Genomic DNA, 57,010 nt, shown 5'->3' with positions numbered 1-57,010 from the left:
GCGACATAGACTTCGCACAAGCGGCCGGTGAACTGGCTAAAGCCATTGCTCAGTTACGAGTTATCGAACTGACAAAACAGCGTCGTTAATCTTTTTTAAGATTATAGACTCTGAGATAAAGGCGACCTAAGGGTCGCCTTTTTGCATTTTTAGATTCTCAAAAATGCTTCTTTTACGTATCACTACTGGTTAAATGGTTATTGCGATTTAATTTTTTGGCCAAAAACGGTTACAATATCGGCTTAATAAAAATAACGTTGGATAGGTTTACAATGAAGTTTAGCGCGGTAATTCTCGCGGCGGGCAAAGGCACTCGCATGTATTCAAACACACCAAAGGTTCTGCACACACTTGCAGGTAAGCCAATGGTGAAGCATGTTATCGATACCTGTAATGGTTTAGGCGCTCAAAATATCAACCTGGTTTACGGCCACGGTGGTGATCAGATGAAGGCTACTCTAGCTGAAGAATCTGTAAATTGGGCACTGCAAGCTGAGCAGCTAGGTACAGGCCACGCGGTGGATCAAGCATCTGCACATTTCGCTGATGATGAAAAAGTATTGGTACTGTACGGTGATGTTCCACTGATCTCACCTGAAACCATTGAAAACCTATTAGACGCCCAACCAAACGGTGGCATCGCGCTACTTACGGTCGTGTTAGACAACCCAATGGGCTACGGACGTATTATTCGTCGTAATGGCCCTGTTGTGGCTATCGTTGAGCAGAAAGATGCAACCGATGAGCAGAAGCTTATCAAAGAGATCAACACCGGCGTTATGGTTGCTACTGGTGGTGATCTGAAGCGTTGGTTGTCTGGCCTAAGTAACGACAACGCACAAGGCGAATACTACCTGACTGACGTTATTGCTGCGGCTCACGATGAAGGTCGTGCAGTTGAAGCTGTACACCCAGTAAGCCCAATTGAAGTGGAAGGCGTGAACGACCGCTCTCAACTTGCTCGTCTAGAGCGCGCTTACCAAGCTGAGCAAGCTGATAAGCTATTGAAGCAAGGCGTAATGCTTCGCGACCCAAGCCGTTTTGATCTGCGTGGTGAACTGCAGTGCGGTATGGATGTTGAGATTGATACTAATGTTATCATCGAAGGCAGCGTAAGCATTGGCGACAACGTGGTTATCGGCACCGGTTGTGTCTTGAAAGACTGTGAGATCGATGACAACACCATCGTGCGTCCATACAGCGTAATTGAAGGTGCAACGGTCGGTGAAGACTGTACGGTTGGTCCTTTTACTCGTCTACGTCCTGGCGCTGACATGCGTAATAACTCGCACGTCGGTAACTTCGTAGAAGTGAAAAATACTTGTCTTGGTGAGGGTTCGAAAGCGAACCACTTAACGTATCTAGGCGATGCTGAAATTGGCCAGCGTGTAAACGTGGGTGCGGGTGCAATTACTTGTAACTACGATGGCGCGAATAAGTTTAAGACCATCATTGGCGACGACGTATTCGTTGGTTCAGATAGCCAATTAATAGCGCCTGTTACGATTGGTAATGGTGCTACCGTTGGTGCTGGCTCTACAGTAACGCGCGATGTTTCTGAAAATGAGTTAGTTATCAGCCGTGCTAAAGAACGTAAGATTGCTGATTGGAAACGTCCAACTAAGAAAAAGTAGTCCCGTAATAAACAAGATGATTTAGTTAGAGCTACTGGTTTCTTTCTAAATAGCCATCGATATAAAAAAAGAGCGAGTAATCTCGCTCTTTTTGTTTTCGTTAACTTAGGAACTAGTCTTGTTTCTCGTCAGCGACCACTCGAGAGTTGTCTGGTGTCGCGAAGTGTTCAGAAAGCTCTTTGTTCGAAACAATATAGCCAACCCACAATGCACCTAAACAAATCACAACTGCAATACCCGTTGCGCTTAGTGCTTGGCTAGCCATTGCCGCGACCAATGCACTTGATAGGCCACTGATACTGATTTGCAGACTATTTTGTAGACCAGCAGCTGTTGCTGGGCTTTGCTTGGCACTTGATAGGGCACGGTTTACTACGATTGGGTAAAGTGCGCCATTTGCTACTGCAATCAAACAGAAAGGTGCAAGTAGAGGCCAGATTGACGTTAGTTCCCACTGTGATGCGATGAAGATAAGCATTGCAGCAACACTGAACAAACCAATCAGATTTCTTAGCACCACGCCATCTCCATACTTCTTCACCGCTTGCTTACCGAAGTAACCACCCGCCATGAATGCGATCGTTTGTGGGATGAAGCTCAAACCGATGTCTTTTGCTTCGTAGCCTAATTGAGCCATGATCTCTGGCATGCCCGTTAGGTAAGCGAAGAACGCTGCAGATGCCGAAGCAAACATTAAAACATTACCCATGTAAGGCTTTGATTTAAGAAGCATCTTGATGTCTGTCTTAATCGATGTCTGTTTTACTTCAGGTGCTTCTTTTGGTTGAGCCATTGTGGTTGCAACTAGCAGTGCACCCATCAAGGTCAATGTGATGAAGATACTGTGCCAGCCAAAGCTATCCGCCAGTAACACACCTAACTGAGGTGCTAGTGCAGGAGATAACGCAACCAAAGGCATGATGGTTGCAAAAATTTGCTGGCTGCTACTTTGCGAGTAACGCTTGATAACCATGGCTTGCCAGATTACCGCAGGCGCACATACACCGATTGCTTGAATGAATCGTAGTGTCAGTAGGTGCCATACCTCGGTGCTGAATGCCAAGCCGAATGAAGCTGCCGTAAAGATCACAAGACCAACCGCCAGCGTATTGCGGTGACCATACTTGTCACTTGCCAGACCCCAAAGAAGCTGACCCATTGCCATACCGCCAAGGAATACGGTTAGAGATAGAGCAATCTGCTCCGGGCCGGTTGCGAAATCAACTTCCATTGCCTTAAATGCAGGAAGGTACATATCGGTCGCAATAAAGCCAAGCATTGAAAGAACAGCAAGGTAGACCAGTTGAAATTTAGAAATATTCATAAGATGCCATTAAGCTAAAGGTAGTGATGTTTTTATCATCAAAAAAATTGTTTGATATACAGAGGTGAAAGCCCCTGTTTATTTATGCTGACATTCTATTTTTCAGACCTGATAAAATAAAACGCTAAAATATGTGGTTATCAATCAAAAAATTTGAAGGCTTATGTTCTCTAAATCCTCTTTAGAAATGCTCGACACAGTGGCGCGCTTGGGTAGTTTTACCGCAGCTGCTGAACAATTGCACAAAGTACCGTCGGCGATCAGCTACGGTGTTAGACAGGTTGAGCAAGAACTGGATGTTTTACTTTTCAGACGTTTACCAAGAAAGGTAGAGCTGACACCAGCTGGTGAGTTGTTCATTGAAGAGGCTCGTGCATTGCTGAGACAGATGGAAGAGGTCAGTGCTCAGACTCGACGAGCAGCGCGTGGTTGGAAGAAAACTTTGCGTCTAACGCTCGATAACGTGGTTAAGCTCGATAAGATGAAGCCGATGATTGAAGAGTTCTACCAAACCTTTGAGTTTGCAGAGCTCCAGATCAACATGGAGGTGTTCAACGGCTCTTGGGAAGCCATTGCACAGGGCAGAGCGGATATTGTGATTGGTGCTACTTCTGCGATTCCAGTTGGTGGTGACTTTGAGGTAAAAGACATGGGGCGCTTAGATTGGGCGTTTGTGATGTCGCCAAGTCACCCATGTGTACGAGAGCAAAACCTCAATGAAGAATTCGTGAGTCAGTTCCCTGCAATCTGTTTGGATGACACCTCTAGCGTACTGCCTAAACGCCACACCGGCCATTATGGCAACCAAAGGCGCTTGTTGTTACCTAACTGGTATAGTGCGATTGAGTGCCTTAAGAATGGTGTTGGAGTGGGCTACATGCCAAGACATATCGCTGCTCCTATTATTGAGCAGGGTTTGCTGGTGGAGAAAATCTTGCCTGAACCAAGCCCGCAGAGCCATTGTTGTTTGGTGTGGCGAAAAGACGATAACCATAAATTGATCGAATGGATGGTGAAGTACCTAGGATCGAGTGAGCAACTTCACCAAGATTGGTTGGATCATCGTAAGGCGATCTAATGATCGATTTGAAAGTGATCTTTTGGGTGCTTGGCCTGAATTGTCGCCAATAAAAAGAGCGAGTAAAAACTCGCTCTTTTTGGTTCGATAACTTAACTCTTAAGACAAGAAGAACTTGTAAGAAGGGTTGTCGGTTTCGTCTTTACACTGATAGCCAAGCTCTCGTAGGTGTGTCGAGAACTGAGCCAAATCATCATCACCAAGTTCGAAGCCACACAATACGCGACCGTAATCGGCGCCGTGGTTACGATAATTGAACAGGCTGATATTCCAGTGAGTACCTAAGGTATCAAGGAATTTAATCAATGCACCTGGATATTCTGGAAACTCGAAGCTGTACAGACGTTCTTGCAGTGGCTTCGATGGTTTGCCGCCAATCATGTAGCGAATGTGCAGTTTTGCCATCTCATCATCAGACAGATCGACAACTGGGTAGCCGCCTTCACGTAGGTCATTAATGATGTGCTCGAGCTCTTCTTGCCCACCTTGCAGACGTACACCAACGAAGATATTCGCTAGGCTTTCGTCGTTGTGGCGGTAGTTAAACTCCGTCACCGCTCGGCCGCCAATAATATTACAGAACTCTAGGAATGCACCTTGTCGCTCTGGAATAGTCACCGCAAGTAGACCTTCTCGTTTTTCGCCCAACTCACAACGTTCAGACACATAGCGCAAACCGTGGAAGTTGGTGTTAGCACCAGAAAGTACCGTTGCCAGTTGCTTGCCTTGCAGTTGGTTCTGCTCAGCAAACTTCTTGAGACCAGCCAGAGCCAGCGCTCCCGAAGGTTCAGCAATCGCACGAGTGTCTTCAAAGATGTCTTTTACCGCAGAGCAGATCTCATCGCTAGACACGGCAATATGACCATCGATGTACTGTTGGCATAGGCGGAAGGTCTCTTCGCCAATGCGCTTAACCGCAACGCCATCTGCAAACATGCTGACCTGATCCAGTACCACTGGCTCACCGGCATCGAGAGCTGCTTTCAAGCAAGATGAGTCTTCTGGTTCAACCGCGATGACTTTAATTTCTGGCATCAGTTGCTTAACCAGTACAGCTACACCAGCAGCCAAGCCACCACCACCAACAGGCACAAAGATGTAATCCATGTGACCATTCTGCTGCAGCATCTCCATGCCCATAGTGCCTTGTCCAGCGATCACCAATGGGTGATCGAAAGGAGGCACAAAGGTATAGCCGTGTTCAGCAGAAAGGCGTTCAGCCTCTGCCTTCGCTTCATCAAAGTTGCTGCCGTGCAGAACCACGTTACCGCCAAAGCCACGTACCGCATCAACCTTGATATCAGGAGTGGTTTTTGGCATCACAATCGTGGTTTGAATACCAAGTTTAGAACCGGACAGAGCCATACCTTGAGCATGGTTACCCGCCGATGCCGCAATCACACCGGCAGCTTTCTGTTGCTCTGAAAGGCTTGATACCATGTTGTAGGCACCACGTAGCTTGAACGAGTGGACCGGCTGACGGTCTTCTCGTTTAAGCTGAACCTGATTACCAATGCGCGCGCTTAAACGCGGCATATCCTGTAGAGGTGTTACGATTGCCGCTTCGTAAACCGGCGCTCTCAGGATCTGACGCAGATAGTCTGCGCCAGTTTGTTTTTTGGGGCTGGAGGTGTCATCACTCATAGTTAGCCCTCAAGCTTAGACTTATCACGCACGGCGCCTTTGTCGGCACTGGTTGCCATGCTTGCGTAAGCTTTCAGTGCGAATGAAACTTCACGCTGACGGTTTTCTGGTTTCCAGCCTAGTGCGTCTTGCTTAACACGACGCGCTTCTAGCTCAGCTTCAGGCACATCAAGTGTGATTGAGCGGCTAGGGATGTCGATAGTGATGATGTCGCCAGTATTCACTAGACCAATAACACCGCCACTTGCTGCTTCTGGAGAAGCGTGACCGATAGACAGACCCGAAGTACCACCAGAGAAACGTCCGTCCGTTAGAAGCGCACAAGACTTACCTAGACCCATAGATTTTAGGTAAGTAGTTGGGTAGAGCATTTCTTGCATGCCCGGACCACCTTTAGGACCTTCGTAACGAATAACAACCACTTCGCCGGCTTTTACTTTACCCGCTAAGATACCGTCTACTGCCGTGTCTTGGCTTTCAAATACGATTGCGGGACCTTGGAATTTCAGGTTCTCCTCATCAACACCCGCGGTCTTGACGATACAACCATCAACGGCGATGTTACCTGAAAGTACCGCTAGGCCACCTTCTTGGCTGAATGCGTTCTCTTTAGTACGAATACAACCATCGACACGGTCATCATCAAGGCGATCCCAACGACAATCTTGTGAGAAAGCTTTGGTGGTACGGATACCAGCAGGGCCTGCACGGAAGAACTTAAGCACGGCTTCGTCTTCTGTTTGCATTATGTCGTATTGAGCTAGCTGCTCTTGCATGCTTAGGCCAAGTACAGTGCGTGTTTGGTTGTTTAACAGGCCAGCACGGTCTAGTTCACCTAGGATAGCCATTACGCCACCAGCACGGTGAACGTCTTCCATGTGGTATTTAGGTGTTGAAGGAGCAACCTTACATAGGTGTGGAACACGGCGAGACATCTCGTCGATATCACCCATATCAAAGTCAATCTCACCTTCTTGAGCTGCCGCTAAAAGGTGAAGTACCGTGTTACTTGAACCGCCCATCGCGATATCTAGTGCCATTGCATTATCAAAGGCTGCGCGGTTAGCGATGTTACGTGGCAGTGCTGATTCGTCATCTTGCTCGTAGTAACGCTTAGTTAGGTCAACGATGCGCTTACCTGCATTGATGAATAGCTCTTCACGGTCAGCGTGAGTTGCTAGCATAGAGCCGTTACCTGGTTGAGATAGGCCAAGCGCTTCAGTTAGACAGTTCATTGAGTTAGCCGTGAACATACCTGAACATGAACCACATGTTGGACATGCAGAGCGCTCTACTTGCTCACTTTGCTCATCAGAAATGGTTGGATCGGCACCCTGAATCATCGCGTCAACAAGGTCTAGCTTGATGATTTGATCGGAAAGCTTGGTTTTACCTGCTTCCATAGGGCCGCCAGATACAAAGATCACTGGGATGTTTAGGCGCATTGCAGCCATCATCATTCCCGGAGTGATTTTGTCACAGTTAGAGATACACACCATTGCATCCGCACAGTGTGCATTGACCATGTACTCTACTGAATCCGCGATAAGCTCACGTGATGGCAGTGAGTACAGCATGCCGCCGTGGCCCATTGCGATACCATCATCCACTGCGATGGTGTTGAATTCTTTAGCGATACCACCCGCTTTCTCGATTTCACCCGCAACCAATTGACCCATGTCTTTAAGGTGAACGTGGCCTGGAACGAATTGAGTGAACGAGTTTACAACTGCGATGATTGGCTTACCGAAGTCATCATCTTTAACGCCAGTTGCACGCCATAAAGCGCGCGCACCAGCCATGTTGCGTCCGTGGGTAGTCGTTGCTGAACGATAGATTGGCATTGCTTAAATCCTTATAAAATATTTGGCTGTTGCTTACTTAGTTGTTTGCGTTTGGTTTTCTGAAGCTTGGTCTGCTGGGTACACATAGTCTAACCAGCCCCACTTATCTTCAGTGGTTCCATTGAATAGACCAAAGTAAGCCGCTTGAACTTTTTCAGTGATAGGACCGCGTTTGCCTTCACCTACTGTAATTTTGTCTACACTGCGAACCGGAACGATTTCCGCTGCTGTGCCTGTCATGAAGACTTCGTCAGCAAGGTATAGTGCTTCACGAGCAATGTTCTCTTCACGGATCTCATAACCCATGTCTTTTGCTAGTGTCATGATCGAATCACGAGTGATACCCGGTAGAATTGCGCTGGTCGCTGGTGGCGTTGATAGCACGCCATTACGTACTACAAAAATGTTTTCGCCAGCACCTTCAGAAAGGTAGCCATCAACACTCAGAGCGATACCTTCATCGTAACCATGACGACGAGCTTCGCCACCAACCAGTAGTGAAGATAGGTAGTTACCACCGGCTTTTGCTGCGGTTGGGATCGTGTTTGGAGCTGCACGGTTCCAGCTAGAAATCATCGCATCAACGCCATTTTCTAGCGCTTCTTCGCCTAGGTACGAACCCCAAGGGAAAGCAGCGATGATTAGCTCCATCTCAGTGTTTTCTGGCGGGCAGACACCTAAACCAACGTTACCTACGAAACCTAGAGGGCGGATGTACGCTGACTCTAGCTTATTTTGGCGTAGCGTTTCGCGAGTTGCTTCCATAATTTCTTCCTCAGTGTAAGGAATAGGGAAGCGGTAGATTTTTGCTGAGTCTTTTAGGCGCTTAGCATGCTCAGGGTGACGGAAGATAACCGGCCCCTTTGGTGTGTTGTAGCAACGAACACCTTCAAACACAGAAGTACCGTAGTGCATTGCGTGAGTCAGGACGTGAACGTTCGCCTCTGCCCAAGGAACCATCTCACCGTTAAACCAAATATAGTCTGCTGTTTTAGCTGTCATGTTTGCGGTTCCCTATGCGTTTATCTTTTGTTGTAAGTTGTTGTTTGGCAGTTCATTACGGCTGATAGAGATAACGTCAACGGTACGCACATCCCACAGCTTTTCGATTTGATTGACCAAGAAAGAGATCGGACGGTCACTGTCTACGATGATCTCAACACTCGCCACTTTGCTTTCGTGGTTTTGAGTGCCCGCAACTTGCTTAACAATGAAGCCACGGTGGCGGATAACACGAAGAACACGCTCTAGTAGTACAGGCTTATCATCGGCTTTGATGTCTAATAGGTATCTTTTCATGTTATGTGTTCTCCAACATCTCACTGTTTGAAGCACCTGGCGGTACTAGTGGCCATACGTTTTCTTCTTCATCGATAAGAACATGAAGTAGGTAAGCGGTTTTGCTCTCTAGCATCTCTTTCAATGCTGGTTCTACTTCTTCTTTACGAGTGATGGTTTTGCCCGGGATGTCGAACGCTTTCGCGAGCATCACGAAATTAGGGTTGTCATCCAAGATAGTTTCACTGTGGCGGCCATCAAAGAACAGCGATTGCCATTGGCGAACCATGCCCAAGCGAGAGTTATTAAGCAGTACCATCTTCACTGGGATCTGACGACGCTTTAAGGTGCCAAGCTCTTGAATGTTCATCATGAACGAGCCATCACCAGAGATTAGAATCGATTGGTCATCAGGACGACCAACCGACGCACCCATAGCCGCTGGTAAACCAAAGCCCATGGTGCCTAAACCGGCAGAGGTAATGAAGTTTTGTGGATCGCGAGGCTGAATGTGCTGGGCTGCCCACATCTGGTGTTGGCCAACATCGGTCGAAACGATAGAGCTTGCTGGCATCATGTCAGATAATTGTTTTAACAGCAGTGGAGCAAAGATCAGATCGCCAGGGTGGTCGTAACGCCATTTGAATGAGCTACGAAGCCCTTCAGAGTGGTGAACCCAAGAGGAGATGTCTTGGCTTAGCTCTAGTTGAGGCATGATCTTGTTGATGTCACCGCGAATTGGCGCGTTGGCCAGACGCAGTTTGCTGAACTCTGCTGCATCGATATCGATATGGATAACCTTCGCGTGTGGCGCAAAAGTATCGAGTTTGCCTGTTACTCGGTCATCAAAACGGGCACCGACAACAATCAGTAGGTCACTCTCTTGAACTACAAGGTTAGCGGCTTTAGTGCCGTGCATACCCAGCATGCCAAGGTAGTGTGGGTCATCACGTTCGATAGTTCCCAAGCCTTTTAGTGTGCTTACGGCTGGCATTGGGTTAAGGCGTAAAAACTCACGAACCGCATCGGTTGCTTTAGCAAGTTGAACACCACCACCTACGTATAAAACAGGACGGGTTGCTTGAGATAAGAAGTACTGCGCCTGTTCAATGGCATCAGTTGTTGAAACAGGAATTGCGGGTGGAGTAAATTCAGGAAGAGAGTTAACTGGAGCTTCAGCCAGTTGAACATCTTTAGCGATATCGACGATAACCGGGCCAGGACGACCAGACTTCGCAACCACAAACGCTTCAGCGAGGGTTGGAGCAAGATCTTCAATATCAGTCACTAGGTAGCTGTGTTTAGTACATGACAGAGACATACCAATCACATCCATTTCTTGGAATGCATCGGTACCAATGTGGGAACTTGCAACCTGACCTGTGATTGCAACCATTGGGATAGAGTCCATAAAGGCATCAGCAAGGCCAGTGACTAGGTTGGTTGCACCTGGGCCAGACGTTGCCATACAAACAGCGACATCTTGTGTTGCTCGAGCCATGCCGATCGCGGCCATAGCAGCGCCTTGCTCATGGCGACATAGGATATGTTCAACCCCGCCGTCATAGAGTGCATCGTAGATTGGCATGATGGCACCACCTGGGTAACCAAATACGGTCTCAATTCCTTGTTGCTTGAGTGCGGATACGACTAGTTCTGCGCCTTTCATCGGAATTCTCCCGTATTACCTTTATTTTGGTAACTGTTTCCTTTGTCTCTGCACATCTTGTGCTCCCATTCTTCCTGTAAATCGGCAAAGCCGAAAATGCTCAAAAATATAAAAATCGAATGTTTAAATTAGAAAAAACCCCCGGACTTGTCAGTGCGGGGGTTTTTTCTAATTCGTGGTTACTTTCTTCCCACTCGCCCCCGCGCAGTCTTAATAATGACTACGATAATCAGGTTAATCAGTGCGTAAATGCGAGCGTTAAAAATCATAATATTCGAGTTTTCTCGTTTATTGTCTTCAGTAAATGTCTACATCTCTAGTGTTATCACACAAATCTGCCGCATGACAAGGAAAATGTCATTCTTTTTTCACATTAAAACACCATTCCACCAAGCTATATAACAACCTTATAGCTTTGGTGAGCAACGAATATCCAGAGTGAATACTTTTAAATCAAAGACAAAGGAAAGTTATGGGACTCGCGATAATTCATAGTCGAGCTAGTGTGGGTGTAGAGGCGCCAGAAGTGACCGTTGAGGTGCATATAAGCAACGGAATGCCTGGCTTTACGCTGGTGGGGCTACCTGAAACAACGGTCAAGGAATCTAAAGATCGAGTGAGAAGCGCGATCATCAATTCCCGCTTTGAGTTTCCATCCAAAAGAATCACGGTCAACCTCGCCCCTGCCGATTTACCCAAGGAAGGAGGTCGTTTCGACCTGCCAATCGCGCTTGGGATTTTAGTGGCATCGGATCAGCTACCGACATCAAAAATAGCTCAGCATGAATTCATCGGTGAGTTGGCGTTGTCAGGAGAGCTACGTTCAGTAAAGGGTGTGTTGCCAGCGACGTTAGCCGCCGATAGCGTCGAACGATGCTTAGTTGTCCCACATCATAACGGTGATCAGGCAGCGTTGGTGGGCAAGGGAGCCCATAAATCAGCGCAAACCTTGTTAGAGGTTTGCGCGGACATGTGTGGACAGGCTCAGCTTGGCCTATATAGAACGGAACATCATCAGGCTGATGTTTCAGTGCTTCGCGACCTTCAAGATATTATCGGTCAACAACAAGGCAAGCGAGCTCTGGAGATAGCAGCCGCTGGCAACCATAACTTACTGTTCCTTGGCCCTCCGGGAACCGGAAAAACCATGCTCGCTTCTCGGTTACGCGATTTGTTACCGGAGATGAGTGATGACGAGGCGATGGAAACCGCATCGGTGGCCTCGCTAACGCAGCAAGAGATCAATCAATACAATTGGAAGCAGAGGCCATTTCGTTCACCTCACCATTCGAGTTCGATGGCTGCATTAGTGGGAGGTGGGTCAGTCCCTCGCCCCGGTGAGATCTCTCTGGCGCATAATGGATTACTGTTTCTAGATGAGATGCCGGAGTTTGAACGCAAGGTGCTCGATTCACTGCGCGAGCCGCTAGAGTCGGGCGAGATTATTATTTCACGCGCGGCAGGTAAGACTCGTTTCCCTGCTCGCTTTCAGTTGGTCGGCGCCTTGAATCCAAGCCCGACTGGTTATTACGAAGGCAATCAAGCACGCGCTAATCCGCAGATCATTTTGCGTTATCTTAATCGATTGTCTGGGCCATTGCTTGATCGCTTTGATATGTCCTTAGAGATCCCACTACTGCCTAAAGGGATGTTGGCTGAAGGTGGCGATCGTGGTGAAACCACCCAAGTCGTAAAACAAAGGGTCAAACAGGCTCGTCAAACCATGTTATCTAGAAACCATAAATCGAATGCACTGCTCGGTAGTCGAGAAATAGAGAAGTATTGCCCATTGCGACGTGAAGATGCGGAGTTTCTCGAGACTGCACTGCATCGATTGGGTCTGTCGATTCGTGCTTATCATCGAATCATTAAGGTAGCACGAACCATTGCCGACCTTGACGGTAACGAGCAGATCGAAAAGAAACACCTATCAGAAGCGTTGGGCTATCGAGCTATGGATAGATTATTGAAGCAACTCACGGCACAAGCTGTGTAGTCATGCTAATGGTAGTAAACAACTGGCCATTTATTTACTGTGATTGGTATACAAACAAAAAAGCCTGCTTCAGTGAGCAGGCTTTGGTTTGATAATTTATTGGCGCTGGCTGGAGTTAGAATTTGTAGTTCAAGCCAACTGAAACGATGTATTGAGACTCGTCGTAGAAGGTGATATTGGAATCGCTAGTGCCGTAACCCGCAAGAGATACGAACGACCAGTTTTCCCAATCCATGAATTGATCATATTCATAGGCGGCGAATAGATTGATGTTGTCGTCGCTGCGTTTCTTTTGGAAAGTGATGCTGCTTGCATCATAAGAGCGTTGGTTGTAACCCGCCGTTAGTGCGTATTGATGACGTCCCATACCACCAAATAAGCTGACCTCACCACCGAACTGCTCGAACGATGCCGCATCGCCGTCTGCATCACTTGATTGATAAATCAAAGACGGTACCAGCATCATAGTACGGCTAATCGGCTGGCGATATTGACCTTTCAGGTAGAAGGTATCGGCGTCGCGTTTTAGTGCTTCTTCAACGCGATCTTCTTCCACATCTTTGGTGGCGTAGGCCATGTCTAGCGAGAAAGCTGACCCCACAATGTTGCTTAGCTTCAAACGAAACGCATTGCCAGTTTCATCGGTCTTCGTGCGAGCTGATGTGGTGTTGTACGGATCAGCCCAAGTTTCACCCGACATAATGGTTGGCAGCAGTGAAGCGTCGATCACCATTCCAGACTCAAGCTGGTATTTGTAACCAACCTCTAGCACTACAGTACCTGTCGCTACGTCATCACGAGCGGTACCTGTGTAAACCTGATGGTTCAGATTTTCACCAAAGGTGTAAGCAATGCTGCCGAGAGGTGCAACTAAAAACGAGCTCTCAGACGAAGCTTTTTGATTGGTTGAGGAGATCTTACTGTCAGCGTCGGTATTAAAATTTGAGGTCGAAGAAGTGACACCGGTGTTGATAGATATTTCACCACTGAAACCTGGCTCATCAGCAAGCTTGGCAAACGCGGGCGCAGTAGCAACGCTCAATGCCAGGAGAGTTATTTTTATGTTCATTTAAGGGCTCCTTGCCCACCGATTCTTAGGACGGGTTATTAATATCAGTAAAGTACTACGTTTTTTGGCTGATTATTTATCAATGATGATTTTTGAACTAGTAAAAAAAGGAAGCCGAAGCTTCCTTTCATCAATGGCTTACTTCTTCAATAAGAAGTTAACGAGCTCGAAGTACTCATCAAGAGAGCTGATACCTTGAGCTTCTACTAGGTAGCGGTTATTCACTATGACTGCTGGTACGCCAGAAAGGCCGCTGTCTTTGAATGCTTTGTCGAAGCGACGAACCATAGAATCTACAGCAAAGCCGTTGTATGCCGCATCGAATTTCTTAGCATCAACGCCTTCATCTAGGAAGATTTGACGCAATTCGGCTTCATCACGTGGTGGCTTGTTCATGGTGTGGATGCGGTTAAACATCACTGGTACCATTTTGTCTTCAACTTTCAGTGCAATCATGGTCGCGTAAGCTTTGCTCATTGGCAGACCCATGTTGCCACCCATGAATGAAACATGGTTCTTCTGTAACTTAGCGTCTTTAGGTAGCTGCTGTTTTAGCTGCTGGATGATTGGCTCAAAGCTATTACAGTGTGGGCAGTAAAAAGAGAAGAACTCTGTCACCATTGGTTTTTTTGATGCTTCTAGATCGAGAACTTTGTAGTGTTCACCTTCGTTAAATTTCGCAGCGTGAGCTGAAAGGCTCAACATGATCAATGAGAAAAATGCGAATAGCTTTTTCATTTATCCAATCTCCATTATGTTTGAATTTTTATCTAGTTGTATGTTGCGATTGCTGTTACCACTGAGGCATTAACGAAAGTGGTGGCTCTTGCAGGGTAGCAATTTGCTCTTTACAAGCAAGTACTTGTTGCTCCCAATATTTCGGATCATTAAACCACGGGAAGGCTAATGGAAACGCTGGATCGTGCCATCGCTTCGCTAACCATGCCATGTAATGCACCATACGTAGACCGCGTAGTGGTTCGATTAGTTTCAGTTGCGAGGTATTAAAATCGCAAAACTCTTGATAACTCTCTAGCAGAATATCGAGTTGCATCAGTTTATCTTGGCGTTCACCGTTGAGTAGCATCCACAGATCTTGTATCGCAGGGCCATTACGTGCGTCATCAAGATCGACGAACATTGGTCCATCGCGCCACAAGATGTTGCCTGGGTGGCAATCACCATGCAGGCGGATGTTGTCAATGTTGCTCGGCCACTGACTCTCTAGCTCTTTTATCAGAAGGTCTACGTCATTGAAGAACGCTTTTTCTAGGTGTGTCGGGATAAACTGAGAGTTCTCTAGAATCTTACGTGGCTGATAAAGGTATTCATCTAAGCTGATGGTCGGGCGATGTTGGAATGTTCTTCCCGCGCTGGCTTTATGAATACGACCCAGAAAACGTCCAACGCCTTCCAGTTGATCTAGATTGTCGACTTCATACTGTCTGCCGCCAACGCTTTCGAACAATGCAAACAGGTAGCCTTGATATTCATGCAAGGTTTCACCGTTGACTCGCATTGGTGGAGCGACAGGCATCTCTTGTTCAATCAGTTCTAACGCGAAGTCGTGCTCTTCTTGGATCTGGGCTTTGTTCCAGCGCTGCGGACGATAAAACTTAACGACGTAGCGTTTACGGTCTTCATCGGTGAATTGATAGACCCGATTTTCGTAACTGTTGAGAGCGAGAAGCCCGGATTCAGCACGAACTCCAATACTCTCCAGTGCGTACCACATGAAGTCAGGAGTCAGGTTATCAAAATTAAAGGCTTGCATCGTCATAGAATAAAAAAGGCTCATTACTGAGCCTTTTTCCATTTATTGGGTTGTTATACCAAGCGCTAAGGAGGCTGGTATCAGAGCTTCTTGATAAAGCGGCTTTCGACTTCCATCGTAAACTCTTCATTATCCGAGAGTATAAACTGAATTGTCGAAACTGGTGAGCTCAGTTTTTCTGGGTCGGCGCCTAAACTGATAGGTAGGTTCAAAACCTCGCCTGGATCGACAGTAATCGTCTGTTTGCCGTACCAGATAGAATCGGGCAGTCCGCTAACATCGAGCTTGTACTCTTGCTCTTGTTGAGTCTTGTTGATCACTTTCAAGGTGTAGGTGTTTTCAACCAACCCTTGGTTATTGACTCTGAACAACTGGTTTCGGTCACGCAGAACACTTAGGCCGGCAGGATCAACGCTCGCGATTTGGGCGAAGAACAAGCCCAGCATCACGATCAAGATGGCGCCATAGCCCAACAGTTTAGGACGCATTACCTTGGTCGAGTGACCTTCAAGTCTGTGCTCGGTGGTGTAGTTGATCAGGCCTTTCTCGTAGCCCATACGCTCCATGGTGTTGTCACAGGCATCAATACACGCGCCGCAGTTAATACACTCATATTGCAGGCCGTCACGGATATCGATACCCGTTGGGCACACTTGAACACATAGATTACAGTCAATACAGTCGCCTAGACCAAGCTCTTTTGGATCGGCTTTACGAGAGCGAGGGCCACGGCTTTCACCGCGTTCTGAATCGTAGCCCACGATGAAGGTGTCTTTGTCGAACATTGCCGATTGGAAACGCGCGTAAGGACACATGTGCAGACAAACAATCGAGCGCATCCAACCAGCATTGGCATAAGTACACCCAGCAAAGAACAGTACCCAAAACACCGGCCAGAAAGACGAGTTAAAGGTAAAGAAGCCAACCACTAACTCTTTAATTGGGATGAAGTAACCAACAAAGGTTAAGCCCGTCGCAATGGCAATCGCCCACCACGCAATGTGTTTGAGGGTTTTTCTGAGGATTAAATTGCTCGTTAGTTTGCCCGAGTCTTGTTTTCTTCGCTTATTGGCAGCACCTTCTAGTTTCTCTTCGAACCAAATGTACATGAAGGTCCAGACGGTTTGCGGGCATAAATAGCCACACCAGACACGGCCTAAGAAGGTGGTTATGAAGAATAAGCCAAACGCAGCAATCATAAATAGGATCGCGAGTAGGGTCAGATCTTGCGGGTATAAGGTGGTGCCAAAGAAGTTGAACTGTTGGTTGCCGATATCGAGCAAGATCGCTTGGCGTTCACCAAATGGAATCCATGGAATAAGCGCAAAAAGTAAAAGTAAGAACCAACCGCCATAACGACGCAGTTGTTGGAATTTACCTTTGCTTTCTCGAACATAGATTCGGTTACTTGGGTTAAATCGATCTCCATTACCTTTATGTGTTTTCGGGTTAAAGGTTTTAGGAGTCACATCTTTGATATCGATTTTATCCTGACTCATGAACTATCCTTTTTGTGGCTTGTTTGCCCGGTTAAATCGGGCATGACGACATTACTTGAAAGTATGGTTTAGAGAACCTGTTGAAATTGAGCTTGGTGCATTTGTTGTTATCGCACTCACTCTTATTATTTTAGAAGATTCTTATGGATGGCGATTATAGCGACAATCTTGTTCTCATTTCTTTAACGCTATCAACCTTTAACAACAAAAGTCATAACAGTTGTGACGAAAAAATAGCGAACAGAAACAAAAAAGCGACCTGGCGGTCGCTTTTTAAATTGAGTGTTTTATCTATACGGCAATTGAGTTCTAAACAAGTGGGCGACTAAAGAAGGCCACGTGCTTTTAGAATTGCGGTTTTGAAATCATCTTCTTGGTCTTTTTTCAGGCCTGGGATCATTTCATCTTTTTCGCTGTTGCGCATTTTTAGGTGGTAGATAAGAACATCGTCAGTCAGTTCTTCAAGCTTGCCTTGGTAGCCCGCTTCTTTTGATAGCTTAATGATGAACTCTAATAGGTTAAGCTCTTGATCTTTCTGCCACTCAGGCTCCATCAGTTCAAGCAGTTCTTCAATGCGGTGACACTTCATACTTTATTTCTCCACAAATTTTATAATGATTTGTGGCTAAGGTATCAAATCGGATAGGGAATACCAATGTGTAAACACATTTCAAGATGGGAGCGGGCAAGAAAAAAGCGCAGTAAAAACTGCGCTTTTTGTTAAGCGGCTTTAATCACTTTTGTTGTAGTCGGTGCTAATAAAGCAGTCTTCTCAACTAGAGTCATTGTAGGAGCCAATTTCTTAGCCGTTGGAGCAGCAACAAAGCCACTACGACGACGCATCGCACTACGGTTGGTGTGCGAGAACCTGACAGCTGTTGGGCGCATTAATTTACCTAACGGTCAGGCATATCCATTGCCAATCTAATGGCCTGATTTACCATGAGCTCCACTTCAATTGCTTGAAGCGTTACTCGTCTGGCTTTCGCCAATCCGAAGAATAAATCAGGATAATGATATGCATGCATATCAAGGCTTAGATTATCACTATCTAAGTTATCGATCGACGCCTGAGTGATAAATAGACGATATTAGAGCTAAAATAGTGTGAGCAGTATATTTGAGTTTGAACCTCTTTCAGGCTTAAGATGATGCTTTAAAGGAGGTGCATATGTCGTTCTTAAAGAAAACGTTAGCAAGTTTTGGAATTGGATCTGCCAAGGTGGATTCTGTATTGCAACAGGAAGTGCTTTATCCAGGTAAGAAAGCGAGCATTATTGTGCATGTCTATGGTGGCGCTCAGCCACAAGAGATCGACAATATCGATCTCAACTTGTGCTGTCGTTACGTTAAAGAAGTTACCATGAACTCGCAAAGGCAAGAAGGTGGTCAAACACGTCGAATGCACCAGACATACTCGTTGGCCAAATGGAGCCTGCCGTATGCCTTTGTTATTCAGCCGGGTGAAACCCGTGATTTTGAATGTGAGTTTGATGTCCCGCTGAACACACCGGTCACGATTGGTGATTCAAAGGTGTGGCTAGAAACCGGGTTGGATATTGCGATGGCAATTGATCCATCGGATAAAGACATCTTAACGGTTCGTCCTGATGCACTCCTCGATGGTATTTTTAACGAACTTGAAGCTCAAGGGCTGCGCATTCGCCAAGTGGAGTGTGAAGCGGTAGAAGGCTTTGAACTGCCATTTGTACAAGAGTTTGAGTTTGTACCGACTACGGGTCCTTATCATGGCCGCTGGCGTGAGCTTGAAGTTGTTGCCCATCGTGACGAAACTGAGCTTAAGCTTTGGTTTGAGATAGATCGCAATCGCGACGGTGCCAAAGGCATGTTGGCGAGTTTATTGGGAGTGGGCCAGCTACAGCGTCAATTGAGTGTGCCATTGGATACCTCTCCAGAAGAAGCCGGCAAGATGGTACTTGAGTATCTAGATAGCGCCTCTTAATTCGCTTTTTGGTTCTTTAGTTTTAGAGAGCCTAGCCTTATCACACTGTTTAGGCGTCATTGATGTCATAAAAGCTGTCATAAAAATTTAAGCTTACACGTGTAAGCTTAATGTGCAATACTAGGTCAATTGAACATTTACTCTAGTAGGATACTCATGTCTGCATCATCAGCTAGCGAATACAGCGACATCGAAGAACGCGCTAATGCGATAACCCACGGCTTGGGCGTCGTGCTTGGCGTTATTGGTCTGATCTTGCTACTGATTCGCGCGTTTGATTACCAAGCCGACATGTTGACGGTTGCCAGTATGACAATCTATGGCAGCAGCATTATCCTGCTCTTTCTTGCTTCCACGCTTTATCACTCGATCACCACAGAAAAAACTAAGCGTTTACTAAAAACCCTCGATCACTGTGCGATTTATTTACTGATCGCAGGTAGCTACACGCCGTTTTTATTGGTTGGCTTAAGAACCCCATTGGCAATGGGCTTGATGGCGGTTATTTGGGGAATTGCGCTGGTCGGTATCATCATGAAGATTGCCTTCGTTTACCGATTCAAGCGCTTATCGCTGTTCATTTACTTAGCGATGGGCTGGCTATCTTTGATTGTTGTTTATCAATTAGCGATGAACATCGATATAGGTGGTTTGGTGTTGTTAGCGGTTGGCGGGGTGATCTATTCGCTGGGTGTGATTTTCTATGTTGCAAAACGCATCCCTTACAACCATGCAATCTGGCACTTGTTTGTATTGGCGGGTTGCGCTTGCCATTTCTTCGCTATCTATCTGTACGTGACTCCGGTTTAGCGAGCCAGTACTTCAGTAATCTCAGCTTTAATCTGATATTCAGGGTGTTGTTCTAGGTCGATCTTGATTAGCTTGCCTTCTTCACCCGTCTTTGGTCGCAAGTATGTGTCAGCCATACGTTTGATTGATTTCCATACAGCAACTTCTTCTTCTGCCAACAACGTACCTTCTGCAGTAAATACGCTGATGTTAAGTGATACTAAAATGACAGCTTGAGTGCCTTGGTTGGTGATGGCTGTCGGAATGATAAGTTCACCACCTTCATAGCGACTTGCACCCAGTACAACATCCACTCCTGATTGAGACAGCTGTAAGCTTGGCTTTTTACTATTCACTACAATCGTAGTGCCACGCGTGTTCGTCGTAACTGGGACAGCGACTACGGGTACTGCTGCGACAGGCTCGGCGATCTCTGAAGTTGTCGCTACTTCTTCCGCTTGTTTCTGTGCCACGTACTGCCACGTAAAGTCGTCTTTCAGTAGTACTTGTTTTCCATCTTGTAGAGTCACCATTTGGTCGGCGAAGGCTGAACTGCTCAGCAGAGCGCTTGCGATAAGTAGGTATGATTTCATCTCTGTTTCCTTAAATATTCGTGCAATTAGCGTCGCCAGAAGGCTGGGAAGAATAGAACGATCAGCGTCAGTATCTCGAGTCTTCCCATCAACATACCAAGGCTTAATAGCCACTTTGCAGCGTCTGGCAGCGGCGCAAAGTTCCCAGTTGGACCGATCACATTGCCCATGCCTGGACCAACGTTGGCAACGGCTGTGATAGCGCCAGATATACTAGTCACAGGATCAAGTCCCATCGCACTCAAGCCACCAGCAATTAAGATAATCGTAATAAAGAACATCAAACCAAATGCGACCAGTGAACGCACAATGTCGTCATTCACTGGGCGTTGGTTATAGCGCTGAACAAAGACACCCGATGGGTGGATCAGCTTCATCATTTGTTTATGAAGCATGGTCATCGCGATCTGGAAGCGGAAGATTTTGATACCGCCAGAGGTTGAACCCGAGCACGCGCCCGCCATCATTAAAAACGCAAACAAGGTAGTCGGTAGTGCACCCCACGCGGTGAAGTCTTCTAAGCCAAAACCGGTTGTGGTGACGACTGACACTATGTTGAACATCGAAACACGCATTGCATCCATGATGGTGTAGTCATCCCTAACCACCAGCCATGTCGATATTACGGCACTGGTGACCAAGAATAGATACGTGAAGCCTCTCACTTGAGCGTCTTTGTAGAGGATTGAGAGTTTTCTACCACGCAGTGCGCTAACAAACAGTAAGAACGGCAGACCGCCAAGGAACATGAACAGGGTTCCCACCCAGTGAGCACTGTTAGAGAAGTGGTTCATTGAGCTATCTGAGGTTGAGTAACCACCCGTCGACAGTGTTGTGAAGGCGTGATTGATCGCATCAAAGATGCCCATGCCTGCAAACAGATAGCTAATGATGCACAAGCCAGTCAGAACCAGATAAACCGCCACGATGTTCTTCGCGACCGTTTTTGCTCGTGGGCTGCTTTTATCTGACCAATCTGATGATTCGGTTTGGAACAGGCGCATACCACCGACGTTGAGCATTGGTAGAACCGCTACCGCCATAACGATGAAGCCGATGCCGCCTAACCATTGCAGTATAGAGCGCCACAACAGAATGCTTGGTGCCATGCTGTCTAAGCCGCTCAATACAGTTGAGCCAGTCGTGGTGATACCAGACATGGTTTCAAAATAGGCGTCGGTGAAGCTGATGTGGTTGATGAAGACAAACGGCAGTGCAGCAAAGGCACTGGCAATCGTCCATACCAGAGAGGTGATCAGGAACATGTCCCGTACCCCAAGTCGGAACTTAGCTGAACGGCCTAAACTCAAGCAGATGAACGCCACTATGTGCGTGATCACTACCGACTGACCAAACTCGAGGAAGCCACCGGTGCCTGTAAAAAAGGCAACCAATGTAGGGATGTACATGAAAAGGGCGAGTTTTGATAACACTAACCCTATCACTAATAATATCGGACGAAAGTTGACCATAGCTTAATAGACCATCGCTTTGTGCCGAAGCGTCGTTCTCACAAGAAGAAGGTTGTGAGAACAAGCTTACGAGAACAAGGCTATAAAAAGAACGGGCTCGGTTGGAATAGAGACTCAACATCAGGTACGTATTTCTTGTCCACTAGGAACATAACTACGTGGTCATCTTGTTCGATCACGGTTCTATCGTGCGCGATAAGCACCTCTTCTCCGCGAACAATCGCACCAATCGTGGTGCCCGGTGGTAGTTTGATGTCGCCAATCGCTCGGCCAACGACTTTAGATGTGGTTTCGTCACCGTGCGCAATCGCTTCGATTGCCTCTGCAGCGCCGCGACGCAGAGATGATACGTTTACAATATCAGCACGACGAACGTGAGTGAGCAGCGCAGAAATGGTCGCTTGTTGTGGAGAGATAGCAATATCAATCACACCACCCTGAACAAGGTCGACGTAAGCACCACGCTGAATCAGTACCATTACCTTCTTGGCACCCATTCGCTTAGCCAGCATCGCTGACATGATGTTGGTTTCATCTTCATTGGTTAGGGCAATGAACACGTCCACTTGATCGATGTTCTCTTCGGTCAGCAGCTCTTGGTCTGCGGCATCACCACAGAAGACGATGGTGTTTTCTAACTCTTCAGACAACTTCTCGGCACGAGTGTAACTGCGCTCAATAAGTTTGATGCTGTAGCTCTGTTCAAGGCGTTTAGCCAAGCTTGCACCAATGTTACCACCACCGACAATCATGATGCGGCGGTACGGTTTCTCTAGGCGTTGCAGTTCACTCATTACTGAGCGGATATGGTTACTTGCCGCCACAAAGAACACTTCATCATCGGCTTCAATGATGGTGGTGCCTTGTGGGCGAATAGGGCGACCTTGACGGAAAATAGCGGCAACACGAGTATCGATGTGCGGCATGTGCTCACGCAAGGCAGATAGGGCGTTACCGACCAGTGGACCACCGTAGTAGGCTTTTACTGCTACTAGGCTAACTTTCTGTTCAGCAAAGCTCACAACCTGCAATGCACCTGGATATTGAATCAGGCGTTCGATGTAGCTGGTCACTAGCTCTTCGGGTGCGATCAGGTGGTCTACTGGGATAGCACCTGATTTGAATAGTGCTTCTTTTTCTTCTAGGTATTGAGGAGAACGAATACGAGCAATTCGGTTTGGCGTATTGAAAAGAGAGAAAGCAACCTGACACGCAGCCATATTGGTTTCATCCATATTGGTTACGGCAACCAACATGTCGGCATCTTGCGCACCTGCTTCACGTAGTGTGTTTGGGTGGCTGGCATAACCGTTTACAACCCTAAGGTCGTACTTATCCTGAAGTTCACGAAGTCGGTCAGCATTACGGTCGACAATGGTGATGTCGTTGTTTTCACCAACTAGGTTTTCAGCAAGGGTACCGCCAACTTGTCCAGCACCTAGGATAATGATCTTCATAGCCTTTCTCTTATTTTTGCCGTGGTAATTCTAGTGCGTGCATTTTGCTTCGATAATGCACTAGAAAGAAACAGCGGCTAAGAAATAAATTCTTAGCCGCTGTTAGTTGTTATGCCTGTTTTACTAGAACTGCGTAGTAGAAGCCATCCATATCTTCTTCCCCAGGCAGTATTTGACGACCCGGATTTTCGATATCAGACCCAACCAGCGTTGCGTTCTCTGTACGTGCTAGGAATGCTTTCACTTGCAGCACGTTTTCTTGCGGCGTGATAGAACATGTCGCATAAACCATGGTGCCGCCTTCTTTCAGCTGACGCCACATAGCATCCATAATCTCGCTTTGCAGTTCAGCCAGCGCGTCAATGTCAGATGCACGACGTAGCCACTTGATGTCAGGGTGACGGCGAATTACGCCAGTCGCTGAACAAGGTGCATCAAGCAGAATACGGTCGAACTTATCACCCATCCACCACTCTTCAGGGTAGCGAGCATCGCCACAAATTACGTCGGCACGCAGTTGTAGGCGCTCAAGGTTATCGTAAACACGGTCTAGACGTTTGATGTCGCAGTCAATCGCAACCACTTCAGTATCGTTGGTATGCTCAAGAATGTGTGCCGTTTTACCACCTGGCGCAGCACAGCAATCTAGGATCAGCTCACCATCTTTTGGTGTTAGGTAATCAACCGAAAGCTGAGCAGCAGCGTCTTGCACAGATACCCAACCTCTGTCGAAGCCAGGAAGCAAAGTAACATCACAAGGTGCAGCTAATTTTATGGCATCGGCTGCTTCAGGGTGCAATGTGTATTCAATGTTTTCGTTTTTAAGCAGCTCAACATACTCGTCACGAGTGTGGTGTTGGCGGTTAACGCGCAGCCACATTGGTGCCTTGCTGTTGTTTGCTTCAACCAGTTGCTCCCATTGATTTGGGTAGCTCTCTTGAAGCATTTTTAGAATCCAGCTTGGGTGGCCGTATTTGCCTGCATTGTGGCTAACGGCTTTCTCGTCTAGTTCTTCTTGGTCACGTAGGTAGCTACGTAGTACAGCGTTGATCAAACCACTCAGGCTTGGGCCACGCAGTGTTTTAGTACCCTCAACCGTTTCAGCAACCGCGGCATGCGAAGGGATACGCATGAAGCTTAGTTGGTAAATGCCCACCAAGATTAGGTGGTGGAATACACGCTTTTTACCTTTAAGCGGGTTTTCCATTAGTTCGTTAGCGATTGACTCTAAACGAGGCAGGTAACGAAGTGCGCCGTAGCAAATCTCTTGCAGTAGAGCATGGTCTCGCGGACGGATCGTTTTTTGAGCCGCAGGGAGAGCGTGTGAAAGAGAGTGGCCTTTATCGACAACTTGGAATAGGACATTTGCAGCAGCAGCGCGAACATTCATGAGGGGTACCGAATATTTATTTGAATACATGAGGGCATCTCTGCCCTCGTAAAGGTTTTCTAAGCTGCGTAATTAACAGCTTTAAAAGCGGATTAAGAAAGTTGAGTACCAACTTCAAACCAGCTTGCACGTGAGTTCAAGATATCCTGAACTGACATGGCTTTTTTACCTGGAACTTGCAGTTGTTCGAGAACAAGTACGCCTTGCCCTGTCGCTACATAGATACCAGTTTTATCGGCTTGCAGAATGGTACCTGCAGGCTTATCAGAAGCTTGCTCTGCCACACGGCTTTGCCATACTTTAATGCTGTTCTCAGCAGCTTCAAAGTGGCTCATTGGCCATGGGTTGAAGGCACGAACGCAGCGCTCAATATGCGCAGCGTCATCACTCCAGTTGATACGCGCTTCTTCTTTGCTTAGCTTCTTGGCGTAGTTAGCCAGTTCGTCGTCTTGCTTTTCAGCCACCGTTTTACCAGAAGCGATGTCAGATAAACACTCAACAAGCGCATCAGGGCCAAGGCCTGCTAGCTTTTCGTACATAGAAGCGCTGGTATCTGTCGCTTCAATTGGTAGCGTTGCGATACTTAGCATATCACCCGTATCTAGGCCGATATCCATCTGCATGATCGTTACGCCGGTCTCTTTATCACCCGCCCAAATAGAGCGTTGAATCGGAGCAGCACCACGCCAGCGCGGTAGGATAGAGCCATGTACGTTGATACAACCCAAGCGAGGCGTATCTAATACAACCTGTGGAAGCAATAAGCCGTAAGCGACAACCACCATGATGTCAGCGTTCAACTCAGCTAGCTCTTGCTTAGCCTCATCTGACTTGAAGTTTTCTGGTTGGTAAACCGGAATATCGTTCTCAAGTGCGATGTTTTTTACTGGACTCGCAGTCAGTTTTTTACCGCGGCCTGCTGGGCGATCTGGCTGTGTGTAAACAGCAATAACTTCATGCTCCGAAGACAACAACGCCGCCAAGTGACGGGCGGCGAAATCCGGAGTACCTGCGAAGACAATTCTTAAAGACTGACTCAAGGTAGGCTTCCTTCTAATTTAGTAATAGCAGCGGTTATTAACCTTGTTTCTCGTTGAAACGTTTAATCTTCGCTAGCTTATCTTGGATACGTTTACGCTTTAGTGGCGATAGGTAATCAACAAACAACTTGCCTTCTAGGTGGTCAAGTTCGTGCTGAACACAGATAGCCAGAAGGTCATCAGCGTCGAATGTGAATTCGTTGCCGTCACGGTCTAATGCTTTAACCGTTACTTCTGCAGCGCGAGGTACTAGAGCTCGAGCGCCTGGTACAGACAGACAGCCTTCTTCGATACCATCTTCGCCACGTTTGTCGGTAATTTCAGGGTTGATTAGAACCATAGGTTCGTCACGTGTTTCTGAAATATCGATAACAACGATGCGCTGGTGGAAATCCACTTGCGTTGCCGCAAGGCCGATACCTTCTTCGTCGTACATGGTTTCAATCATGTCATCAACGAACTTTTGAATCTCTGGGGTAACTTCTTTTACCGGTTTCGCCACGGTACGTAGACGATCATCTGGTAATGTTAATACTTGTAATACAGACATATACACTCGAAATATTGAACTGTGCCGAAACAGCTTAAACCTTGTTGGCTCAATTCTAGACATTTTAGAGGTCAAATGACAGCATCCTGAAGGTAATTCTCAAATCAGATGTCATATATTCAGACCAAGGAAGTTAGGTCATGCGTCATTTTTCTCCCATTTTTTCTCTTGTTTGTGCCTCTCTTTCGTTCGCCGCTACGGCTGAAAATAGTGCTCAACCTTTAACCATAAAGCAGGGCGCACCTGAGGCGTACGTGGTGGTAAAGGGTGATACTTTGTGGGATATCTCTGCGATGTACCTCGATAGTCCATGGCTGTGGCCGAGGTTATGGCAGGTAAACCCTGAGATAGAAAATCCTCACCTTATTTACCCCGGAGATAAATTGTCGCTGGTTTGGATTAATGGCGAGCCTGTCTTGAGCCTCAAACCCGTCATTAAGCTAAGCCCTAAGATTCGTGTATCAGAGAAGAAAGCGGTGCCAACCGTCAATGAGGGGCTGGTTCTGCCTTATCTGCAATCTGATCGCTTGGTTGAACAGCAAGATATTCAATCGGTTCAACGAGTGTTAGGGACCAGTGATGGTAAGAGATTCTTATCGGGTGAAGACCGGTTGTTTATCTCGGGCAACCAACAACATCAAAAGTGGGGTATCTACCGCGCCGTTGAAACCTACCAGCGACAGCAACCTCAAGCGAGTATGACCTCGTTGCGTTTGGTCGCCACGGCACGCTTAAAAGAAGTGGACGCTGAGTTCAGTAGCTTACAGATAGAGACTCAGCTGCAAGAAGTACTGCTTAACGATCTTGTGTTGCCAGAGCTTGGTGTTGATCAGGTGAAGCTCTCAACCACATTTTATCCAGCGCCTAGTGCTGCGGGTCAGTTTGCCAATATATTGGGTTCATTGGATGGCAGCCAATACAGCGCAAAGAATCAGGTCGTTGTTATCAACAAAGGCTCGCAGGACAACCTTCGCCAGGGCTCTATGTTCACCCTTAGCGAGAGCGGGGCTGTGGTGTTTGGTAAGCAAGGTGAATACAGCTATAAAGAATCAGCGGCGAGCGATAAGGTGCAATTGCCAAGTACGTCACTGGGTAGTTTGATGGTCATTCGCCCTTACGAGTATTTTAGTTTGGCGTTGATCACTCAAAGCTCCAAACCGGTTAGTAATGACATTCTGGCGGTATCGCCTTTGGATCTTGCGTTGACGGAAGAGGTTAAGGGCACCGAGTGAATGAGCAACAACTGAGTGCTTGGTTAACTTTAAGTTTTGTTCCGCAGTTGGGTGGCAAGCGCCTTTCTCGACTGCTGAGTATTGATTCCCCATCGAATATTGTTGGTTACTCCAGCCAACAGCTGCAAGCGATTGGTTTGTCAGCCAAGCAAATCTCCTACTTAAGACAGCAAGCCCCTAAAGAAGTGGAGGCTTGCCTGGCGTGGCAAGCGAGTCAGACCAACCATCACATCATTACCCTTAATTGTCCTCATTATCCCAAACTGCTGAACGAGACAGCCTCCGCACCAAGTGTGCTTTTCGTTAAAGGTCATGTTGAAAAACTGATTGAGCCTCAAATCGCGATGGTCGGTAGTCGTAACGCCAGTCTCGAAGGGCTGCAAACTGCGAAGTCCTTCGCTAAAGAGTTTGTCCAAAACGGCTTGATTGTCACCAGTGGTTTAGCGCTCGGTATCGATGGCTATGCTCATGATGGTGCTCTAGATAAAGGAGGGGAAACTTTTGCTGTGTTGGGCTCTGGCTTGGATTCCATTTATCCTGCGCGACACCGAAATCTAGCGGAGAGGATCTGTGAAAATGGTGCGTTGATTTCAGAATTCCGCCCAAACGCTAAACCTCGACCTGAACATTTCCCACGGCGTAACCGTATTATAAGTGGATTGTCTTTGGGGACTCTCGTCGTTGAGGCGGCCGAGAAAAGCGGTTCTTTGATTACGGCGCGTTATGCGATGGAGCAAGGTCGCGAAGTGTTTGCGCTTCCCGGTTCGATTCATAACCCAACCAGTCGCGGAGGCAACAGTCTAATTAAGGCAGGAGCATGTTTGGTACAGAGCGCTCAAGATGTTCTAATTGAAATAAAGAGTCTGTTAGACTGGTCTATAGATCAGCAGCCCAGTTTGTTCGAACCTACGCCGAACAAGAGTGAAAATGAACAATTGCCATTTCCACAGCTGTTAGCTAACGTAGGATTAGAGGCGACACCCGTTGATATTTTGGCACAGAGAACCCATATACCTGTGCATGAGGTCATGATGCAGCTTTTAGAGCTTGAGCTCTCAGGGCATGTTGTTGCAGTTTCCGGTGGCTATATTCGAAAGGGGAGAGGCTAGCTATGATGATGGACATACTGATGTACTTGTTTGAAACCTACATCCATAGCGATTCTGAATTGCAGGTGGATCAAGATGAGCTGGAAGATGAGCTTCTTCGAGCAGGGTTTCACCAAGACGATATTTATAAGGCCCTCCATTGGTTAGAAGATCTTGCTGCACTGCAAGATACCGACAACCAAGCGGCGATTACTATGTGCTCCAATACCTCGATGCGTGTTTACACCAGTCGAGAGGTATCGCGTATTAATATGGAGTGTCGAGGTTTCTTACTGTTCCTAGAGCAGATCAACGTGCTCACGACAGAGATTCGTGAAATGGTTATTGATCGTGTGATGGGGCTTGAGACCAACGAATTTGAATTGGATGATCTGAAATGGATTATCTTAATGGTGCTATTTAATGTGCCGGGTAATGAAAGTGCTTACACGCAAATGGAAGAGCTGTTGTACACCAAAGAGCAAGGCATCTTGCATTAATACAGGCTTGTCATGAGTAGTAAGATTGATAATCAGCTTTTTTCAGCACATGAACATGCGTTAGAGCATGAACCATGTCCGCAGTGTGGTGGGGAGCTTCAGCTTCGCCATGGTAAGCACGGCCCATTTTTAGGCTGTAAGCAGTATCCGAGCTGTGATTACATCAAGCCTCTTCATCAAAATGATGGTCATGTGGTGAAAGAGCTAGGCGTTCCGTGTCCTAAGTGCCAAAACGAATTGGTATTAAGGCAGGGTCGCTTTGGGATGTTCATTGGTTGTAGTAGTTACCCAACGTGTAATCACATCGAATCTTTGGATCAACCGAAAGAACAACCTGAAGAACAGCCACTTGTTGCCTGCCCTGAGTGTGGTCGAGGCCACTTGGTTGAGCGTAAATCTCGCTATGGTAAAACTTTTTATGCGTGTGATAACTACCCTAAGTGTAAGTTCGCCGTTAATCAGCCACCAGTTATAGGTCGTTGTGAAGAGTGCCAGTTCCCGTTGTTACTTGAGAAGAAAACAGCCAGTGGCACTAAGAAGCAATGTGCTGATCGCAAGTGTCATCACATTCAATCTCAGTAGTCATGTTAATCACAGTAAGTGAATGACCAGAAACAAAAAAACGGCGCTCAATGAGCGCCGTTTCTATATCCAATGAACTTTTTATATCAATAAACCAATGTAGGCTTACTTCATCTGCTCAGCAAACTCATGCACAGCAGGGTAGGCTTGCTGATCAAGAATATCAGACAATGAGCACAACGCTCTTTGCAGTTCTGCGTTGTAATCAGCGCTCACATTAATGTGGCCCATCTTACGACCTGCACGCTTCTCTTTACCATACCAGTGAACATGACAGCAGCCTTGAGCCAGAATAGCCTCAGGTAGAGTATCTTCACCAAGAATGTTGATCATTGCGGTTGGACGAATCAGCTTGGTGCTACCTAGTGGCATCCCACACACGGCACGCAGGTGGTTTTCAAACTGACAAGTTTCAGCGCCTTGCTGCGTCCAGTGGCCAGAGTTATGAACACGTGGTGCAATCTCGTTAACCAGCAGTGAACCTTGAACATCAAAGAACTCTAGCGCGAGTACACCAACGTAATCTAAGCGTTCAGCAATGGCAGTGAACATGGTTTTCGCTTGCTCTTGCAGTTCAATGTCATCAATCGCTGTCGATAAGCTCAATACGCCGTCGGTGTGAACATTTTCAGCCAGTGGATACACTTGAATCTCGCCATTGGTACCACGAGCACCAACCAGTGATACTTCGCGGTCAAACGGAACAAACTCTTCAGCCACAATCGCTTGGTTGTCTGTTGCGGCAATGCACTCAGCCATTTCTGCCCAAGTTACGTCAACATTGTCTAATGCCTTTAAGCGCCACTGGCCTTTGCCATCGTAGCCGCCAAGTGTACTCTTCAATACCATTGGTAAGCCAACGTGAGCGATCGCTGCGTCAAAGTCTTCGCGAGAGTTGATCACGTAGTATTTAGCATTCTTCACGTTCGCTTCGTCTAACAGCGCTTTTTCAAGGCGACGGTCACCGCCAGCTTTGATTGCTTCTGTTGTCGGTAAGAACTTACCGCTGCGCTCACATACCTCAAGCACATCATGAGGGATGTGTTCGAACTCAGCAGTAATGACGTCCGCGCGATCTATCGCATTTTCTAAGCCGTTGCCTAGAATCGCTTGCGTTAATGGGTGAACAATATTTTTGCTGCCAACATCAAAAGCAGAAATTTCAATATTCAGCGGTGCCCCAGCTAGGGACATCATGCGAGCAAGTTGGCCCGCGCCTAACACAAGAACATGCATGGGAATTAGTCCTCTGCAGGGTTTGGATTTGCAAGTACCGTTTCTGTTTGCTCAGAGCGGAACGCTTCTACTTTTGCCATCACATCTTCATTGTGTGTACCAATTATTTGCGCTGCTAGGATACCAGCGTTCGCTGCACCAGCTTCACCGATAGCCAGAGTACCTACCGCGATACCTTTTGGCATTTGCACGATAGAAAGTAGCGAGTCCATGCCTTTCAATGCTTTAGATTGAACTGGAACACCAAGAACAGGTACGCTTGTGAAGGCAGCTGCCATGCCTGGTAGGTGAGCTGCACCGCCAGCGCCAGCAATAATCACTTTAATACCGCGCTCTTTCGCACTGGTTGCGTAGTCTGCTAGCAACTGAGGTGTGCGGTGAGCAGAAACCACTTTTGTTTCGTACGCCACGCCAAACTGATCCAACATTTCTGCAGCTAGCTTCATTGTTGGCCAATCAGATTTAGAACCCATGATAATACCGACAGTCATCTCAAACTCCTTCAGGTACGATTTAATTAGTGATTAGATATTTTGCGCGCATTATACGGGTAAAATCACCCAAGGAAAACGTTTGCGTCAGTCTAAGTTGTTAATTGATACATTTTATAAACAAATAGCTTTAGTCACAGTGAGTGATAATTTGTACACTTAGTGAGTTAGATAACTGAATTAATGAGGCACCCGTGGATAACTTTCAACATACATTGCAGGCATTACAACAAGGTGAAGTCATTGCTTACCCGACCGAAGGCGTTTTTGGGGTCGGTTGTGATCCAGATAATCCACAAGCCATCCAGAAATTACTCGAGTTAAAAAAGCGCCCGGTTGAAAAGGGCTTGATCTTAATAGCTGCAAGCTACGAGCAACTGTTACCTTACATAGATGAAAGCCAATTGACGGAAGAGCAGCTGACGACAGTAAAAGCCACATGGCCAGGCCCGGTGACTTGGATAATGCCAACCAGTGCTAAGGTGACAGACTGGGTGAGTGGTCAGTTTGATTCAATCGCTGTGCGAGTGACGGATCACCCTTTGGTTCAAAGAATGTGTAATGAATTCGGTAAGCCGTTAACCTCTACCAGTGCTAACCTGACGGGCGAACCGCCTTGTATGACGACTGAAGAAGTTCAGCAGCAACTCGGCCAACATTTGGTAGCGATTTTAGAAGGTCAAACGGGTGGTCGTGACAAGCCAAGCGAAATTAGAGATGCAAAAACGTCGAAAATATTAAGACAGGGTTAAACCCTGCAAAGGAAAGTAAAATGGCAGCAATTGATAAAGAAGCAGTAAAGCAGTTTTTACTGAACCTACAAGATTCGATTTGCCAACAGCTTGAACAAGCTGATGGTAGTGCACTATTTGAAGAAGATGCATGGGAGCGCGAACCTGGCGAACGCCTCGGAGGCGGTGGTCGTACTCGTGTGATGACTGATGGTGCGGTCTTTGAGCAAGGTGGTGTTAACTTTTCTCACGTTGCAGGTAAGGCAATGCCAGCTTCAGCAACCGCTCACCGCCCTGAATTAGCCGGACGTAAGTTCGAAGCGATGGGTGTATCGTTAGTTATCCACCCTAAAAACCCTTATATCCCAACCTCACACGCCAACGTACGATTCTTTATTGCCGAAAAGGAAGGGGAAGACCCTATCTGGTGGTTCGGTGGTGGTTTTGATTTAACTCCATTCTATCCTGTCGATGAAGATTGCCAATCTTGGCATCAAACTGCTAAAGACCTGTGTGCACCATTTGGTGATAACGTGTATCAAGAACACAAAGAGTGGTGTGATAAGTACTTCTATCTTCCACATAGAGATGAAACACGTGGTGTGGGTGGTCTGTTCTTTGATGATCTTAACGAGTGGGGCTTTGAGAAGAGCTTTGCTTATATGCAGGCGGTCGGTGAAGGTTTTGCTGCGGCGTACTTGCCGATTGTTGAGCGTCGCAAAGAGACACCTTATGGCGAACGTGAGCGTGACTTCCAACTTTATCGTCGTGGTCGCTATGTTGAATTTAACTTAGTGTATGACCGTGGCACCCTATTTGGTCTACAAAGCGGTGGTCGCACAGAGTCTATATTGATGTCGATGCCGCCATTGGCTCGCTGGGAATACCGCTACGAACCACAAGCAGGTTCACCAGAAAGTCTGCTTTATAGTGACTACCTAAAGCCTCGAGTTTGGTAGTTCTTCCTTCCTTATAGGTATAGTGATAGGGTCATCTATAATAGATGACCTTTTTTATTTCTGTTAGGTAAGGATATGACACAGCAAGTAGATCGTTATGCCGTTTTCGGTAACCCTATTGGGCAAAGCAAATCGCCATTCATTCACACATTATTTGCTCGCCAAACCAGCCAACAACTTACCTATACAGCAATGCAGCCAGAGCATGGTGAATTTATCACTGCTGCCAAATCCTTTTTCAGCGAAGGTGGTCGAGGATGTAATGTCACAGCGCCTTTTAAAGAAGATGCCTATCAGTTTGCCAATCGCCTAACTGAGAGAGCTGAGCTAGCCGGTGCCGTAAATACCCTTAAGAAGTTAGATGACGGAGAGATCATTGGTGATAACACCGATGGTGAGGGTTTAGTTCAAGACCTGCTTCAACATCAAGTGACGCTAAAGGGAGCACGTGTTCTTCTTCTTGGCGCTGGTGGTGCTGCGAGAGGAGTGATTCAACCTCTTCTCGACCAAAAGCCACAACAGTTGGTGATCGCTAACCGAACCAGTTCAAAAGCAGAACTATTGGCTGAGATGTTTTCGTCGCATGGAAATATCAAAGGTATGGGCCTAAGTGATGTTAATGATGGCTTTGATGTCATTATTAACTCGACCTCATCAGGTCTAAGCGGTCAGCTCCCTGAAGTTTCCGATGTAATCTTTAATACAAACAGCGTCGTTTATGACATGGTATACGGATCTGGAACGACAGTATTTAATCAGTGGGCGTTAGATAACGGTGTTCATGCTGCTTATGATGGTTTGGGTATGTTAGTGGGGCAGGCTGCAGAGAGCTTTATGCTTTGGCGTGGCCTTCGTCCGGGAACAAAACAGATTTTAAGAGAATTACGTAAAAACCTAGAGATGTAATGAGGTATTTATAAAAAAATGAATCAATCAATTCTATTTCCAGATATCCAAGATTGGAATGAAGAGAATCAAACAATCACCTTCCCTGCACAACAGTCGGGCGCATTGATTGAATGTGTCATGTCTATTGAAGAATTATCACGATTGGCAGGTAGAGATATAGAAGAAGGCGATCAAGCTTTAGTTATCTTTTCTGAGTTACGTTTCGATATTGAAGAGCTAGCGGAAGAGTTAATAGAAGAAGAGGAGTATGACTCCTCTAATCGGATTCAGATCAAAGCGCTTTAGACTGGAAGTACAGAGTCTAGATAGTCGTTTTTATTCTGAACATAGTTGTCAGCGGACTTCTGTAAAAAGGCACGCTCTTTATCATTTAATGGGCGTGCTTGTTTTACTGGGCTTCCTACATATAGGTAACCGCTTTCAAGTACCTTATTAGGCGGCACTAAGCTACCAGCACCAATCATGACTTCTTGTTTGATAATCACGCCATCCAACACGATAGCTCCCATGCCAACAAGTACACGATCTTCAATTGTGCAGCCATGCAGCATTACTTTATGTCCGATAGTGACATCATTACCTATTAATAGAGGATAGCCCTCAGGGTTTTCTGCATTCTTATGGGTGACGTGCAAAACGCTGCCGTCTTGGATATTCGTTCTATCTCCAATATGAATGTGGTTTACATCTCCTCGAGCTGCAACCAAAGGCCACACGCTAGAGTCGTCACCGATTTTGATATCACCAACCAGTACCGAACTTGTATCTATATAGACACCTTGTCCAATCTGGGGGGATATTCCTTTATAACTGCGTATTGAACTCATAAATCCTCCTTTATATAGGCACCTTAAGCCCTTAATTAAGGGGAATACTAGTGAAAATGGGGAGTTTTGAACAAAAAACGCTCGAACAATCAAAAAAGTAAGAAAAACTGAAAAAAAGGGCTTGCCAGTGTGATCGAAATCTCTATAATGCCACCTCGCTGACACGGGATGGCTTCAACAGAAACCAAAACGAATCAGCAGGTCAAATTAGCCAAGCTAAGCGCTTGAAAAAAGTTTTGAAAATAGTGGTTGACACTAAAACTTAAATCGCTAAAATGGCCGTCCGATTTGAGCGAAGCTCAAAAAGGAAAAGCTCTTTAACAATTTAAACCTATCAATCTGTGTGGGCACTCGTTGATGAATATCAAAACGTTTTATCGTTAGATAAAACAGATTCTTCGGAATCAAAATTGATTTCAATGAACTGAGTGACCAATACGAAATTAAGTTTACTTAATTTTGGCACAGTCAATTCATTACTATTCTGTTGGAATGGTAATAGCTTTAAAATTACATAGTAGTTTTGAAGTCAGTATTCGTTGAGTCACAAAATCTTAAATTGAAGAGTTTGATCATGGCTCAGATTGAACGCTGGCGGCAGGCCTAACACATGCAAGTCGAGCGGAAACGACACTAACAATCCTTCGGGTGCGTTAATGGGCGTCGAGCGGCGGACGGGTGAGTAATGCCTAGGAAATTGCCTTGATGTGGGGGATAACCATTGGAAACGATGGCTAATACCGCATAATGCCTACGGGCCAAAGAGGGGGACCTTCGGGCCTCTCGCGTCAAGATATGCCTAGGTGGGATTAGCTAGTTGGTGAGGTAATGGCTCACCAAGGCGACGATCCCTAGCTGGTCTGAGAGGATGATCAGCCACACTGGAACTGAGACACGGTCCAGACTCCTACGGGAGGCAGCAGTGGGGAATATTGCACAATGGGCGAAAGCCTGATGCAGCCATGCCGCGTGTATGAAGAAGGCCTTCGGGTTGTAAAGTACTTTCAGTTGTGAGGAAGGGGGTGTAGTTAATAGCTGCATCTCTTGACGTTAGCAACAGAAGAAGCACCGGCTAACTCCGTGCCAGCAGCCGCGGTAATACGGAGGGTGCGAGCGTTAATCGGAATTACTGGGCGTAAAGCGCATGCAGGTGGTTCATTAAGTCAGATGTGAAAGCCCGGGGCTCAACCTCGGAACTGCATTTGAAACTGGTGAACTAGAGTACTGTAGAGGGGGGTAGAATTTCAGGTGTAGCGGTGAAATGCGTAGAGATCTGAAGGAATACCAGTGGCGAAGGCGGCCCCCTGGACAGATACTGACACTCAGATGCGAAAGCGTGGGGAGCAAACAGGATTAGATACCCTGGTAGTCCACGCCGTAAACGATGTCTACTTGGAGGTTGTGGCCTTGAGCCGTGGCTTTCGGAGCTAACGCGTTAAGTAGACCGCCTGGGGAGTACGGTCGCAAGATTAAAACTCAAATGAATTGACGGGGGCCCGCACAAGCGGTGGAGCATGTGGTTTAATTCGATGCAACGCGAAGAACCTTACCTACTCTTGACATCCAGAGAAGCCAGCGGAGACGCAGGTGTGCCTTCGGGAGCTCTGAGACAGGTGCTGCATGGCTGTCGTCAGCTCGTGTTGTGAAATGTTGGGTTAAGTCCCGCAACGAGCGCAACCCTTATCCTTGTTTGCCAGCGAGTAATGTCGGGAACTCCAGGGAGACTGCCGGTGATAAACCGGAGGAAGGTGGGGACGACGTCAAGTCATCATGGCCCTTACGAGTAGGGCTACACACGTGCTACAATGGCGCATACAGAGGGCAGCAAGCTAGCGATAGTGAGCGAATCCCAAAAAGTGCGTCGTAGTCCGGATTGGAGTCTGCAACTCGACTCCATGAAGTCGGAATCGCTAGTAATCGTAGATCAGAATGCTACGGTGAATACGTTCCCGGGCCTTGTACACACCGCCCGTCACACCATGGGAGTGGGCTGCAAAAGAAGTGGGTAGTTTAACCTTTCGGGGAGGACGCTCACCACTTTGTGGTTCATGACTGGGGTGAAGTCGTAACAAGGTAGCCCTAGGGGAACCTGGGGCTGGATCACCTCCTTATACGAAGATATTCACGATAAGTGTCCACACAGATTGATTAGGTTTAGAAAAGCAAAGAGATGAAGAACTCCCAAGTTCTTCAAAGTTTGTTTCTACTTTTTAAAGTGGAAATAAATTAGCAGTGTCCCGTTCGTCTAGAGGCCTAGGACACCGCCCTTTCACGGCGGTAACAGGGGTTCGACTCCCCTACGGGATACCATTGGGTCGTTAGCTCAGTTGGTAGAGCAGTTGACTTTTAATCAATTGGTCGCAGGTTCGAATCCTGCACGACCCACCATTCTTTCTCCACGAAGGAATTAAAACTTTTAGTGGGCGATTAGCTCAGTTGGGAGAGCACCTGCCTTACAAGCAGGGGGTCACTGGTTCGAGCCCGGTATCGCCCACCATTCTCTAAATATTCTTGGAAGTTAAAACTCCAAACCACTTCTTATGTCGCTGGTTGGATTTTTCGACTGTGAGAGTCTTTAGAAAATGTGAATTTTAGAACACTGGTTCTTAAAGTCTCATGCTCTTTAACAATTTGGAAAGCTGACTGATTGATTACTTACGAGTAATTCAATCAAATTTAAAAGTTCTCAATGTTTATCTTTTAGATAAACACAACAAACACATTCAAGTGTCTTGTATTCGATTCAAACTTGTTTGAATCACATTGAGTCCGGCAAACAGTCATTGAGAATTAACCCTTCTTAATGACAACCAAAAACCTTGGTTAGTTGCCATACGCTAAGACCCTTTCGGGTTGTATGGTTAAGTGACTAAGCGTACACGGTGGATGCCTTGGCAGTCAGAGGCGATGAAAGGCGTAATAACTTGCGATAAGCCCAGATTAGGTAGTAATAACCTTTTGAGTCTGGGATTCCTGAATGGGGAAACCCACTTACATAAGTAAGTATCCTGTTGTGAATACATAGCAGCAGGAGGCAAACCGGGGGAACTGAAACATCTAAGTACCCCGAGGAAGAGAAATCAACCGAGATTCCGAAAGTAGCGGCGAGCGAAATTGGATTAGCCCTTAAGCTTTTAATGATGCAGGTGAAGAGTCTGGAAAGTCTCGCAGTAAAGGGTGATAGCCCCGTAACCGACACATCATAATCAGTGAAAACGAGTAGGGCGGGACACGTGATATCCTGTCTGAATATGGGGGGACCATCCTCCAAGGCTAAATACTACTGACTGACCGATAGTGAACCAGTACCGTGAGGGAAAGGCGAAAAGAACCCCTGTGAGGGGAGTGAAATAGAACCTGAAACCGTGTACGTACAAGCAGTAGGAGCACCTTCGTGGTGTGACTGCGTACCTTTTGTATAATGGGTCAGCGACTTAATTTTAGTAGCAAGGTTAACCGTTTAGGGGAGCCGTAGGGAAACCGAGTCTTAACTGGGCGTACAGTTGCTAGGATTAGACCCGAAACCAGGTGATCTAGCCATGGGCAGGTTGAAGGTTGAGTAACATCAACTGGAGGACCGAACCGACTAATGTTGAAAAATTAGCGGATGACTTGTGGCTAGGGGTGAAAGGCCAATCAAACCTGGAGATAGCTGGTTCTCCCCGAAAGCTATTTAGGTAGCGCCTCGGACGAATACTACTGGGGGTAGAGCACTGTTAAGGCTAGGGGGTCATCCCGACTTACCAACCCTTTGCAAACTCCGAATACCAGTAAGTACTATCCGGGAGACACACGGCGGGTGCTAACGTCCGTCGTGGAGAGGGAAACAACCCAGACCGCCAGCTAAGGTCCCAAAGTATAGCTAAGTGGGAAACGATGTGGGAAGGCTCAGACAGCCAGGATGTTGGCTTAGAAGCAGCCATCATTTAAAGAAAGCGTAATAGCTCACTGGTCGAGTCGGCCTGCGCGGAAGATGTAACGGGGCTAAGCTATACACCGAAGCTGCGGCTACGTACCTTAGGGTATGTGGGGTAGGGGAGCGTTCTGTAAGCCGTTGAAGGTGGTCTGTAAGGGCTGCTGGAGGTATCAGAAGTGCGAATGCTGACATGAGTAACGATAAAGGGAGTGAAAAACTCCCTCGCCGGAAGACCAAGGGTTCCTGTCCAACGTTAATCGGGGCAGGGTAAGTCGACTCCTAAGGCGAGGCCGAAAGGCGTAGTCGATGGGAAACGGGTTAATATTCCCGTACTTCTTACAATTGCGATGGGGGGACGGAGAAGGCTAGGTGGGCCTGGCGACGGTTGTCCAGGTTCAAGTACGTAGGCGGGTGGTTTAGGTAAATCCGGACCGCTACTAACGCTGAGATACGATGTCGAGCTACTACGGTAGTGAAGTCATTGATGCCATGCTTCCAGGAAAAGCCTCTAAGCTTCAGATTGTAAGGAATCGTACCCCAAACCGACACAGGTGGTCGGGTAGAGAATACCAAGGCGCTTGAGAGAACTCGGGTGAAGGAACTAGGCAAAATGGTACCGTAACTTCGGGAGAAGGTACGCTCTTATCAGTGAAGTCCCTTGCGGATGGAGCAGACGAGAGTCGCAGATACCAGGTGGCTGCAACTGTTTATTAAAAACACAGCACTGTGCAAAATCGTAAGATGACGTATACGGTGTGACGCCTGCCCGGTGCCGGAAGGTTAATTGATGGGGTTAGACTTCGGTCGAAGCTCTTGATCGAAGCCCCGGTAAACGGCGGCCGTAACTATAACGGTCCTAAGGTAGCGAAATTCCTTGTCGGGTAAGTTCCGACCTGCACGAATGGCGTAATGATGGCCACGCTGTCTCCACCCGAGACTCAGTGAAATTGAAATCGCTGTGAAGATGCAGTGTACCCGCGGCTAGACGGAAAGACCCCGTGAACCTTTACTACAGCTTGGCACTGAACATTGAACCTACATGTGTAGGATAGGTGGGAGACTTTGAAACCGCGTCGCTAGATGTGGTGGAGTCGTCCTTGAAATACCACCCTTGTAGTTTTGATGTTCTAACGTTGGTCCCTGAATCGGGATTACGGACAGTGCCTGGTGGGTAGTTTGACTGGGGCGGTCTCCTCCCAAAGAGTAACGGAGGAGCACGAAGGTGGGCTAAACACGGTTGGACATCGTGTGGTTAGTGCAATGGCATAAGCCCGCTTGACTGCGAGAATGACAATTCGAGCAGGTGCGAAAGCAGGTCATAGTGATCCGGTGGTTCTGAATGGAAGGGCCATCGCTCAACGGATAAAAGGTACTCCGGGGATAACAGGCTGATACCGCCCAAGAGTTCATATCGACGGCGGTGTTTGGCACCTCGATGTCGGCTCATCACATCCTGGGGCTGAAGTCGGTCCCAAGGGTATGGCTGTTCGCCATTTAAAGTGGTACGCGAGCTGGGTTTAGAACGTCGTGAGACAGTTCGGTCCCTATCTGCCGTGGGCGTTGGAAAATTGAAAGGGGCTGCTCCTAGTACGAGAGGACCGGAGTGGACGAACCTCTGGTGTTCGGGTTGTCATGCCAATGGCATTGCCCGGTAGCTAAGTTCGGAATCGATAACCGCTGAAAGCATCTAAGCGGGAAGCGAGCCTTGAGATGAGTTTTCCCTGGCGCTATAAGCGTCCTAAAGGGTTGTCGTAGACTACGACGTTGATAGGCAGGGTGTGTAAGTGCTGCGAGGCATTGAGCTAACCTGTACTAATTGCCCGTGAGGCTTAACCATACAACACCCAAGGGGTTTTGTGGACTCAAAGAAATACCAAACGCTTGAATGAGTTTGAAGAGACTTTTAAATCAGTTTTCCAGATTATTTTGCCTTCAGTTTTTTAAAAACTGAAAGTAAAAGCAAAATTTGCTTGGCGACCATAGCATTGTGGACCCACCTGATTCCATGCCGAACTCAGAAGTGAAACACAATAGCGCCGATGGTAGTGTGGGGCTTCCCCATGTGAGAGTAGGACATCGCCAGGCTTTAAATTAAATCTTTAGGTTGACCAACCTGGAGATATGGACGCTCACTTAGTGAGTTGACCACTGCGGAGTGGTAGTTCAGTTGGTTAGAATACCGGCCTGTCACGCCGGGGGTCGCGGGTTCGAGTCCCGTCCACTCCGCCACTTATTCGATAACCTCGCCTAGTGCGAGGTTTTTTCGAATCTGAAGTAGTAAAAAGTTTTAGGGGTGTAGCTCCAATTGGCAGAGCAGCGGATTCCAAATCCGCGTGTTGGGAGTTCGAATCTCTCCACCCCTGCCATATCAAAGCCTCAGCAGAAATGCTGGGGCTTTTTTATATCTGTTGCTTCTACGAAGCAATGTTGTGAGCAGAGTAGCCAGCCCGGTCTAATCTCCGGAGTACCGGCCCAGTCCACCCCTGTCATATTTAAGGCTCTAGCAGAAATGCTAGAGCCTTTTTGCTTTCTATTTATTCGACAATTCCTATCTTTAACAGAACCTAGCCTGAAAAGTGTAAGTGCTTACTTATCTCAGCTTCTTTTATAAACAATCGACAGCACAAACCATACTTCTTTATGAGAATTATTCTCAATATTTTGTTACATTTTGGTCGTTATTACTAAAAGGCAACAAATATGGATATTTCCCGTCGTAAGTTTATTCAATCATCTCTCGCTATATCTGCACTAACCGTCCTACCAGCTTGCTCAATGAAGCGGTCTGTTGATGAGCAAGGAAAGTTCGTTTATGACTTAACAGCTGAGCCTTCAACCGCTGAGTTGGTGAAGGGATTTAGTACTAATGTTTTAGCCTTTAATGGACAGACTCCAGCGCCGATTATTCGCTGTCGACAAGGCGAAAAGGTAACGATTCGATTTACCAACAAGCTATTAGAACCGACCACAATTCATTGGCATGGCCTGAGAATTCCGATTGAAATGGACGGGGTTCCTTTCTTAAGTCAGCCTCCGATTATGCCCGGTGAAACGTTTGTCTATGAGTTCACGCCACCAGATGCGGGTACATTCTGGTATCACCCACACATGAACAGTGTTAAGCAACTTGGTATGGGCTTGGTCGGGCTTATTATTGTCGAAGAGAGTGCGGCAGTTCAGTTCGATGAAGAGCATGCTCTGATGCTTAAACATTGGCATATCGACAAACAAGGTCAGTGGAAAGACTTGATGATCCCTCGCCTCAGCGCTCGTATGGGCACGCCAGGAGAGTGGAGTAGCGTTAATGGAGTACATGAACCTATCTATAAATTGAAGCAGCATGCAACGACTCGGCTGCGTATCGCTAATGTTGATAACACGATTACCTATCCTATAGCCATTGAGGGGGCTGAAGCATGGGTCATTGCTATTGATGGTAACCCTGTAAAGACACCTTATAAGCTGACTCAACACAAGATTGGCCCAGGTATGCGTGTCGATCTCGGGCTGATTGCTCCCAAGGCGGGGGAGCGAGTGAGTGTCCTTCAAATGAAAGGGCGTTTTCCTTTTTCCTTGTGTGAGTTTGAGGCTGTTGATTCAACGTTAATCGAAGGCCAAACACTTCCTTTATTGCCCCTCAATCCTGTGCCTAACTTAAATCTCGCTAATGCAGAAGAAATCGATTTTGTGTTTGAGTGGGAAGGGGCGGTATCACCGGTATCTAAAGATGGGAAGTCGATGCCTAAGTTTTGGCTTACGAATAAACGTGCGTGGGAGGGAATGAGTAAAGACAGTGTTCCAGACCCGTTGGCGACTTTGGAGTTAGGTAAAACTTATATATTCGACCTCAAGAACGTCACTCAGTACCATCACCCAATTCATATTCATGGTCATACATTCACTGTATTGGAACTTGATGGTAAAAAAATAGAAGAGCCCTTCCATACCGATACTGTGTTACTTGGAAAAAACGGCCGTGCTAAAGCTGCATTTGTTGCAGACAACCCAGGACGTTGGATGTACCACTGTCATGTCATTGAGCACATGAAAACGGGACTAATGGGATATATTGAAGTTAAGTGACACCTGTAACGTTTAATTTTTGCGCATGCATTCTAAGTTTCTACCCTCGCTTTTATCGGCGGTAAAGCTAGAATATAGGGACTGTTATTTGGGAGGATTCATGGGTCAGTTATCTATTTTAGGTTTTATTGCCATTGGTGGCGCATTCGGTGCTTGTTCGCGCTATTTGATTTCAGAGTTATGTGTGGTGATGCTCGGGCGTGGTTTTCCTTATGGTACGCTAACCGTTAACGTGATCGGCTCTTTGATTATGGGCTTGCTCATTGCCGCATTCGAGAATGAGATGATTGCGACGGAGCCATGGAGACAGATCATTGGCCTCGGTTTCCTTGGAGCATTGACTACGTTCTCTACATTTTCGATGGATAACGTGCTTCTTATGCAGCAGGGCGCTTTCTTTAAGATGGGGCTCAATGTGCTGCTCAACGTGGTTCTCAGTATCTCAGCTGCATGGATCGGCTTCCAACTTTTGATAAAGTCTTAAAACTTTCTTACGATTTGTTAACAACTCGGCTTGGTTTATCCAAGCCGTTTTTATATACTCGATCGAACTTGTCGGAGTGCCATATGGCTGAGACCGTTAACTCGGGATCCGTTGAACCTGATCAGGCTAGTACCTGCGAAGGGAACAAGAGTAGATATCTAACTAGAATCCTTCTAGAGATCTATCTCCAGATCACAACTGTATTTCTTACCGTGATCCCTCTTGTAGCATCTAATCCGTCAAGCATTTTTATCCCTATAAATAATGGCTAAAAGCCAAGGAAAAATGCTATGTCGAGTCGTAAACAAGCAAGACTGGAAGCGAAGAATTTCATCGATTCTTTATCCGTACAACCTTATCCAAATTCAAAAAAAGCTTACATACAAGGTTCTCGAGAGGATATTCAAGTTCCTGTACGAGAAATTTCACTCGCAGATAGCCTTGTTGGTGGTACCAAAAAAGAGCCTGTATTCGAACCTAATGAGCCTATTCATGTCTACGACACCTCCGGTGTTTATACCGATCCTACGCATGAAATAGACCTTTATAGCGGCCTTCCTAAGTTGCGAGAGCAATGGATTGAAGAGCGTGGTGATACGGAATTGCTTGATGATGTAAGCTCTGTTTACACCAAAGAACGTTTAGAAGATGAAACCCTAGACGACCTTCGTTACGGAAACCTGCCTCGAATTCGTCGCGCTACTGGCGACCAATGTGTTACTCAGCTGCACTATGCTCGTCAGGGTATTATCACACCTGAAATGGAGTACATTGCCATACGTGAGAACATGGGACGTCAGAAGTTCGCTGATGAGCAGCTTAACCATCAACACCCTGGCCATAACTTTGGTGCAAACCTGCCGAAAGAAATCACTCCTGAGTTCGTGCGTAAAGAGGTTGCTGAAGGTCGAGCTATTATCCCTTCAAACATCAACCACCCAGAATCAGAACCGATGATTATTGGTCGAAACTTCTTAGTGAAAGTGAACGCCAATATCGGTAACTCTTCAGTAAGCTCTTCAATTGAAGAAGAAGTTGAGAAGTTAGTATGGTCAACCCGCTGGGGCGGCGATACCGTAATGGACCTCTCTACTGGCCGTAATATCCACGAGACTCGCGAATGGATCCTGCGTAACAGCCCAGTGCCAATTGGTACGGTTCCTATGTATCAGGCGCTTGAGAAAGTGAATGGCGTAGCCGAAGACCTTAACTGGGAAGTGATGCGCGATACCTTGATTGAACAAGCAGAGCAGGGCGTTGATTACTTCACTATCCATGCAGGTTTACTGCTTCGTTACGTACCTATGACGGCTAAACGTGTGACTGGTATTGTCTCTCGTGGTGGATCTATTATCGCGAAATGGTGTCTTGCACATCATCAAGAAAGCTTCTTATACACACACTTCCGCGAGATCTGTGAGATCTGTGCGAAGTATGATGTCGCTCTGTCACTGGGTGACGGCCTACGTCCAGGCTCTATTGCAGATGCCAACGATGAGGCTCAATTCTCGGAGTTACGTACTCTAGGTGAGTTAACCAAAGTAGCTTGGGAATACGACGTTCAGGTGATCATTGAAGGCCCTGGACATGTACCTATGCATCTTATCAAAGAGAACATGGACGAGCAGTTGGAGCACTGCCATGAAGCGCCTTTCTATACATTAGGCCCGCTGACTACAGATATCGCACCGGGTTATGACCACATTACCTCTGGAATTGGCGCGGCGATGATTGGTTGGTACGGTTGTGCGATGCTTTGTTATGTAACGCCTAAAGAGCATTTGGGCTTACCCAATAAAGAAGATGTTAAGACTGGCTTGATTACTTACAAGCTGGCAGCACATGCTGCAGACTTGGCAAAAGGGCACCCGGGCGCACAAATCCGAGATAATGCATTATCTAAAGCTCGTTTTGAATTCCGCTGGGAAGACCAATTTAATCTAGCTTTAGACCCAGAAACAGCACGTTCTTTCCACGATGAAACCCTGCCACAAGAGTCGGGCAAGGTTGCTCACTTCTGCTCTATGTGTGGACCTAAGTTCTGCTCGATGAAGATTTCTCAAGAAGTTCGAGAGTATGCGAAAGACACAGAACAAGTAGCCGCAGATCAGGCTATAGAGATTAAGATGCTAGATAACCCGTTGGAGGGAATGCGTCAAAAATCACAAGAGTTCCGTGATACTGGCTCTGAACTTTATCACCCTGCTGTAGGCGCAAAAGAAGCTCAATTAGAGGAATAATGACAGTGAAGATTCTCATCCCATCTCAATACATCGAGTTAACGGGGGAGGTTCAAAACTGTCTATTGGTTGCTAAACGACAAGGTTTAGCAACTGATGCAGTTGAGTTGGGTGTAAGCCCAACTCGATACTTCTCTATCGTTGATGCTCAACAGGCACTATCTATTGGCTTTGCTCATGATGTTGATTCATTGGCGGAGTGTCAGTTAGCGCAACTGAAGCATGTTGTTGATTACAGTAATTCAGTCGCGTTAACCGATGTTTGTGCTGCTTTGACTCAAGCTTCGAACACAGTCTATATCGGAGTCTCCGATGATTCAGCTGTACTGGATATCTGGTCACACTTAGATGCTAATCGCGTTATCAAGAGTGACACTACAGCTCATCAAGAATTAGATAGTCGTGGCCACTTTGCTTGGTTACTTACTTTATTGGCGTTGGAATTTCCATTGGAAGACGCGCTGGTTTTAGCTCGCGCTGCATCGAATGTTTCACGTGGAACATGGCCTGCACATTATCGAGATTTTCCTATCCCTATCCTTGAAGACGAGCGACTGAATATCAGCGTTGGTTGGGCCAACCAAGGGACATCACTTTCTTTCCCTGAGTTAACAAAGAATAGCCTCGGCTTATACCCGGTTGTTGATGACGTTGAGTGGATAGAAAGGTTGCTTAAACTTGGGACTAACACTGTCCAACTGCGTATTAAGAACCCTCAACAAGCCGACTTAGAGCAACAAGTCGCACGATCGATCGAACTTGGTCGAGAACATAACGCTCAGGTTTTTATTAATGATTACTGGCAGCTTGCACTTAAGCACGGTGCTTTTGGTGTGCACCTTGGGCAAGAGGATATTGAAGAATCAAACCTTTCCCAACTGAGCCAAGCGGGTATTAAGATCGGTCTATCGACTCATGGTTATTATGAGTTGCTGCGCATCGTCCAAATCAATCCAAGCTACATTGCACTAGGCCATATATTTCCGACCACAACGAAACAGATGCCATCGAAGCCTCAAGGTTTGGTGCGTTTATCTCTGTACCAACAGCTAATTGATACCATCCCATACACAGAAGAACTTACTGGTTATCCGACGGTTGCTATTGGTGGTATTGACCAATCGACAGCTGCGCAGGTTTGGGATTGTGGTGTATCGAGCTTAGCGGTTGTACGTGCGATTACATTAGCGAAAGAACTACAAGAAGTGATCGAGTTCTTCGATGATCTGATGGCTCCTAGGTCTTTAATGACGAGTAAAGAGGTTATGAGGGAGCCTAGCTATGTTGAGTGACTTTGAGTTCATTCGTTACCAACGACAAATTGCATTACCTGAGGTTGGTGAGCAAGGGCAACGAAACCTGTTAAACAGCCATGTTTTGGTGATTGGTTGCGGCGGTTTGGGTAATGCCGCTGTTCTTTATCTTGTAGCTTCTGGTGTGGGAAGAATTGTGTTGGTCGATGATGATTGTGTTGATTCGTCCAACCTACAGAGACAGGTAGCGTTCAAGGAGAGCCAATTAGGTTCACCTAAGGTCGAAGCACTTAAACAACAACTGAATGAACTCAATGACCGCAGCCAAGTAAGAACCATCAATCAACGAATGAGTGAAAGCCAACTTGAATTAGAAGTCATGTTGGCTGATCTCGTGTTGGATTGTACTGATAATTTCGCGTCACGCCAGCAGGTTAACCGAGCTTGCTTCAAAGCTAATACACCTTTGATTTCGGGTTCTGCAATCGGATGGAAAGGTCAATTTATTGTCTTTGATTATCAGAACCAGAAAGGGTGCTATCACTGCCTTTTCCCGTTTGAGCACCACCCACAAACAACGCGTTGTAGTGATAGCGGCATCATTGGTCCAGTGGTCGGTACTATAGGTAACCTTCAAGCGCTTGCTGCTATTCAGCGTATTAGCGGTGGCGAGTTTAAAGTCGTAACGCATCAGCTAAAGCTGTTCGATGGCCAGACCATGAACTGGCAAAACCTAATGGTCACTCAAGATAGCGAATGTCCGGTTTGCAACACAACGGCGATCCAACACCTACAAGAAGAAGCACAATGAGCCACATAACTATTTCTATAAACGAGCAACCAGAGCAGGTTGCGCAATCGTCGTCTCTTTCAGACATCATCCAAGTACTATCGCTACCTGATTTGGGTTGTGTATTTGCTATCAATAATGCGGTTGTACCACGCAGTCAATGGCAACAAACCATCGTCAACGAAGGCGATTCCATCTCTCTTTTCCAAGCTATTGCAGGGGGCTAACCATGTTAACCATCGCAGATAAAACGTTTCAATCACGTCTGTTCACTGGAACCGGCAAGTTCGCAAACAAACATTTGATGGCGAGTGCTATCGAAGCGTCAGGTTCTCAACTGGCAACCATGGCACTGAAGAGAGTCGATATTCGTTCTGAGCAAGATGATATTTTGCAGCCAATTATTGATGCTGGCGTTAATCTACTTCCGAATACCTCTGGTGCGAAGAACGCGAAGGATGCAATTTTTGCAGCACACTTGGCTCGCGAAGCACTAGGTACTAATTGGCTAAAGCTTGAGATTCATCCGGATCCAAAGTACTTGATGCCAGACCCAATCGAGACACTTAACGCTGCTGAGCAACTAGTGAAAGATGGCTTTGTTGTCTTGCCTTATTGCCACGCGGACCCTGTATTGTGCAAGCGCTTAGAAGAAGTAGGCTGCGCAGCTGTGATGCCACTCGGTGCACCAATTGGTTCGAATAAGGGAATTGCTTCAGCGGACTTCCTAGAGATCATTATCGACCAAGCGAACGTTCCTGTGATTGTTGATGCTGGCATTGGTGCTCCATCACATGCTGCACGTGCAATGGAAATGGGTGCAGATGCTGTGTTAGTGAATACGGCGATTGCTGCTTCTCAACAGCCTGTTGAAATGGCGATTGCCTTCAAGTTGGCAGTTGAAGCGGGTCGTATGGCTTACCTTGCTGGTCTCGCTGGTCAGGTATCTCACGCGGTTGCTTCCAGTCCGCTAACTTCATTCCTAGACGAGTAGTATTGCCATGACGTTTGTTGATCGATTTAAACAGCTCAACTGGGATGACATTGGTATGTCCATCTTCAGTAAAACGGCGGCGGATGTTGAACGTGCTCTGAGTAAACCCAAACGTGACTTAGAAGATTTTAAGGCTTTGATCTCTCCGGCGGCTGAACCTTACTTAGAGCAGATGGCACAACAATCGTTGGCGTTAACGCGTAAGCGATTTGGTAATACGATGTCGCTGTATATTCCTTTGTACTTATCGAACTTGTGTGCGAATGCGTGTACCTACTGTGGCTTCTCAATGGAGAACCGTATCAAGCGTCGTACATTAACTTTGGATGAAATTGATGCCGAGAGCGCGGCCATCAAAAAGATGAAGTTCGATAGTGTATTGTTGGTGACCGGTGAGCATGAAACCAAGGTTGGAATGAAATACTTCCGTGAGGTGCTACCGAATATCAAAGCGCAATTTAACTACCTTGCGATGGAAGTGCAGCCGCTCGATCAAGATGACTACGCGGAACTAAAAAACCTTGGCTTAGATGCTGTGATGGTTTACCAAGAAACATATAGCCCAAGTACTTATGCTGAGCACCACCTGCGTGGCAACAAAATGGATTTTGAATACCGGCTCGAAACGCCTGATCGTCTGGCAAAAGCGGGTATTGATAAGATAGGGATTGGTGCTTTGATTGGTTTGGAAGATTGGCGAACAGACTGTTTCTTCGTGGCCGCTCATTTGGATTACTTAGAGCGAACTTACTGGCAAACGCGTTACTCGATTTCTTTCCCACGTCTTCGTCCTTGTGAGGGTGGTTTGCAACCTAAGTCGATTATGAGTGATAAGCAGTTGGTGCAACTTATCTGCGCTTATCGACTATTAAACCCTGAGGTTGAGTTGTCTCTTTCGACTCGAGAGTCTGCAACGTTCCGCGATAACGTGTTGCCGTTAGGTATCACTAGCATGTCTGCCGCGTCAAAAACTCAACCTGGTGGTTATGCTTCGGGTGAGGAAGAGCTTGAACAGTTTGAGATAAGTGATGAAAGAAGTGCCGCTGACGTTGAGGCTATGATTCGTCAACGCGGCTTCGACCCGGTGTGGCGAGATTGGCACAGTGCTTACTCAGGCTAACTAACATCTGGGCTAATGTTCCACGTGAAACATCAATGATGTGAAATCGACAAACAAAAACGGCTACCTAAGGGTAGCCGTTTTAATATCAAACTGAGCCAACTAGCTTGGGTTCAGTTACCTACCTAGTAAGTCATTAAGCGTGAGCAAGTGGTGTTGTTGATTGGCGTAGCCATTCCAACGTATCACCTTCAACTAATGGGCTAACATCGTTCCATACTTTCTGGTGGTAATCGTTTAGCCATGCAAGCTCAGGTCGTGTCAGTAGATCGACGTTGATGTTGCGCCTATCAATAGGGCAACGTGTTAGCGATTCAAACGTTAGTACTGAGAAGTCACCTTGAGTAGGAAGCTCAACGACCAATTCTAGGTTCTCGATGCGGATACCAAACTCATCAGCACGGTAGTAACCCGGCTCGTTTGATAACACCATACCTTCAACAAGAGGTACGTCGATAAGCTTCTTAGAGATACTTTGCGGACCTTCATGAACACTTAGGAAGTGACCAACACCGTGACCAGTACCGTGGTCATAGTCGAAGCCTTCTGCCCATAAGTGCTGACGCGCTAGGATATCAAGTTGGAAACCACGAGTACCCTGTGGGAAACGCGCACGTGCAATGCCGATGTGACCTTTAAGTGCCAATGTGAACTGCTGGATCATCTCGTCGCTTGGCTGGCCAATCGCGATAGTACGAGTGATGTCGGTTGTACCATCTAAGTACTGACCACCTGAATCGACTAGGTACAGAGTATTCATCTCTAACTGACCTGGTTCAGGTTGGTTCTCATGGTTGTAGTGACACATTGCAGCGTTGCCGCCTGCCGCTGAAATTGTGTCAAAACTTAGGTCCATCAGCGTTGGGTCTTGCTCGCGGAATGATTGTACTTTGTCTGCTAGTACCGCTTCGTTGTGTAGGTTACCTTGCGCGACTTCAGCATCAATCCAAGACAAGAACTTGGCCATCGCAACGCCATCTCGAATGTGACACGCTTTCATACCTGCAATTTCCGTTGCGTTTTTAGCTGCTTTTGGCATTAGGCATGGGTCTGCTGCTTCAATGATATGAGCACCAGCGTTTTGTAGAACAAGTGTGTACCAAGCGTTGCTTGTACCTGAATCAACTGACACATTCTTACCTTCTAAAGATTGAAGACGTGCTTCAAGCTCAGATGGGTGAGAAACACGAATACCATTACCAACGTGCGCTTCAAAGCCTGCAGGGATACGATCTGGGTCTAAGAAGAAATCGACGCTTTCATCGGCGTGAATGATGGCATTAGACAATACAACCGGTAGGCGAGACACGTCCAAACCGCGAACGTTGAGTAACCAGCAAATAGAGTCTAGTTCAGTAAGGATAGAGGCATCCGCACCTTTGGCTTTTAGCAGGCCTGCAATTTCAGCACGTTTACTTTCACTTGATTGACCAACGGCGTCGGTCGCCATTAGGCGAACATCAGATACAACAGGTGTAGGGCGATCAGACCAAAGCTCATCAATCGGGTTTGCTGTTAATGTGGTGAGTTCTACTTTATCAGCCAGTTTAGCTTGTGCGCCTTTCAACCAAGCCGCTGTGTGCATGCGTGGGTCGAAAGCAACTTTACTGCCTTGTGCTAGTGAATTGATGATCCAATCTAAAGCCGGCTCTTCAATAAGGTGGCGATACTCAAATAACTCTGCTGGTACCTGCTTGCGAACCTGAACGGTATAGCGACCATCAACAAAAATAGCAGCGTTTTCACGAGTGATAACCGCTGCACCTGCAGAGCCAGTGAAACCAGTTAACCAGTGAAGTCGCTCGTTATGAGCTGGAACGTATTCGCCTAGGTACTCATCTTCGTGTGGGATGATAACCGCATCTAGTTGGTTTGCTTCAAGCCAAGCTCGAACCGCAGTAACGCGTTCCGCAGTGATATTGTGCATCTGTGTTTATCCTTATTGTTAGGGTCCTTGTTAACACTCACAGCAGATATACATGTGAGGGGACTTATTAGGTCAATAAGCTAGCGCTTTTGTTCGTTTGCTGCAAACGCTGTACGCCATTTTTATCTAAGGTGCAGAGTTTTTTCTTTGATGATATCTCGCAACCAAGTTAACGCTGGGTCATTTTCTCTATCACGGTGCCAAAACAGAGTGTAAGCCATCGGCGGAAATTCCATTGGTAGAGGGACAACGACTAAGTCGAGCTGTTTGGCAACAAGGTAGGTGAAGTGACTTGGTGCCGTAAACACGAAGTCAGTGTAGGTGCACAAGCTAGCCGCACTATTGAAGTCAGGAACAGAAATAGCGATATCACGTTGGTGACCAAGGTCGGCAAGTTTGTAGTCGAGTAACCAACGGTCGTTACCATCACATCTTACTTGTACATGACGTTGTGCAAGGTAGGTTTCCAGATCCCATTTGCCACTCAGAGCAGGGTGGTTGCGTCTTAGCACACACATCTGTGCATCACGGTAGATCTCTTGTTCGCAAATATCATCTGGCGGCAACATGGTTAAACGTGCATCGTTGATGTCGATGTCTTTACCCGTGAGTCCGATATCGAGTTCGCCAAGCTGCAATTTTTTAAAGGTTTGCTCTGTCCAAGCATGGGTGTTGATATTCACCTTAGGGGCTTGTCGAAAGATTGCAGGTAAGAAGTGAGGAAGAATCAACGGGTAGACACTTTCAACCGCTGCAATGTGAAAACTGTGGTCACTGTTGTTGGGAATGAACGTCTCTGGTTGGGTGAGCACATCAAGTTGGTTGATCAGCGTTTCTAATCTAGGTTTGAGAAAGACTGCCTTTGGTGTTGGTCGCAGACCATGAGCACTTCGCGTAAAAAGGGGGTCATTAAATTGCTCACGAAGTTTGGCCAATGACTTACTCACTGCTGACTGGCTAAGGCATAATCGATGCGCAGTGCGAGTAACACTCAGCTCTTCCATCAGTACTTGTAAGCAAACTAATAGATTTAGGTCGAGGCGCGATAGTTTCTCGATATTCATGTGAGTTTCCTATTTGGAATAATGCTAATGAGTATATGCCATTTTTGTTCATATCTTTAGTTGGTTATTATGCACCTAAATTAACTCATCCGGAGAATCTTGTGCCTTCTAACGCGCTTCCAACCCCTAGTAAACTGCAGGTTGCTTTATTGGCAATGCTGGTTCTATTTAGCCCTTTGGCTATTGATATCTACCTACCAGCTCTGCCACAAATTTCGACAGCGTTTCACGTGGAACATGCACTAGCACAAGATACGATTACTTGGTTTTTATTTGCCATGGGTGTCGGCCAACTGTTTGCTGGCCCTTTGGCTGATAAGTTAGGACGTCGAACCGTTGCATTGGGAGGTGTTAGTATCTATGCATTGAGTGCTTGCTTGGCGTGGGCAGCTCAATCGATTGATATGATGCTAATAGCTCGGCTGCTACAAGGCTTAGGAGCTTGTGCGACTTCTGTAGCAGCCTTTGCAACGGTTCGCGATCTATTTGGCCCAGAGAAGAGTGGCCGAATGATCAGTTACCTCAATGGTGCGATCTGTTTTATCCCTGCATTGGCACCAATTCTTGGCGCTTGGTTAACGCATCAATTTGGCTGGCGCTCAAACTTCAGCTTTATGGCTGGCTTCGCGGTAGTCGTTGGCAGTATCTTATTCTTCCAAATGAAAGAGTCTAACCCGGCGACAGAGAAGGTTGCTGTGTTCAAACTAGAGCGTTACTGGTCAGTGCTGAAAACACCATCATTCATCTTCCATGCGACATTGTGCTTGATGGCGATGGCAGTAATCCTTGCTTACGTTACCTCTGCACCGGTTGTGTTGATGGAGAACCTAGGTTTGACGATGAACGAGTTTACCTTCTGGTTTGGTATTAATGCGGTTATCAACATCACGGCTGCATTCACTGCACCGAAGTTCATGGACCGTTTTGGTACTTATAAAGCACTGGTTGTTGGTATTTCAACGCTGGGCTTAGCGGGTGTGATTATGTTGGTGCTTGCTAAACACGCGACTCCAATCGCGTTCATGCTACCGATCTTCTTATCGTCGGTTGGCTTTGCTTGGATTCTTGGTGCTGCGGCGGGTAAAGCTCTGGAACCTTTCGGTGACCGTGCGGGCACCGCAGCTGCGTTACTAGGCTTGTTCCAAATGAGTGGTTCAGGACTTCTTGTGGGTACCATGCAACGTCTTGATTTAACGTCGCAAGTGATGATCGCGTTGCAAATGTTCCTGATTGTTCCTGCATTACTAGTGCTTGCGAGCAAGGCGGGTAAGTCTTGGCACGCAACGTTTGCTAAGGCATAAGTTACAAGGGTGACAAAATATACAAATGGCGGTTTGCGAAACGTTAAAACATGGTATATTTGTCACTCATTGAAACGTTAGTCCCCAACGGAAAATACTGTAATGTCATTAACAACCTACGAAATGGCGCGCGTCTTAGAACAAATGGAAGATGCACCTGAAAAGGTCATGTTTGGTAAACTGCTTAAAGAGCTAGGCAACCAAAGTGAAGAGCGTATTCGCAGTGCGGCAAAACAAGTTCCAATCGATACTTTGCGAGATATCATTTACCAATTTCAGCGAGTGGTAGAGTCTCGTAAGGGAGAGCAGGTTCAGCTACTCGCAAAAGAGCTAGCCGAGCAAGGTATCTCTGCTGAAGAGCTACAAGCTTTTCTAAATAAATAAGCTGACGCCAGTTAAAAAAAACCACTCAATTGAGTGGTTTTTTGCGTTTTGAATCTACGGCGAAGACTAGTTGCTAAATTGTTTCTTCAAGATTCTATCAAGTGAAAATGGTCCGGCTCCCCATACCACAACGATAAGAATCATTAACCCCCACAACTGATGATCATAGAAACCTTGTTCCCACAGCACCGGGTAAGACACGACAGCTATGATGTTGAACACGAACAGCACTGCGGCCATCGGTCGTGTTAATAAACCGAGTGCTAAAAACACTGGCAGAATTAACTCAGCGGCAGTACCCATGTAAGCTGCTAATTCCCAAGGTAGCAGTGGTACTTGGTATTCCAACTCAAACAAGTAAAGAGTGCTATCCCAAGTTGCTATTTTGGTTAACCCAGAATTAAAGAAGACCCACGCCACCCATAGGCGGCAAAACAGAAGTAGGACAGGAACAAAAAGTGCCTGTGATTTCTCAATCAAATTGTCGTATTGAGCCATCATGTTCGTGACTGTGTTGTTATCCATATTATGTCTCCAATTCGGCATCGATTGAAAAACCTGAGATGACGTTAAGCGCCATGACAGTATTCAGGTGTTGTAGTAGTGAAGGGGCAATCTCAGCGAGCGTTTGACCCGATTGCAATTCAGTTAATAGTTGGTGGCATTCTTCTGTCAAACAATGACTCTCAACCTGTGAATTCTCGGCTCGGATTAACACCCCAAATTCAGGTTGGTTGATGTCTAACCCGTCGAGTTGTTGCTGATAGATAGCTTGCTCAAGCGCGATAATCGTGTAACTAGAGCTAATTAGCGTTATTGAATTTTTGAGGTGAAAGACTAAAGCGCTTTGTTGCTCTGGTGGCACATCGGCTAAACAAGAAAGAGGACGTTGGTCGACATGTGATTCTGAAGCGCACCTCATCAGGTTATCTTTCTGCCATTCATACAACGCCACTTCACCGAGATAAGGTGCAGCCTCAATAACGGCAGGAAAGGCTTGGATAGTTTGTGCAAAGTGTTCACCGTAACCACTGACATCACCAGAGGTCGATGGATAACTTAAGACATGTTGACGAGCCATCTGTTGGAAGCACTCCTCTCCAACCAACATTTCAGTGAGTGGGTAGGTTGCTGCCAAAACTTCGCTCAAGCTGATCACAAAGTTATTGCGGTAAATCTGGATTCGCTGTTCATCGGTAAAATGGTCGCTCACTATGTCGCAGTGCTCACCATTGTTTTGATAGCGCAGGGCGTTAGCAAACTCCAATTGAACATCTGCTAGGGAGTGGCTCATGATGCGCGACTCCTTTGGTTGAACTTGTCGTGTTGATACAAGATGTCACTGGCTTTGGTTGCTTCAGCCAATAAAACTTGTGGCTCTGGGATATCGAGATCCCATTCAATCAAGGTATGGCGTGAACCATGTTGTGCTATCCAGTCAGTATAGAGTTTCCACACTTCGTCACAGACAGGTTTACTGTGTGTGTCTATCCAGATCTCACCTTGTTCGAGTTTCTTTTTGGTAAAACCTGCCAAGTGAATCTCTTCCACTTTGTCTGCAGGAATTCCGCTTAAGTACTCTTCACAGCTGAAGCCATGATTAAAAGATGAGACAAAAATATTATTGAAATCGAGTAATAGGCGACACTCAGTACGCTTCTGTACCTCGGCTAAAAACTCCCACTCTGGGATGGTTGAATGCTTGAAAGCAAGGTAACTCGATGGGTTCTCAATCAACATAGGGCGTTGCAGGCTATCTTGAACCTCTAATACATTTCGACAAAAGACTTCTAACGCCTCTTCGGTATAAGGCAGCGGTAATAAGTCATTGAAGTAATGACCGCCGGTCTGACTCCAGCTGAGATGATCAGAAACCAAGAATGGCTCGATGTCATCGATGAGTTCTTTCAACTGCAGCAAGTGATTTGGGTTGATGCGCTCAACAGAACCTAGAGACAAACCCACACCGTGGCAACTTATGCTATGTGCGTTACGAATTTCTCTGAGTTGTTGGCGTTGCGGTGATTGAGCTAAAAAGTAGTTCTCGCTGTGAACCTCTAACCAACTCACTAGAGATGGATTTTGGCTAAAGAAGTCCAAGTGCGGTGTTCTAAGGCCAACCCCTGCATTGGGGTGAAGAGTTTGAGTCACAACGGTTCTCCTAATCGGAAGTGGAGGTGAGCTGAAGGTCAGCCCACCATACTAAGCAGCTCAATTATGATGATTGAGTGTTACCACCAGCTAATTTGCCACATAGTCCTTTAGGAACGACTACGAATGCATCGGATTGGTTGTCTTCTTTTGCTGTACCTGCACATGAGCTTGTTTTGGTTGCACAATCATTTTGGCCAGCTTTTGCCACGCCGTAGCATTTTTCTTTCGCTGCTGCTTCCGCAGGTGCTGATGTAAGAACTGCACCACCAAACGCTAGTACACTTGTGATTGCAGCTGTAACAGCAAGATTAGAATTTTTCATAGTCATTCCCTCTAGGACTTAATAGTATTTTTACATCGCAGGTTAATGAATTGTTAACTTGCTTACTAAAAAGGATAGGAAGAACTAGGAAATAATTTCATGGCATTATAAAAAATATCAATATTAATGATGATTCATTGTTTAAGTTACTGATTTTATAATGTTAATTTTTGATTGTTTTTTCTTCTTATTATTCTAAACGCAGCCTAGTGTTTAGGTTATAATCAACTTTTATGTATAAATACCCAGTAGTGAGCATATCCAATGATAGATCCTTCGCTTTTACTCGATGGCCTAAACGACAAACAACGTGAGGCGGTCGCGGCACCTTTAGAAAACCTACTTATTCTGGCAGGTGCT

The 57,010-nt window shown here is 46.6% G+C and carries 52 protein-coding genes, 5 tRNA genes, 3 rRNA genes and 1 riboswitch (2 of these 61 running past the window's edge); of the genes, 33 read left to right on the top strand and 27 right to left on the bottom strand.

What is annotated here, in order from left to right:
* Together OC193_RS15630 and glmU are read left to right on the top strand one after the other, a co-directional pair.
* Positions 1 to 89, top strand: the final stretch of a protein-coding gene (locus OC193_RS15630) for a F0F1 ATP synthase subunit epsilon (RefSeq protein ID WP_004735742.1). It extends 334 nt beyond the left edge of the window; 89 of the gene's 423 nt are visible here — the last part of the coding sequence; the start codon falls outside the window, past its left edge; it ends in the stop codon at positions 87 to 89.
* A 183-nt stretch (positions 90 to 272) separates the two neighbouring features.
* Complete coding sequence (gene glmU, locus OC193_RS15625; protein WP_048662695.1) at positions 273 to 1,634, top strand: bifunctional UDP-N-acetylglucosamine diphosphorylase/glucosamine-1-phosphate N-acetyltransferase GlmU; 1,362 nt, start codon at positions 273 to 275, stop codon at positions 1,632 to 1,634.
* A gap of 112 nt (positions 1,635 to 1,746) precedes the next feature.
* Here glmU and punC read toward each other — a convergent pair whose 3' ends face one another.
* The gene (gene punC / locus OC193_RS15620; RefSeq protein WP_017063021.1) at positions 1,747 to 2,958 is read right to left on the bottom strand and encodes a purine nucleoside transporter PunC; all 1,212 of its coding nucleotides are present in this window, start codon (positions 2,956 to 2,958) and stop codon (positions 1,747 to 1,749) included.
* 163 nt (positions 2,959 to 3,121) lie between these two features.
* Between punC and punR the strand changes: the two genes are divergently transcribed.
* Complete coding sequence (gene punR, locus OC193_RS15615) at positions 3,122 to 4,036, top strand: DNA-binding transcriptional activator PunR (RefSeq protein ID WP_048657821.1); 915 nt, start codon at positions 3,122 to 3,124, stop codon at positions 4,034 to 4,036.
* A gap of 99 nt (positions 4,037 to 4,135) precedes the next feature.
* Here the strand turns inward: punR and ilvA are convergent, their stop codons facing one another.
* The 5 genes from ilvA to ilvG are packed head-to-tail and all read right to left on the bottom strand — an operon-like array spanning position 4,136 to position 10,471.
* Entirely contained in the window at positions 4,136 to 5,680 is a 1,545-nt protein-coding gene (gene ilvA / locus OC193_RS15610; protein WP_048662694.1) for a threonine ammonia-lyase, biosynthetic, read from the bottom strand.
* Positions 5,681 to 5,682: 2 nt separating this feature from the next.
* Complete coding sequence (gene ilvD / locus OC193_RS15605) at positions 5,683 to 7,524, bottom strand: dihydroxy-acid dehydratase (RefSeq protein ID WP_048610861.1); 1,842 nt, start codon at positions 7,522 to 7,524, stop codon at positions 5,683 to 5,685.
* Between the two features lie 33 nt (positions 7,525 to 7,557).
* Positions 7,558 to 8,526, bottom strand: a complete 969-nt coding sequence (locus OC193_RS15600; RefSeq protein WP_048657823.1) for a branched-chain amino acid transaminase — start codon at positions 8,524 to 8,526, stop codon at positions 7,558 to 7,560.
* Between the two features lie 12 nt (positions 8,527 to 8,538).
* Positions 8,539 to 8,823: an acetolactate synthase 2 small subunit gene (gene ilvM, locus OC193_RS15595; RefSeq protein ID WP_017055442.1), complete on the bottom strand. Its 285-nt coding sequence runs from the start codon at positions 8,821 to 8,823 to the stop codon at positions 8,539 to 8,541.
* A 1-nt stretch (position 8,824) separates the two neighbouring features.
* Complete coding sequence (gene ilvG / locus OC193_RS15590) at positions 8,825 to 10,471, bottom strand: acetolactate synthase 2 catalytic subunit (protein WP_048662693.1); 1,647 nt, start codon at positions 10,469 to 10,471, stop codon at positions 8,825 to 8,827.
* A 472-nt stretch (positions 10,472 to 10,943) separates the two neighbouring features.
* Between ilvG and OC193_RS15585 the strand changes: the two genes are divergently transcribed.
* Positions 10,944 to 12,467 (top strand): YifB family Mg chelatase-like AAA ATPase, encoded by a 1,524-nt coding sequence (locus tag OC193_RS15585; RefSeq protein WP_048657825.1) that lies wholly within the window; start codon positions 10,944 to 10,946, stop codon positions 12,465 to 12,467.
* Positions 12,468 to 12,582: 115 nt separating this feature from the next.
* Here OC193_RS15585 and OC193_RS15580 read toward each other — a convergent pair whose 3' ends face one another.
* The 6 genes from OC193_RS15580 to OC193_RS15555 form a co-directional block, all read right to left on the bottom strand.
* Positions 12,583 to 13,536 carry a DUF2860 domain-containing protein gene (locus OC193_RS15580; RefSeq protein WP_048657826.1) on the bottom strand — a complete coding sequence of 318 codons (954 nt, stop codon included), beginning with the start codon at positions 13,534 to 13,536 and terminating at the stop codon, positions 12,583 to 12,585.
* 138 nt (positions 13,537 to 13,674) lie between these two features.
* Complete coding sequence (locus tag OC193_RS15575; RefSeq protein WP_048657827.1) at positions 13,675 to 14,274, bottom strand: thiol:disulfide interchange protein DsbA/DsbL; 600 nt, start codon at positions 14,272 to 14,274, stop codon at positions 13,675 to 13,677.
* A 55-nt stretch (positions 14,275 to 14,329) separates the two neighbouring features.
* On the bottom strand, positions 14,330 to 15,316 hold the full coding sequence (locus OC193_RS15570) for a serine/threonine protein kinase (protein WP_048662692.1): 987 nt from the start codon (positions 15,314 to 15,316) through the stop codon (positions 14,330 to 14,332).
* A 74-nt stretch (positions 15,317 to 15,390) separates the two neighbouring features.
* Entirely contained in the window at positions 15,391 to 16,809 is a 1,419-nt protein-coding gene (gene ccoG / locus OC193_RS15565; protein ID WP_048662691.1) for a cytochrome c oxidase accessory protein CcoG, read from the bottom strand.
* A 325-nt stretch (positions 16,810 to 17,134) separates the two neighbouring features.
* Positions 17,135 to 17,398: a YihD family protein gene (locus OC193_RS15560; protein WP_009848104.1), complete on the bottom strand. Its 264-nt coding sequence runs from the start codon at positions 17,396 to 17,398 to the stop codon at positions 17,135 to 17,137.
* 131 nt (positions 17,399 to 17,529) lie between these two features.
* Positions 17,530 to 17,697, bottom strand: a complete 168-nt coding sequence (locus OC193_RS15555) for a hypothetical protein (RefSeq protein ID WP_004739323.1) — start codon at positions 17,695 to 17,697, stop codon at positions 17,530 to 17,532.
* 283 nt (positions 17,698 to 17,980) lie between these two features.
* Here OC193_RS15555 and OC193_RS15550 point away from each other — a divergent pair, with 283 nt between their 5' ends.
* Both OC193_RS15550 and trhA read left to right on the top strand, forming a co-directional pair.
* Positions 17,981 to 18,772 carry a sporulation protein gene (locus OC193_RS15550; protein ID WP_048610874.1) on the top strand — a complete coding sequence of 264 codons (792 nt, stop codon included), beginning with the start codon at positions 17,981 to 17,983 and terminating at the stop codon, positions 18,770 to 18,772.
* Positions 18,773 to 18,928: 156 nt separating this feature from the next.
* On the top strand, positions 18,929 to 19,582 hold the full coding sequence (gene trhA / locus OC193_RS15545; RefSeq protein ID WP_048657830.1) for a PAQR family membrane homeostasis protein TrhA: 654 nt from the start codon (positions 18,929 to 18,931) through the stop codon (positions 19,580 to 19,582).
* Here the strand turns inward: trhA and OC193_RS15540 are convergent.
* The 6 genes from OC193_RS15540 to def all read right to left on the bottom strand — a co-directional run bounded on the left by OC193_RS15540 (position 19,579) and on the right by def (position 26,063).
* Positions 19,579 to 20,154 carry a DUF3157 family protein gene (locus tag OC193_RS15540; RefSeq protein WP_048662690.1) on the bottom strand — a complete coding sequence of 192 codons (576 nt, stop codon included), beginning with the start codon at positions 20,152 to 20,154 and terminating at the stop codon, positions 19,579 to 19,581. The two genes, trhA and OC193_RS15540, sit on opposite strands and share 4 nt — an antisense overlap.
* A 26-nt stretch (positions 20,155 to 20,180) precedes the next feature.
* Complete coding sequence (locus tag OC193_RS15535) at positions 20,181 to 21,626, bottom strand: TrkH family potassium uptake protein (protein WP_048662689.1); 1,446 nt, start codon at positions 21,624 to 21,626, stop codon at positions 20,181 to 20,183.
* Positions 21,627 to 21,706: 80 nt separating this feature from the next.
* Positions 21,707 to 23,083, bottom strand: coding sequence for a Trk system potassium transporter TrkA (gene trkA / locus OC193_RS15530; RefSeq protein ID WP_004735766.1), 1,377 nt, complete (start codon positions 23,081 to 23,083; stop codon positions 21,707 to 21,709).
* A 109-nt stretch (positions 23,084 to 23,192) separates the two neighbouring features.
* Entirely contained in the window at positions 23,193 to 24,473 is a 1,281-nt protein-coding gene (gene rsmB, locus OC193_RS15525) for a 16S rRNA (cytosine(967)-C(5))-methyltransferase RsmB (protein WP_048657833.1), read from the bottom strand.
* A 92-nt stretch (positions 24,474 to 24,565) separates the two neighbouring features.
* Positions 24,566 to 25,513, bottom strand: a complete 948-nt coding sequence (gene fmt, locus OC193_RS15520) for a methionyl-tRNA formyltransferase (protein ID WP_048657834.1) — start codon at positions 25,511 to 25,513, stop codon at positions 24,566 to 24,568.
* A 37-nt stretch (positions 25,514 to 25,550) separates the two neighbouring features.
* Positions 25,551 to 26,063 (bottom strand): peptide deformylase, encoded by a 513-nt coding sequence (gene def, locus OC193_RS15515; RefSeq protein ID WP_048611208.1) that lies wholly within the window; start codon positions 26,061 to 26,063, stop codon positions 25,551 to 25,553.
* A 140-nt stretch (positions 26,064 to 26,203) separates the two neighbouring features.
* Between def and OC193_RS15510 the strand changes: the two genes are divergently transcribed.
* Genes OC193_RS15510 through OC193_RS15495 form a run of 4 tightly spaced genes read left to right on the top strand, consistent with a single transcriptional unit; the run spans position 26,204 to position 29,465 of the window.
* A complete protein-coding gene (locus OC193_RS15510; protein WP_048657835.1) occupies positions 26,204 to 27,295 on the top strand; it encodes a LysM peptidoglycan-binding domain-containing protein in 1,092 nt (363 codons plus the stop codon).
* The gene (gene dprA / locus OC193_RS15505) at positions 27,292 to 28,404 is read left to right on the top strand and encodes a DNA-processing protein DprA (protein ID WP_048662688.1); all 1,113 of its coding nucleotides are present in this window, start codon (positions 27,292 to 27,294) and stop codon (positions 28,402 to 28,404) included. The genes OC193_RS15510 and dprA overlap by 4 nt, the downstream gene beginning before the upstream one ends.
* Before the next feature lie 2 nt (positions 28,405 to 28,406).
* Positions 28,407 to 28,883 (top strand): DUF494 family protein, encoded by a 477-nt coding sequence (locus OC193_RS15500; protein WP_048657837.1) that lies wholly within the window; start codon positions 28,407 to 28,409, stop codon positions 28,881 to 28,883.
* 12 nt (positions 28,884 to 28,895) lie between these two features.
* Positions 28,896 to 29,465 (top strand): DNA topoisomerase family protein, encoded by a 570-nt coding sequence (locus tag OC193_RS15495; protein ID WP_004735775.1) that lies wholly within the window; start codon positions 28,896 to 28,898, stop codon positions 29,463 to 29,465.
* Between the two features lie 105 nt (positions 29,466 to 29,570).
* Here the strand turns inward: OC193_RS15495 and OC193_RS15490 are convergent, their stop codons facing one another.
* Entirely contained in the window at positions 29,571 to 30,701 is a 1,131-nt protein-coding gene (locus OC193_RS15490) for a 5-(carboxyamino)imidazole ribonucleotide synthase (protein ID WP_048657838.1), read from the bottom strand.
* A 5-nt stretch (positions 30,702 to 30,706) separates the two neighbouring features.
* A complete protein-coding gene (gene purE / locus OC193_RS15485; RefSeq protein WP_017073863.1) occupies positions 30,707 to 31,192 on the bottom strand; it encodes a 5-(carboxyamino)imidazole ribonucleotide mutase in 486 nt (161 codons plus the stop codon).
* Positions 31,193 to 31,386: 194 nt separating this feature from the next.
* Here purE and OC193_RS15480 point away from each other — a divergent pair, with 194 nt between their 5' ends.
* The 4 genes from OC193_RS15480 to OC193_RS15465 all read left to right on the top strand — a co-directional run bounded on the left by OC193_RS15480 (position 31,387) and on the right by OC193_RS15465 (position 34,076).
* The gene (locus tag OC193_RS15480; protein ID WP_048657839.1) at positions 31,387 to 31,944 is read left to right on the top strand and encodes an L-threonylcarbamoyladenylate synthase; all 558 of its coding nucleotides are present in this window, start codon (positions 31,387 to 31,389) and stop codon (positions 31,942 to 31,944) included.
* Positions 31,945 to 31,964: 20 nt separating this feature from the next.
* Positions 31,965 to 32,882: an oxygen-dependent coproporphyrinogen oxidase gene (gene hemF, locus OC193_RS15475; RefSeq protein ID WP_048657840.1), complete on the top strand. Its 918-nt coding sequence runs from the start codon at positions 31,965 to 31,967 to the stop codon at positions 32,880 to 32,882.
* A 75-nt stretch (positions 32,883 to 32,957) separates the two neighbouring features.
* Positions 32,958 to 33,788, top strand: coding sequence for a shikimate dehydrogenase (gene aroE / locus OC193_RS15470; protein WP_048662687.1), 831 nt, complete (start codon positions 32,958 to 32,960; stop codon positions 33,786 to 33,788).
* 18 nt (positions 33,789 to 33,806) lie between these two features.
* The gene (locus tag OC193_RS15465; protein WP_048662686.1) at positions 33,807 to 34,076 is read left to right on the top strand and encodes a DUF1488 family protein; all 270 of its coding nucleotides are present in this window, start codon (positions 33,807 to 33,809) and stop codon (positions 34,074 to 34,076) included.
* On the opposite strand, the gene OC193_RS15460 is transcribed toward OC193_RS15465, so the two are convergent.
* Positions 34,073 to 34,618 carry a gamma carbonic anhydrase family protein gene (locus OC193_RS15460; RefSeq protein ID WP_048657843.1) on the bottom strand — a complete coding sequence of 182 codons (546 nt, stop codon included), beginning with the start codon at positions 34,616 to 34,618 and terminating at the stop codon, positions 34,073 to 34,075. The genes OC193_RS15465 and OC193_RS15460 overlap by 4 nt on opposite strands.
* A gap of 556 nt (positions 34,619 to 35,174) precedes the next feature.
* On the opposite strand from OC193_RS15460, the gene OC193_RS15455 reads away from it, so the two are divergent.
* From OC193_RS15455 to thiH, 16 genes are all read left to right on the top strand, one after another.
* Positions 35,175 to 36,729: ribosomal RNA gene (locus OC193_RS15455) — 16S ribosomal RNA — on the top strand.
* A 123-nt stretch (positions 36,730 to 36,852) separates the two neighbouring features.
* Positions 36,853 to 36,928 (top strand) — tRNA-Glu (locus OC193_RS15450).
* Positions 36,929 to 36,930: 2 nt separating this feature from the next.
* Positions 36,931 to 37,006: transfer RNA gene (locus OC193_RS15445), tRNA-Lys, on the top strand.
* A 33-nt stretch (positions 37,007 to 37,039) separates the two neighbouring features.
* Positions 37,040 to 37,115 (top strand) — tRNA-Val (locus OC193_RS15440).
* Between the two features lie 362 nt (positions 37,116 to 37,477).
* A 23S ribosomal RNA gene (locus OC193_RS15435) occupies positions 37,478 to 40,371 on the top strand.
* A gap of 132 nt (positions 40,372 to 40,503) precedes the next feature.
* A 5S ribosomal RNA gene (rrf, locus tag OC193_RS15430) occupies positions 40,504 to 40,619 on the top strand.
* The 16S, 23S and 5S rRNA genes sit together here with 5 tRNA genes alongside, the layout of an rRNA operon.
* Positions 40,620 to 40,686: 67 nt before the next feature.
* A tRNA-Asp gene (locus tag OC193_RS15425) sits at positions 40,687 to 40,763 on the top strand.
* 60 nt (positions 40,764 to 40,823) lie between these two features.
* Positions 40,824 to 40,900 (top strand) — tRNA-Trp (locus tag OC193_RS15420).
* A gap of 334 nt (positions 40,901 to 41,234) precedes the next feature.
* Entirely contained in the window at positions 41,235 to 42,617 is a 1,383-nt protein-coding gene (locus OC193_RS15415; protein WP_048661194.1) for a multicopper oxidase family protein, read from the top strand.
* A 100-nt stretch (positions 42,618 to 42,717) separates the two neighbouring features.
* Positions 42,718 to 43,101, top strand: coding sequence for a fluoride efflux transporter CrcB (crcB, locus tag OC193_RS15410; protein ID WP_017069597.1), 384 nt, complete (start codon positions 42,718 to 42,720; stop codon positions 43,099 to 43,101).
* Between the two features lie 62 nt (positions 43,102 to 43,163).
* A riboswitch (TPP riboswitch) is annotated at positions 43,164 to 43,262 on the top strand.
* Between the two features lie 129 nt (positions 43,263 to 43,391).
* Positions 43,392 to 45,341, top strand: a complete 1,950-nt coding sequence (gene thiC / locus OC193_RS15405; RefSeq protein WP_017062996.1) for a phosphomethylpyrimidine synthase ThiC — start codon at positions 43,392 to 43,394, stop codon at positions 45,339 to 45,341.
* Positions 45,341 to 46,633, top strand: coding sequence for a thiamine phosphate synthase (locus tag OC193_RS15400; RefSeq protein WP_048662844.1), 1,293 nt, complete (start codon positions 45,341 to 45,343; stop codon positions 46,631 to 46,633). The genes thiC and OC193_RS15400 overlap by 1 nt, the downstream gene beginning before the upstream one ends.
* Positions 46,623 to 47,405 (top strand): HesA/MoeB/ThiF family protein, encoded by a 783-nt coding sequence (locus OC193_RS15395; protein WP_048662845.1) that lies wholly within the window; start codon positions 46,623 to 46,625, stop codon positions 47,403 to 47,405. Before OC193_RS15400 ends, OC193_RS15395 begins: the two co-directional genes overlap by 11 nt.
* Positions 47,402 to 47,611 (top strand): sulfur carrier protein ThiS, encoded by a 210-nt coding sequence (gene thiS / locus OC193_RS15390; RefSeq protein WP_048662846.1) that lies wholly within the window; start codon positions 47,402 to 47,404, stop codon positions 47,609 to 47,611. The genes OC193_RS15395 and thiS overlap by 4 nt, the downstream gene beginning before the upstream one ends.
* Before the next feature lie 2 nt (positions 47,612 to 47,613).
* The gene (locus OC193_RS15385; RefSeq protein ID WP_048662847.1) at positions 47,614 to 48,378 is read left to right on the top strand and encodes a thiazole synthase; all 765 of its coding nucleotides are present in this window, start codon (positions 47,614 to 47,616) and stop codon (positions 48,376 to 48,378) included.
* A 7-nt stretch (positions 48,379 to 48,385) separates the two neighbouring features.
* The gene (gene thiH, locus OC193_RS15380) at positions 48,386 to 49,498 is read left to right on the top strand and encodes a 2-iminoacetate synthase ThiH (protein ID WP_048662848.1); all 1,113 of its coding nucleotides are present in this window, start codon (positions 48,386 to 48,388) and stop codon (positions 49,496 to 49,498) included.
* A 136-nt stretch (positions 49,499 to 49,634) separates the two neighbouring features.
* Here the strand turns inward: thiH and OC193_RS15375 are convergent, their stop codons facing one another.
* Both OC193_RS15375 and OC193_RS15370 read right to left on the bottom strand, forming a co-directional pair.
* Entirely contained in the window at positions 49,635 to 51,425 is a 1,791-nt protein-coding gene (locus tag OC193_RS15375) for an aminopeptidase P family protein (protein WP_048662849.1), read from the bottom strand.
* A 122-nt stretch (positions 51,426 to 51,547) separates the two neighbouring features.
* Positions 51,548 to 52,489, bottom strand: coding sequence for a LysR family transcriptional regulator (locus OC193_RS15370; RefSeq protein WP_012605070.1), 942 nt, complete (start codon positions 52,487 to 52,489; stop codon positions 51,548 to 51,550).
* A gap of 101 nt (positions 52,490 to 52,590) precedes the next feature.
* Here OC193_RS15370 and OC193_RS15365 point away from each other — a divergent pair, with 101 nt between their 5' ends.
* Both OC193_RS15365 and tsrA read left to right on the top strand, forming a co-directional pair.
* Complete coding sequence (locus OC193_RS15365) at positions 52,591 to 53,790, top strand: multidrug effflux MFS transporter (protein WP_196299410.1); 1,200 nt, start codon at positions 52,591 to 52,593, stop codon at positions 53,788 to 53,790.
* 102 nt (positions 53,791 to 53,892) lie between these two features.
* A complete protein-coding gene (gene tsrA / locus OC193_RS15360) occupies positions 53,893 to 54,174 on the top strand; it encodes an H-NS-like global regulator TsrA (protein ID WP_009848181.1) in 282 nt (93 codons plus the stop codon).
* Between the two features lie 66 nt (positions 54,175 to 54,240).
* On the opposite strand, the gene OC193_RS15355 is transcribed toward tsrA, so the two are convergent.
* From OC193_RS15355 to OC193_RS15340, 4 genes are all read right to left on the bottom strand, one after another.
* Positions 54,241 to 54,699: a DoxX family protein gene (locus OC193_RS15355; protein WP_048661185.1), complete on the bottom strand. Its 459-nt coding sequence runs from the start codon at positions 54,697 to 54,699 to the stop codon at positions 54,241 to 54,243.
* 1 nt (position 54,700) lies between these two features.
* Positions 54,701 to 55,468 (bottom strand): HvfC/BufC N-terminal domain-containing protein, encoded by a 768-nt coding sequence (locus tag OC193_RS15350; protein ID WP_048662850.1) that lies wholly within the window; start codon positions 55,466 to 55,468, stop codon positions 54,701 to 54,703.
* Positions 55,465 to 56,325: an MNIO family bufferin maturase gene (gene bufB, locus OC193_RS15345; RefSeq protein WP_048662851.1), complete on the bottom strand. Its 861-nt coding sequence runs from the start codon at positions 56,323 to 56,325 to the stop codon at positions 55,465 to 55,467. Before bufB ends, OC193_RS15350 begins: the two co-directional genes overlap by 4 nt.
* Before the next feature lie 64 nt (positions 56,326 to 56,389).
* Positions 56,390 to 56,650 carry a BufA1 family periplasmic bufferin-type metallophore gene (locus OC193_RS15340; RefSeq protein WP_048662852.1) on the bottom strand — a complete coding sequence of 87 codons (261 nt, stop codon included), beginning with the start codon at positions 56,648 to 56,650 and terminating at the stop codon, positions 56,390 to 56,392.
* Between the two features lie 264 nt (positions 56,651 to 56,914).
* Between OC193_RS15340 and uvrD the strand changes: the two genes are divergently transcribed.
* Positions 56,915 to 57,010, top strand: the 5' portion of a protein-coding gene (gene uvrD, locus OC193_RS15335) for a DNA helicase II (protein WP_048662853.1). It continues 2,079 nt past the right edge of the window; only the first 96 of its 2,175 coding nucleotides appear in the window; the start codon lies at positions 56,915 to 56,917; the stop codon falls past the right edge of the window.

It is taken from the genome of Vibrio crassostreae, from assembly GCF_024347415.1.
GTDB lineage: Bacteria > Pseudomonadota > Gammaproteobacteria > Enterobacterales > Vibrionaceae > Vibrio > Vibrio crassostreae.
Note: the sequence above shows the minus strand (reverse complement) of the source record. Positions and strands in the feature narration are given on the sequence as shown.

What these genes read in the sequence shown, in the direction of transcription:
- OC193_RS15460 (WP_048657843.1), bottom strand. Translation starts at nt 34,618, where the DNA reads ATGAGTTCAATACGCAGTTATAAAGGAATATCCCCCCAGATTGGACAA.
- tsrA (WP_009848181.1), top strand. Translation starts at nt 53,893, where the DNA reads ATGTCATTAACAACCTACGAAATGGCGCGCGTCTTAGAACAAATGGAA.
- OC193_RS15350 (WP_048662850.1), bottom strand. Translation starts at nt 55,468, where the DNA reads ATGAGCCACTCCCTAGCAGATGTTCAATTGGAGTTTGCTAACGCCCTG.
- OC193_RS15585 (WP_048657825.1), top strand. Translation starts at nt 10,944, where the DNA reads ATGGGACTCGCGATAATTCATAGTCGAGCTAGTGTGGGTGTAGAGGCG.
- OC193_RS15555 (WP_004739323.1), bottom strand. Translation starts at nt 17,697, where the DNA reads ATGCGCCCAACAGCTGTCAGGTTCTCGCACACCAACCGTAGTGCGATG.
- OC193_RS15465 (WP_048662686.1), top strand. Translation starts at nt 33,807, where the DNA reads ATGAATCAATCAATTCTATTTCCAGATATCCAAGATTGGAATGAAGAG.
- hemF (WP_048657840.1), top strand. Translation starts at nt 31,965, where the DNA reads ATGGCAGCAATTGATAAAGAAGCAGTAAAGCAGTTTTTACTGAACCTA.
- OC193_RS15535 (WP_048662689.1), bottom strand. Translation starts at nt 21,626, where the DNA reads ATGGTCAACTTTCGTCCGATATTATTAGTGATAGGGTTAGTGTTATCA.
- OC193_RS15575 (WP_048657827.1), bottom strand. Translation starts at nt 14,274, where the DNA reads ATGAAAAAGCTATTCGCATTTTTCTCATTGATCATGTTGAGCCTTTCA.
- trhA (WP_048657830.1), top strand. Translation starts at nt 18,929, where the DNA reads ATGTCTGCATCATCAGCTAGCGAATACAGCGACATCGAAGAACGCGCT.
- glmU (WP_048662695.1), top strand. Translation starts at nt 273, where the DNA reads ATGAAGTTTAGCGCGGTAATTCTCGCGGCGGGCAAAGGCACTCGCATG.
- OC193_RS15400 (WP_048662844.1), top strand. Translation starts at nt 45,341, where the DNA reads ATGACAGTGAAGATTCTCATCCCATCTCAATACATCGAGTTAACGGGG.
- OC193_RS15600 (WP_048657823.1), bottom strand. Translation starts at nt 8,526, where the DNA reads ATGACAGCTAAAACAGCAGACTATATTTGGTTTAACGGTGAGATGGTT.
- rsmB (WP_048657833.1), bottom strand. Translation starts at nt 24,473, where the DNA reads ATGAATGTTCGCGCTGCTGCTGCAAATGTCCTATTCCAAGTTGTCGAT.
- ilvA (WP_048662694.1), bottom strand. Translation starts at nt 5,680, where the DNA reads ATGAGTGATGACACCTCCAGCCCCAAAAAACAAACTGGCGCAGACTAT.
- crcB (WP_017069597.1), top strand. Translation starts at nt 42,718, where the DNA reads ATGGGTCAGTTATCTATTTTAGGTTTTATTGCCATTGGTGGCGCATTC.
- OC193_RS15500 (WP_048657837.1), top strand. Translation starts at nt 28,407, where the DNA reads ATGATGATGGACATACTGATGTACTTGTTTGAAACCTACATCCATAGC.
- OC193_RS15580 (WP_048657826.1), bottom strand. Translation starts at nt 13,536, where the DNA reads ATGAACATAAAAATAACTCTCCTGGCATTGAGCGTTGCTACTGCGCCC.
- thiH (WP_048662848.1), top strand. Translation starts at nt 48,386, where the DNA reads ATGACGTTTGTTGATCGATTTAAACAGCTCAACTGGGATGACATTGGT.
- OC193_RS15570 (WP_048662692.1), bottom strand. Translation starts at nt 15,316, where the DNA reads ATGACGATGCAAGCCTTTAATTTTGATAACCTGACTCCTGACTTCATG.
- OC193_RS15385 (WP_048662847.1), top strand. Translation starts at nt 47,614, where the DNA reads ATGTTAACCATCGCAGATAAAACGTTTCAATCACGTCTGTTCACTGGA.
- OC193_RS15370 (WP_012605070.1), bottom strand. Translation starts at nt 52,489, where the DNA reads ATGAATATCGAGAAACTATCGCGCCTCGACCTAAATCTATTAGTTTGC.
- ilvM (WP_017055442.1), bottom strand. Translation starts at nt 8,823, where the DNA reads ATGAAAAGATACCTATTAGACATCAAAGCCGATGATAAGCCTGTACTA.
- OC193_RS15375 (WP_048662849.1), bottom strand. Translation starts at nt 51,425, where the DNA reads ATGCACAATATCACTGCGGAACGCGTTACTGCGGTTCGAGCTTGGCTT.
- trkA (WP_004735766.1), bottom strand. Translation starts at nt 23,083, where the DNA reads ATGAAGATCATTATCCTAGGTGCTGGACAAGTTGGCGGTACCCTTGCT.
- punR (WP_048657821.1), top strand. Translation starts at nt 3,122, where the DNA reads ATGTTCTCTAAATCCTCTTTAGAAATGCTCGACACAGTGGCGCGCTTG.
- OC193_RS15415 (WP_048661194.1), top strand. Translation starts at nt 41,235, where the DNA reads ATGGATATTTCCCGTCGTAAGTTTATTCAATCATCTCTCGCTATATCT.
- OC193_RS15540 (WP_048662690.1), bottom strand. Translation starts at nt 20,154, where the DNA reads ATGAAATCATACCTACTTATCGCAAGCGCTCTGCTGAGCAGTTCAGCC.
- OC193_RS15550 (WP_048610874.1), top strand. Translation starts at nt 17,981, where the DNA reads ATGTCGTTCTTAAAGAAAACGTTAGCAAGTTTTGGAATTGGATCTGCC.
- purE (WP_017073863.1), bottom strand. Translation starts at nt 31,192, where the DNA reads ATGACTGTCGGTATTATCATGGGTTCTAAATCTGATTGGCCAACAATG.
- thiC (WP_017062996.1), top strand. Translation starts at nt 43,392, where the DNA reads ATGTCGAGTCGTAAACAAGCAAGACTGGAAGCGAAGAATTTCATCGAT.
- punC (WP_017063021.1), bottom strand. Translation starts at nt 2,958, where the DNA reads ATGAATATTTCTAAATTTCAACTGGTCTACCTTGCTGTTCTTTCAATG.
- ilvG (WP_048662693.1), bottom strand. Translation starts at nt 10,471, where the DNA reads ATGAAAGGCGCAGAACTAGTCGTATCCGCACTCAAGCAACAAGGAATT.
- OC193_RS15340 (WP_048662852.1), bottom strand. Translation starts at nt 56,650, where the DNA reads ATGAAAAATTCTAATCTTGCTGTTACAGCTGCAATCACAAGTGTACTA.
- aroE (WP_048662687.1), top strand. Translation starts at nt 32,958, where the DNA reads ATGACACAGCAAGTAGATCGTTATGCCGTTTTCGGTAACCCTATTGGG.
- def (WP_048611208.1), bottom strand. Translation starts at nt 26,063, where the DNA reads ATGTCTGTATTACAAGTATTAACATTACCAGATGATCGTCTACGTACC.
- OC193_RS15560 (WP_009848104.1), bottom strand. Translation starts at nt 17,398, where the DNA reads ATGAAGTGTCACCGCATTGAAGAACTGCTTGAACTGATGGAGCCTGAG.
- OC193_RS15510 (WP_048657835.1), top strand. Translation starts at nt 26,204, where the DNA reads ATGCGTCATTTTTCTCCCATTTTTTCTCTTGTTTGTGCCTCTCTTTCG.
- OC193_RS15395 (WP_048662845.1), top strand. Translation starts at nt 46,623, where the DNA reads ATGTTGAGTGACTTTGAGTTCATTCGTTACCAACGACAAATTGCATTA.
- OC193_RS15355 (WP_048661185.1), bottom strand. Translation starts at nt 54,699, where the DNA reads ATGGATAACAACACAGTCACGAACATGATGGCTCAATACGACAATTTG.
- OC193_RS15495 (WP_004735775.1), top strand. Translation starts at nt 28,896, where the DNA reads ATGAGTAGTAAGATTGATAATCAGCTTTTTTCAGCACATGAACATGCG.
- ilvD (WP_048610861.1), bottom strand. Translation starts at nt 7,524, where the DNA reads ATGCCAATCTATCGTTCAGCAACGACTACCCACGGACGCAACATGGCT.
- thiS (WP_048662846.1), top strand. Translation starts at nt 47,402, where the DNA reads ATGAGCCACATAACTATTTCTATAAACGAGCAACCAGAGCAGGTTGCG.
- OC193_RS15490 (WP_048657838.1), bottom strand. Translation starts at nt 30,701, where the DNA reads ATGCATGTTCTTGTGTTAGGCGCGGGCCAACTTGCTCGCATGATGTCC.
- ccoG (WP_048662691.1), bottom strand. Translation starts at nt 16,809, where the DNA reads ATGAGTCAGGATAAAATCGATATCAAAGATGTGACTCCTAAAACCTTT.